The sequence below is a fragment of the Frigoribacterium sp. CFBP 8754 genome, from assembly GCF_014841815.1.
Classification (GTDB): domain Bacteria; phylum Actinomycetota; class Actinomycetes; order Actinomycetales; family Microbacteriaceae; genus Frigoribacterium; species Frigoribacterium endophyticum.
The window spans coordinates 538,431-595,235 of sequence record NZ_JACYUO010000001.1; the positions used below are offsets into that span (position 1 = coordinate 538,431).

The 56,805-nt window shown below is 73.9% G+C and carries 54 protein-coding genes and 1 tRNA gene (2 of these 55 running past the window's edge); 43 read left to right on the forward strand and 12 right to left on the reverse strand.

The genetic code is table 11. The annotated features are described in order from the left end of the window. From IFT72_RS02485 to serA, 7 genes are all read left to right on the forward strand, one after another. On the forward strand, positions 1-338 hold the 3' portion of the coding sequence (locus tag IFT72_RS02485; protein ID WP_192045476.1) for an acetolactate synthase large subunit. Its footprint begins 1,546 nt before the window's first position; the window shows 338 of its 1,884 coding nt (coding positions 1,547-1,884); its start codon lies off the left edge, out of view; it ends in the stop codon at positions 336-338. Continuing rightward, on the forward strand, positions 335-841 hold the full coding sequence (ilvN, locus tag IFT72_RS02490; RefSeq protein WP_056053495.1) for an acetolactate synthase small subunit: 507 nt from the start codon (positions 335-337) through the stop codon (positions 839-841). Before IFT72_RS02485 ends, ilvN begins: the two co-directional genes overlap by 4 nt. An 83-nt stretch (positions 842-924) precedes the next feature. Continuing rightward, a complete protein-coding gene (gene ilvC, locus IFT72_RS02495) occupies positions 925-1,950 on the forward strand; it encodes a ketol-acid reductoisomerase (RefSeq protein ID WP_192045477.1) in 1,026 nt (341 codons plus the stop codon). A gap of 245 nt (positions 1,951-2,195) precedes the next feature. Further along, the gene (locus tag IFT72_RS02500; protein ID WP_056055759.1) at positions 2,196-3,329 is read left to right on the forward strand and encodes a mannitol-1-phosphate 5-dehydrogenase; all 1,134 of its coding nucleotides are present in this window, start codon (positions 2,196-2,198) and stop codon (positions 3,327-3,329) included. Further along, a complete protein-coding gene (locus tag IFT72_RS02505) occupies positions 3,326-3,838 on the forward strand; it encodes a hypothetical protein (RefSeq protein WP_192045478.1) in 513 nt (170 codons plus the stop codon). The genes IFT72_RS02500 and IFT72_RS02505 overlap by 4 nt, the downstream gene beginning before the upstream one ends. Further along, entirely contained in the window at positions 3,835-4,227 is a 393-nt protein-coding gene (locus IFT72_RS02510; protein ID WP_192045479.1) for a hypothetical protein, read from the forward strand. The genes IFT72_RS02505 and IFT72_RS02510 overlap by 4 nt, the downstream gene beginning before the upstream one ends. A 180-nt stretch (positions 4,228-4,407) precedes the next feature. Beyond that, positions 4,408-5,997 (forward strand): phosphoglycerate dehydrogenase, encoded by a 1,590-nt coding sequence (gene serA / locus IFT72_RS02515; protein ID WP_056053508.1) that lies wholly within the window; start codon positions 4,408-4,410, stop codon positions 5,995-5,997. A gap of 98 nt (positions 5,998-6,095) precedes the next feature. Here the strand turns inward: serA and IFT72_RS02520 are convergent, their stop codons facing one another. Further along, positions 6,096-6,731, reverse strand: coding sequence for an MBL fold metallo-hydrolase (locus IFT72_RS02520; RefSeq protein WP_192045480.1), 636 nt, complete (start codon positions 6,729-6,731; stop codon positions 6,096-6,098). 93 nt (positions 6,732-6,824) lie between these two features. Here IFT72_RS02520 and IFT72_RS02525 point away from each other — a divergent pair. Further along, a tRNA-Glu gene (locus IFT72_RS02525) sits at positions 6,825-6,897 on the forward strand. A 180-nt stretch (positions 6,898-7,077) separates the two neighbouring features. Next, complete coding sequence (locus IFT72_RS02530; protein ID WP_192045481.1) at positions 7,078-7,617, forward strand: hypothetical protein; 540 nt, start codon at positions 7,078-7,080, stop codon at positions 7,615-7,617. Positions 7,618-7,639: 22 nt separating this feature from the next. Here the strand turns inward: IFT72_RS02530 and IFT72_RS02535 are convergent, their stop codons facing one another. From IFT72_RS02535 to IFT72_RS02545, 3 genes are all read right to left on the reverse strand, one after another. After that, positions 7,640-8,326, reverse strand: a complete 687-nt coding sequence (locus IFT72_RS02535; protein WP_192045482.1) for an alpha-ketoglutarate-dependent dioxygenase AlkB — start codon at positions 8,324-8,326, stop codon at positions 7,640-7,642. A gap of 62 nt (positions 8,327-8,388) precedes the next feature. Beyond that, positions 8,389-10,011 (reverse strand): hypothetical protein, encoded by a 1,623-nt coding sequence (locus IFT72_RS02540; RefSeq protein WP_192045483.1) that lies wholly within the window; start codon positions 10,009-10,011, stop codon positions 8,389-8,391. Further along, a complete protein-coding gene (locus IFT72_RS02545; RefSeq protein WP_192045484.1) occupies positions 10,008-11,477 on the reverse strand; it encodes a PQQ-binding-like beta-propeller repeat protein in 1,470 nt (489 codons plus the stop codon). Before IFT72_RS02545 ends, IFT72_RS02540 begins: the two co-directional genes overlap by 4 nt. Positions 11,478-11,689: 212 nt before the next feature. Here IFT72_RS02545 and leuC point away from each other — a divergent pair, with 212 nt between their 5' ends. The 6 genes from leuC to IFT72_RS02575 all read left to right on the forward strand — a co-directional run bounded on the left by leuC (position 11,690) and on the right by IFT72_RS02575 (position 18,350). Next, entirely contained in the window at positions 11,690-13,183 is a 1,494-nt protein-coding gene (gene leuC / locus IFT72_RS02550; protein WP_371741139.1) for a 3-isopropylmalate dehydratase large subunit, read from the forward strand. After that, positions 13,183-13,782, forward strand: a complete 600-nt coding sequence (gene leuD / locus IFT72_RS02555; protein WP_056053525.1) for a 3-isopropylmalate dehydratase small subunit — start codon at positions 13,183-13,185, stop codon at positions 13,780-13,782. The genes leuC and leuD overlap by 1 nt, the downstream gene beginning before the upstream one ends. After that, entirely contained in the window at positions 13,779-15,146 is a 1,368-nt protein-coding gene (murA, locus tag IFT72_RS02560) for a UDP-N-acetylglucosamine 1-carboxyvinyltransferase (protein ID WP_056053530.1), read from the forward strand. Before leuD ends, murA begins: the two co-directional genes overlap by 4 nt. A 6-nt stretch (positions 15,147-15,152) precedes the next feature. Next, positions 15,153-15,971, forward strand: a complete 819-nt coding sequence (locus tag IFT72_RS02565) for a 1-acyl-sn-glycerol-3-phosphate acyltransferase (RefSeq protein ID WP_235491151.1) — start codon at positions 15,153-15,155, stop codon at positions 15,969-15,971. Positions 15,972-16,071: 100 nt separating this feature from the next. Continuing rightward, positions 16,072-17,085: an NAD(P)H-dependent glycerol-3-phosphate dehydrogenase gene (locus tag IFT72_RS02570; protein ID WP_056055762.1), complete on the forward strand. Its 1,014-nt coding sequence runs from the start codon at positions 16,072-16,074 to the stop codon at positions 17,083-17,085. A gap of 104 nt (positions 17,086-17,189) precedes the next feature. Next, positions 17,190-18,350, forward strand: coding sequence for a D-alanine--D-alanine ligase family protein (locus tag IFT72_RS02575; RefSeq protein WP_192045485.1), 1,161 nt, complete (start codon positions 17,190-17,192; stop codon positions 18,348-18,350). Between the two features lie 34 nt (positions 18,351-18,384). Here the strand turns inward: IFT72_RS02575 and IFT72_RS02580 are convergent, their stop codons facing one another. Further along, complete coding sequence (locus IFT72_RS02580) at positions 18,385-18,990, reverse strand: DUF3515 family protein (RefSeq protein ID WP_192045486.1); 606 nt, start codon at positions 18,988-18,990, stop codon at positions 18,385-18,387. A 24-nt stretch (positions 18,991-19,014) separates the two neighbouring features. Between IFT72_RS02580 and thiL the strand changes: the two genes are divergently transcribed. Next, complete coding sequence (gene thiL / locus IFT72_RS02585) at positions 19,015-20,109, forward strand: thiamine-phosphate kinase (RefSeq protein ID WP_082514289.1); 1,095 nt, start codon at positions 19,015-19,017, stop codon at positions 20,107-20,109. A 47-nt stretch (positions 20,110-20,156) separates the two neighbouring features. Here the strand turns inward: thiL and rsmD are convergent, their stop codons facing one another. Then, the gene (rsmD, locus tag IFT72_RS02590; RefSeq protein WP_056053533.1) at positions 20,157-20,723 is read right to left on the reverse strand and encodes a 16S rRNA (guanine(966)-N(2))-methyltransferase RsmD; all 567 of its coding nucleotides are present in this window, start codon (positions 20,721-20,723) and stop codon (positions 20,157-20,159) included. A gap of 130 nt (positions 20,724-20,853) precedes the next feature. Here rsmD and IFT72_RS02595 point away from each other — a divergent pair, with 130 nt between their 5' ends. From IFT72_RS02595 to smc, 11 genes are all read left to right on the forward strand, one after another. Next, positions 20,854-22,560 (forward strand): acyl-CoA dehydrogenase family protein, encoded by a 1,707-nt coding sequence (locus tag IFT72_RS02595; protein ID WP_192045487.1) that lies wholly within the window; start codon positions 20,854-20,856, stop codon positions 22,558-22,560. A gap of 60 nt (positions 22,561-22,620) precedes the next feature. Further along, positions 22,621-24,846: an ATP-dependent DNA helicase RecG gene (locus tag IFT72_RS02600; protein ID WP_371741140.1), complete on the forward strand. Its 2,226-nt coding sequence runs from the start codon at positions 22,621-22,623 to the stop codon at positions 24,844-24,846. 111 nt (positions 24,847-24,957) lie between these two features. Beyond that, entirely contained in the window at positions 24,958-25,440 is a 483-nt protein-coding gene (gene coaD, locus IFT72_RS02605; RefSeq protein ID WP_056053542.1) for a pantetheine-phosphate adenylyltransferase, read from the forward strand. A 93-nt stretch (positions 25,441-25,533) separates the two neighbouring features. Next, entirely contained in the window at positions 25,534-26,565 is a 1,032-nt protein-coding gene (locus IFT72_RS02610; RefSeq protein WP_056053545.1) for a MoxR family ATPase, read from the forward strand. Positions 26,566-26,582: 17 nt separating this feature from the next. Further along, positions 26,583-27,866, forward strand: a complete 1,284-nt coding sequence (locus tag IFT72_RS16570; RefSeq protein ID WP_192045488.1) for a DUF58 domain-containing protein — start codon at positions 26,583-26,585, stop codon at positions 27,864-27,866. Beyond that, the gene (locus IFT72_RS16575; protein ID WP_192045489.1) at positions 27,859-30,129 is read left to right on the forward strand and encodes a DUF3488 and transglutaminase-like domain-containing protein; all 2,271 of its coding nucleotides are present in this window, start codon (positions 27,859-27,861) and stop codon (positions 30,127-30,129) included. The genes IFT72_RS16570 and IFT72_RS16575 overlap by 8 nt, the downstream gene beginning before the upstream one ends. A gap of 11 nt (positions 30,130-30,140) precedes the next feature. Beyond that, a complete protein-coding gene (locus IFT72_RS02625; RefSeq protein ID WP_371741142.1) occupies positions 30,141-30,728 on the forward strand; it encodes a DUF177 domain-containing protein in 588 nt (195 codons plus the stop codon). Between the two features lie 82 nt (positions 30,729-30,810). After that, positions 30,811-31,014: a 50S ribosomal protein L32 gene (rpmF, locus tag IFT72_RS02630; RefSeq protein WP_043593937.1), complete on the forward strand. Its 204-nt coding sequence runs from the start codon at positions 30,811-30,813 to the stop codon at positions 31,012-31,014. A gap of 64 nt (positions 31,015-31,078) precedes the next feature. Further along, complete coding sequence (rnc, locus tag IFT72_RS02635) at positions 31,079-31,777, forward strand: ribonuclease III (RefSeq protein WP_056053555.1); 699 nt, start codon at positions 31,079-31,081, stop codon at positions 31,775-31,777. Positions 31,778-31,780: 3 nt separating this feature from the next. Beyond that, positions 31,781-32,767: a bifunctional DNA-formamidopyrimidine glycosylase/DNA-(apurinic or apyrimidinic site) lyase gene (gene mutM / locus IFT72_RS02640; protein ID WP_192045490.1), complete on the forward strand. Its 987-nt coding sequence runs from the start codon at positions 31,781-31,783 to the stop codon at positions 32,765-32,767. Between the two features lie 118 nt (positions 32,768-32,885). Continuing rightward, positions 32,886-36,569: a chromosome segregation protein SMC gene (gene smc, locus IFT72_RS02645; RefSeq protein WP_192045491.1), complete on the forward strand. Its 3,684-nt coding sequence runs from the start codon at positions 32,886-32,888 to the stop codon at positions 36,567-36,569. A 111-nt stretch (positions 36,570-36,680) separates the two neighbouring features. Here smc and IFT72_RS02650 read toward each other — a convergent pair whose 3' ends face one another. Together IFT72_RS02650 and IFT72_RS02655 are read right to left on the reverse strand one after the other, a co-directional pair. Next, positions 36,681-37,262, reverse strand: a complete 582-nt coding sequence (locus IFT72_RS02650) for a histidine phosphatase family protein (RefSeq protein ID WP_056053564.1) — start codon at positions 37,260-37,262, stop codon at positions 36,681-36,683. A 72-nt stretch (positions 37,263-37,334) separates the two neighbouring features. Next, entirely contained in the window at positions 37,335-38,345 is a 1,011-nt protein-coding gene (locus tag IFT72_RS02655; protein ID WP_056053566.1) for a TerC family protein, read from the reverse strand. A 192-nt stretch (positions 38,346-38,537) separates the two neighbouring features. Here IFT72_RS02655 and ftsY point away from each other — a divergent pair, with 192 nt between their 5' ends. Continuing rightward, positions 38,538-39,407: a signal recognition particle-docking protein FtsY gene (gene ftsY, locus IFT72_RS02660; RefSeq protein WP_056053569.1), complete on the forward strand. Its 870-nt coding sequence runs from the start codon at positions 38,538-38,540 to the stop codon at positions 39,405-39,407. 88 nt (positions 39,408-39,495) lie between these two features. Next, positions 39,496-41,064 (forward strand): signal recognition particle protein, encoded by a 1,569-nt coding sequence (gene ffh / locus IFT72_RS02665; RefSeq protein WP_192045492.1) that lies wholly within the window; start codon positions 39,496-39,498, stop codon positions 41,062-41,064. A 77-nt stretch (positions 41,065-41,141) separates the two neighbouring features. Here ffh and IFT72_RS02670 read toward each other — a convergent pair whose 3' ends face one another. Both IFT72_RS02670 and IFT72_RS02675 read right to left on the reverse strand, forming a co-directional pair. Beyond that, on the reverse strand, positions 41,142-44,075 hold the full coding sequence (locus IFT72_RS02670; protein ID WP_192045493.1) for a binary toxin-like calcium binding domain-containing protein: 2,934 nt from the start codon (positions 44,073-44,075) through the stop codon (positions 41,142-41,144). A gap of 102 nt (positions 44,076-44,177) precedes the next feature. Continuing rightward, positions 44,178-45,320: a glutamate--cysteine ligase gene (locus IFT72_RS02675; protein ID WP_056053578.1), complete on the reverse strand. Its 1,143-nt coding sequence runs from the start codon at positions 45,318-45,320 to the stop codon at positions 44,178-44,180. A gap of 276 nt (positions 45,321-45,596) precedes the next feature. Between IFT72_RS02675 and rpsP the strand changes: the two genes are divergently transcribed. From rpsP to trmD, 4 genes are read left to right on the forward strand one after another with little or no spacing between them, the layout of a single operon-like run. Beyond that, positions 45,597-46,013 (forward strand): 30S ribosomal protein S16, encoded by a 417-nt coding sequence (gene rpsP, locus IFT72_RS02680; RefSeq protein ID WP_056053584.1) that lies wholly within the window; start codon positions 45,597-45,599, stop codon positions 46,011-46,013. A 3-nt stretch (positions 46,014-46,016) separates the two neighbouring features. Continuing rightward, positions 46,017-46,253, forward strand: a complete 237-nt coding sequence (locus IFT72_RS02685; protein WP_056053586.1) for an RNA-binding protein — start codon at positions 46,017-46,019, stop codon at positions 46,251-46,253. Positions 46,254-46,256: 3 nt separating this feature from the next. Beyond that, positions 46,257-46,916, forward strand: coding sequence for a ribosome maturation factor RimM (gene rimM, locus IFT72_RS02690; protein WP_082514291.1), 660 nt, complete (start codon positions 46,257-46,259; stop codon positions 46,914-46,916). Positions 46,917-46,918: 2 nt separating this feature from the next. Next, entirely contained in the window at positions 46,919-47,614 is a 696-nt protein-coding gene (gene trmD, locus IFT72_RS02695) for a tRNA (guanosine(37)-N1)-methyltransferase TrmD (RefSeq protein ID WP_167258848.1), read from the forward strand. Between the two features lie 10 nt (positions 47,615-47,624). Here the strand turns inward: trmD and map are convergent, their stop codons facing one another. After that, positions 47,625-48,395 carry a type I methionyl aminopeptidase gene (gene map, locus IFT72_RS02700; protein WP_056053590.1) on the reverse strand — a complete coding sequence of 257 codons (771 nt, stop codon included), beginning with the start codon at positions 48,393-48,395 and terminating at the stop codon, positions 47,625-47,627. A gap of 38 nt (positions 48,396-48,433) precedes the next feature. Between map and IFT72_RS02705 the strand changes: the two genes are divergently transcribed. The 9 genes from IFT72_RS02705 to IFT72_RS02745 all read left to right on the forward strand — a co-directional run bounded on the left by IFT72_RS02705 (position 48,434) and on the right by IFT72_RS02745 (position 55,728). Continuing rightward, positions 48,434-49,003, forward strand: a complete 570-nt coding sequence (locus IFT72_RS02705; RefSeq protein WP_056053593.1) for a hypothetical protein — start codon at positions 48,434-48,436, stop codon at positions 49,001-49,003. 169 nt (positions 49,004-49,172) lie between these two features. After that, positions 49,173-49,520: a 50S ribosomal protein L19 gene (rplS, locus tag IFT72_RS02710; RefSeq protein ID WP_185232051.1), complete on the forward strand. Its 348-nt coding sequence runs from the start codon at positions 49,173-49,175 to the stop codon at positions 49,518-49,520. Positions 49,521-49,585: 65 nt separating this feature from the next. Next, entirely contained in the window at positions 49,586-50,344 is a 759-nt protein-coding gene (lepB, locus tag IFT72_RS02715) for a signal peptidase I (RefSeq protein WP_167258851.1), read from the forward strand. Beyond that, the gene (locus tag IFT72_RS02720; protein WP_192045494.1) at positions 50,344-50,979 is read left to right on the forward strand and encodes a ribonuclease HII; all 636 of its coding nucleotides are present in this window, start codon (positions 50,344-50,346) and stop codon (positions 50,977-50,979) included. The genes lepB and IFT72_RS02720 overlap by 1 nt, the downstream gene beginning before the upstream one ends. 121 nt (positions 50,980-51,100) lie before the next feature. Continuing rightward, a complete protein-coding gene (locus IFT72_RS02725; protein ID WP_056053603.1) occupies positions 51,101-51,424 on the forward strand; it encodes a DUF2469 domain-containing protein in 324 nt (107 codons plus the stop codon). Positions 51,425-51,528: 104 nt separating this feature from the next. Further along, entirely contained in the window at positions 51,529-51,891 is a 363-nt protein-coding gene (locus IFT72_RS02730) for a YraN family protein (RefSeq protein WP_056053606.1), read from the forward strand. Next, positions 51,888-53,417 carry a YifB family Mg chelatase-like AAA ATPase gene (locus IFT72_RS02735; protein WP_192045495.1) on the forward strand — a complete coding sequence of 510 codons (1,530 nt, stop codon included), beginning with the start codon at positions 51,888-51,890 and terminating at the stop codon, positions 53,415-53,417. The genes IFT72_RS02730 and IFT72_RS02735 overlap by 4 nt, the downstream gene beginning before the upstream one ends. After that, positions 53,414-54,697, forward strand: a complete 1,284-nt coding sequence (dprA, locus tag IFT72_RS02740) for a DNA-processing protein DprA (protein ID WP_371741144.1) — start codon at positions 53,414-53,416, stop codon at positions 54,695-54,697. The genes IFT72_RS02735 and dprA overlap by 4 nt, the downstream gene beginning before the upstream one ends. A 56-nt stretch (positions 54,698-54,753) precedes the next feature. Next, on the forward strand, positions 54,754-55,728 hold the full coding sequence (locus tag IFT72_RS02745; protein ID WP_371741145.1) for a tyrosine recombinase XerC: 975 nt from the start codon (positions 54,754-54,756) through the stop codon (positions 55,726-55,728). Between the two features lie 14 nt (positions 55,729-55,742). Here IFT72_RS02745 and IFT72_RS16325 read toward each other — a convergent pair whose 3' ends face one another. Next, positions 55,743-56,150, reverse strand: a complete 408-nt coding sequence (locus IFT72_RS16325; RefSeq protein ID WP_192045496.1) for a M23 family metallopeptidase — start codon at positions 56,148-56,150, stop codon at positions 55,743-55,745. 322 nt (positions 56,151-56,472) lie between these two features. Here IFT72_RS16325 and IFT72_RS02755 point away from each other — a divergent pair, with 322 nt between their 5' ends. Beyond that, on the forward strand, positions 56,473-56,805 hold the 5' portion of the coding sequence (locus tag IFT72_RS02755) for a sugar porter family MFS transporter (protein ID WP_056053617.1). It continues 1,134 nt past the right edge of the window; only the first 333 of its 1,467 coding nucleotides appear in the window; it begins with the start codon at positions 56,473-56,475; its stop codon lies off the right edge, out of view.

A 56,805-nucleotide genomic window follows, 5' to 3' on the forward strand; every position in this document is an offset into this window, starting at 1 on the left:
GCCACTCGTTCACCGACCTGAACACGGGCCACGAGACCCGCATGGTGCCCGACTTCGTGAAGCTCGCCGACGCCTACGGCGCCCTCGGCATCCGCGTCCGGACGGAGGACGAGATCGACGCCGCCATCCAGCTGGCGCTGGAGACGAACGACCGCCCGGTCGTCATCGACTTCGTCGTCAGCCGCGACGCGATGGTCTGGCCGATGGTGCCCCAGGGCGTCTCGAACTCTGAGATCCAGCACGCCCGTGCCCTCGCCCCGGAGTGGGACGACGAGGCGCCGGGCATCAGCGCGTCCGACACCACCCGCGACGGCGACATGACCGGAGAGCACGCATGAGCCACGTCCTGAGCCTCCTCGTCGAGGACAAGCCCGGTCTGCTGACCCGCGTCGCCGGCCTCTTCGCCCGCCGCGGGTTCAACATCGAGAGCCTCGCCGTCGGCAAGAGCGAGCTCGAGGGCTTCAGCCGCATCACGGTCGTCGTCGACGTGGAGGAGCTCCCGCTCGAGCAGGTCACGAAGCAGCTCAACAAGCTGGTCAACGTCATCAAGATCGTCGAACTCGACTACTCGCAGTCGGTGCAGCGCGAGCACATGCTGATCAAGGTCCGGGTCGACAACACGACCCGCTCGCAGGTGCTCGAGGCCGTGACGCTGTTCCGGGCCGCGGTCGTCGACGTCTCGACCGACGCCCTCGTCATCGAGGTGACCGGCGACACCGGCAAGACCACCGCCCTCCTGCGCGTCCTCGAGCCCTACGGCATCAAGGAGATCTCGCAGTCGGGCCTCCTGGCCATCGGCCGCGGCGCCAAGTCGATCACCGACCGCGTCTTCAAGAACTAGGCGGCCCCGGGCTCCCGGCCCGCGCCTCCTGCCGCACGACCCACCGACACGACATCCGTCGACAACCGAGGAGAAGCACCACTGTGACTGAGATCGTCTACGACAACGACGCCGACCTGTCCCTCATCCAGGGCAAGAAGGTCGCCGTCATCGGCTACGGCTCGCAGGGCCACGCCCACGCGCTGAACCTCCGCGACTCCGGCGTCGAGGTCGTCATCGGCCTCAAGGAGGGCTCGAAGAGCCGCGCCAAGGCCGAGGAGGCCGGCTTCACGGTGCACACCCCCGCGGAGGCCTCGGCCTGGGCCGACGTCATCGTCGTCCTCGCCCCCGACCAGGTCCAGCGCCACGTCTACGCCGACGACATCGCCCCGAACCTCGCCGAGGGCAAGGCGCTCGTCTTCGGCCACGGCTTCAACATCCGCTTCGGCTACATCGAGGCGCCCGAGGGCGTCGACGTCGTCCTGGTCGCCCCCAAGGGCCCGGGCCACACCGTCCGCCGCGAGTTCGAGGCCGGCCGCGGCGTGCCCGTGATCGTGGCCGTCGAGAAGGACGCCTCCGGCTCCGCCTGGGACCTCGCCTGGTCGTACTCCAAGGGCATCGGCGGCCTCCGTGCCGGCGGCATCAAGACGACCTTCACCGAAGAGACCGAGACCGACCTCTTCGGCGAGCAGGCCGTGCTCTGCGGCGGCACCTCGCAGCTGATCCAGTACGGCTTCGAGACGCTGACCGAGGCCGGCTACCAGCCGCAGATCGCCTACTTCGAGGTGCTGCACGAGCTCAAGCTGATCGTCGACCTGATCTGGGAGGGCGGCCTGGCCAAGCAGCGCTGGAGCGTCTCCGACACGGCCGAGTACGGCGACTACGTCTCCGGCCCCCGCGTCATCGACCCCTCCGTGAAGGAGAACATGAAGGCCGTCCTGGCCGACATCCAGTCAGGCGCCTTCGCGAAGCGCTTCATCGACGACCAGGACGCAGGTGCCCCCGAGTTCAAGGAGCTCCGCGCCAAGGGCGAGGCGCACCCCATCGAGGCCACCGGCCAGGAGCTGCGCGCCCTGTTCGCCTGGAAGCAGACGGACTCCGACTACGTCGACGGCAGCGCTGCGCGCTGACGTCGCCGTAGTCGACGCACGCTGGCGACATCGGTCGGCTCCGCCGACGGGCGACGGCAGCGCTGCGCGCTGACGTCGACGTAGTCGACGCACGCTGGCGACATCGGTCGGCTCCGCCGACGGGCGACGGCAGCGCTGCGCGCTAGCCCGTCCCCGAACGATGACGACGCCCCCCTCCGACCGGAGGGGGGCGTCGTCGGTGTCGGGGCGACCAGGCGGCCCGTGGCATGATCTAGGGCATGGCGATGAGCAAGAAGGCAGTGCACTTCGGTGCGGGCAACATCGGTCGTGGCTTCGTGGCGCAGTTCCTGCACGCGAGCGGCTACGAGGTCGTGTTCGCCGACGTCAACGACGAGCTGATCGGGCTGCTGCAGTCCCAGTCGTCGTACGAGGTGCACGAGGTCGGTGAGGACAGCCGCACGACCGTCGTCGACGGCTACCGCGCCGTCAACAGCCGCAGCGACGAGGAGGCCCTGGTCGCCGAGATCGCGACCGCCGACGTCGTCACCACCGCGGTCGGCGCCCGGATCCTGCCCTTCGTCGCGCCGGTCATCGCCCGCGGGCTGGCCCAGCGCGACGCGGCGCTGCCGCCGCTCACGGTCATCGCGTGCGAGAACGCCATCAACGCCACCGACTCCCTCGCCGAGGCCGTCCGCCAGGCCGACCCGGCCGACAACGCGGTCTTCGCGAACTGCGCGATCGACCGCATCGTGCCCGAGCAGCCCGCGGGGTCGCTCGACGTCACCATCGAGTCCTTCTCCGAGTGGGTCGTCGAGAGCGGCCCGTTCGGCGAGCACCGCCCCGAGATCCAGGGCGTCACGTGGGTGCCCGATCTCGAGCCCTTCATCGAGCGCAAGCTCTTCACCGTCAACACGGCCCACGCCGCCGCGGCCTACCACGGCTTCGCTCGGGGCCTGGGCAGCATCCGGGAGTCGCTCGCCGACGAGGCCGTCCACGCCGAGGTGCGCGCCGCCCTCGCCGAGACCAAGGCCCTGCTCGTCGCGAAGCACGAGCTCGACGCCGACGAGCAGCAGAGCTACATCGAGAAGAACCTCGTGCGCATCTCGAACCCGCACCTCCCCGACACCACCGAGCGAGTGGGCCGCAACCCGCTCCGCAAGCTGAGCCGCCACGAGCGCTTCGTCGGCCCCGCCGCGCAGCTCGCCGAGCGGGGCCTGCCGAGCGACGCGCTCGTCCGGGCGGTCCGCGCCGCCCTCGACTTCGACGTCGCCGACGACGCGGAGAGCGTCGAGCTCCAGGCACTGCTGCGCTCCGGCCTGCCCGCCGACGAGCTCACCGTGACCCTCACCGGCGTCGAGGCGGGGCACCCGCTCTCCGCCGCCCTGGTGGAGGCGGTCTCCTCCAAGCTCCCGGCATGACCGACCCCCGGCCCTCCGGGTCGGCCGGCCGCCACGACGACCCCGACGCGACCGCGTCCGACCAGACCGACCTCGACCTCGACCTCGATCCCGACGCCGACGACGCCGACGACGCGCTCTCCTGGGGCGACGAGTCGGACGCCAGCCACGTCGAGGGTCCCGCGGCCGCGACGCGTGACGACGAGACCGACCCCGACGCTCCCCAGGTCATGAGCAGCGCCTCCCTCGTGGGGCACGGCGTGCTCGGCGGCGTCGCCCTGCTCTCGAGCGTCGGCTGGATCGTCTCGCGCGACCAGTTCCTGATCGCGTTCGGCGGCGGCCTCGTCGAGCACGTGCAGACGACGCTGTGGCTGACCGGCGTCTTCCTCGCCCTCGTCGCCCCGCTGCTCTGGTTCGTCGCGACCATCCTGCTGGTGCCGGTGCAGCACTCCGGCCGCCGCCTGCTCGTGATGGCCGTCGGGGCCGTGCTCCTGGCCCCCTGGCCCCTCGTGATCGGGGGCGGGGCGTGACCGCCGCGCCCGGCGGGGCGACCGCCTCCGCCGCGCCGCGCCGCGCCCGCCGGGGCCCCCGCGTCGGGTTCGTCCTCATCGCCGTCCTCGCCGGCCTGCTGGCCGCCTACGACCTCTCCGAGGCCGTGACCAACCTCGTGCTCGTGCCGCAGGACGTCCGCTACCAGAACAACGCCTTCTTCGACGAGGTCGGCGTGGGCTCGCTCGCGGCCTCGCCGCCGTGGGCCGCGCTCTGGGCCAACGTGCTGCTGCCCCCGGTCGCGTACGTCGTCGCCCTCCTCGTCGCGCGCCGGCGGACGCTCGGCCGGGCGGCCCTCGTCTTCGCCACCGGCCTCGCCGCGGTCGCGGCGGCGTCGCTGAGCCTCACGGCGTACGTGCTCAGCATCTGACCGGACACGTCGCCGCCGACGACGGCCGCGGACGGCGGCGGGGGAGTCGCGGTGCAGGCCCCCCGGACCACCGGCGTCATCTGCGCCTGGGCCCTCCGACGAGTCGCTAGAGTGACCAGCAGCCGCGCCCACGGCGCGTCGCGGCGTTCCTCTGCACCCTCTCGTTAGGACCCTGTCTCCGTGGCCAAGCCCGTCGTTCTGATCGCTGAAGAGCTCTCACCCGCCACCGTCGAGGCCCTCGGCCCCGACTTCGACGTGAGGAGCGTGGACGGCACCGACCGGCCCGCGCTGCTCGCCGCCCTCGCGGAGGCGAACGCGATCCTGGTCCGCTCCGCGACGCAGGTCGACGCCGAGGCCATCGCCGCCGCGCCGCACCTCCAGGTCGTGGCCCGTGCGGGCGTCGGTCTCGACAACGTCGACATCAAGGCCGCCACGACGGCGGGCGTCATGGTCGTCAACGCGCCGACGTCGAACATCATCTCGGCCGCCGAGCTCACCGTCGGCCACATCCTCAGCCTCGCGCGCCACATCCCCGCCGCGCACGCCGCGCTGGCCCAGGGGCAGTGGAAGCGCTCGAAGTACACCGGCGTCGAGCTGTTCGAGAAGACCGTCGGCATCGTCGGGCTCGGGCGCATCGGCGCCCTGATCACTGCGCGCCTCCAGGCGTTCGGGGTGAACGTGGTCGCCTACGACCCCTACGTCACGCCGGCCCGTGCGCAGCAGCTCGGTGTCACCCTGCTCTCCCTCGACGAGCTGCTGGCCACCGCCGACTTCGTCACCATCCACATGCCGAAGACGCCCGAGACGACGGGCATGATCGGCCTCGAGCAGATGAAGGCCATGAAGCCGACGGCGTTCGTCGTCAACGTGGCCCGCGGCGGCCTGATCGACGAGGCCGACCTCTACACGGCCCTGACCACGGGCGAGATCGCCGGTGCCGGCCTCGACGTCTTCACCTCGGAGCCCCCCGTCGACCAGGCGCTGCTCGGCCTCGAGAACGTCGTCGTCACCCCCCACCTCGGCGCGTCGACGGACGAGGCGCAGGAGAAGGCGGGCGTGTCGGTCGCCAAGTCCGTCCGCCTGGCGCTCGGCGGCGAGCTCGTGCCCGACGCGGTCAACGTCGCCGGCGGCGTCATCGACCCGTACGTGCGCCCGGGCATCCCGCTGCTCGAGAAGATCGGCCAGGTGTTCGCCGGGCTCGCCGACTCGCCCCTCACGAGCATCGACGTCGAGGTGCGCGGCGACCTCGTCGAGCACGACGTCAGCGTGCTCAAGCTCGCGGCCCTCAAGGGCGTCTTCACGAACATCGTCAGCGAGTCGGTCAGCTACGTGAACGCGCCGCTGCTCGCCGAGCAGCGCGGCATCACCGTGCGGCTGCTCACCGACCCGACGAGCGAGGAGTACCGCAACGTCCTGACCATCCGCGGCTCGCTCAGCGACGGCGGCCAGATCAGCGTGTCGGGCACCCTCACCGGCACCAAGCAGGTCGAGAAGATCGTCGAGATCAACGGCTACGACGTCGAGGTGCCGATCGCGGCGCACCACCTCGTCATGGTCTACGGCGACCGCCCCGGCATCGTCGCCGTCTACGGCAAGGAGTTCGGCGACGCCGGCATCAACATCGCGGGCATGCAGATCGCCCGTCGCAGCGCGGGCGGGCAGGCCCTCAGCGTCCTCACCATCGACAGCCCCGCTCCCGACGAGCTGCTCGAGACGGTGCGCGTCGCCATCGACGCGCAGCTGCTGCGCGAGATCGACGTGACGCTCTAGCTCCGCCGGAGCGTTCCCCGTGACGGCGCCCCGTCTCCCGGTCGGGAGGCGGGGCGCCGTCACGCGGTGCGAGGGCCGGGAGCCGGGGGAGTCGCGGGTCAGACCTCGAGGGACTCGTGCGCCGCCAGGACGACGGCCGTGCCCCCGAGGGCCTCGACGCTCGCCCGCAGCCGGTCGGCGTGCATGCCGAAGCCCGCCGCGGACAGCGTCTGCTCGTGGACGGGGAAGAGCCGGGTCGGCGCCACGGCCGTCACGTAGTCCATCGCCTCGCCGATCTTGAGCCAGGGCGCACCGACCGGTGCCGCCAGGGTCTCGACCGGCACCGGCGGGACGGTGAACGCGTCTCCCGGGTAGAAGAGGCGGCCGTTGACGAGCACCCCCACGTTGTCGATGACGGGGATCGACTCGTGGATGACGGCGTGGCGCGAGCCGTGGAAGGCGAGGGTGAAGGGCCCCGCCTCGACGGTGTCGCCGTCGGCCACGACGTGGACGTCGAACCCCTCGGCGGCCTCCGCGACCCCGGCCGGGCCGTAGATCGTCGCCCCGGGGTTCGTGGCGAGCAGGTGGCCGAGCTGGTCGGGGGTCCAGTGGTCGGGGTGCTCGTGGGTGACGACCACGGCGACGACGTCGTGCAGATCGACCTGCGGCGTGGTGAAGGAGCCGGGGTCGACGACGAGCTTCCGTCCGTCCTCCTCGACGACGAAGGCGGCGTGCTCGAGCTTGGTCAGGCGCATGCGGCCGACTGTACGCCCGCTCCGCGACACGCGGGGCGGGCTCGATTTGTACTCGTTCGTGAGGCTGTGGCATACTCGACGAGTTGCAAAAACGGCCCCATCGTATAGTGGCCTAGTACGTCGCCCTCTCACGGCGGTAACACGGGTTCGAATCCCGTTGGGGTCACCGATCTGTTCGGTCACCACCACCGTTCAGCAACCACGAGATCCCGCCCGGCACACGCCGGGCGGGATTCGTCGTTCCGGGGCGTCTCGACCTCTCGGTGCTCGCGCTCCGTCGTCACGTCTCGGTCACGACCCGGCCGTCGACCTCGACGACGGGCCCGCCGTGCCCCATGCTCGAGCCGTGCCCAGCGACCGGACGACGAGCGCGGGCCTGCTCGTCGGGCTCGCCTGCCTCGGCGTGGTCGCCGCCGGCGCGGTGCTGCTCGCCCTCAGGTCGATCGGAGGGCCCGTCGTGGCCTGCCCGGCCGTCGCCTGGGGCACGACCGTGGTCGTGGAGGTCACGGGCGCGGTCGAGCGCGTGGCGGTCGTCGAGCTGGTGCCCGTCGGCGCCGCCGCGTCGTCGCCCCTGCCGCGGCAGGGCCCGGTCGACGACCGGTCGACCGCCGACGGCCCCGACATCGGGCCGTGGCTCTGGCCCGGCCCGGCCGAGCGGGCCCCCGACGGCACCTGGGTCATCTCGTCGTGGGGCGGGTCGTCGTCGCCCGACGGCTCCTTCCCCGACGAGGTCGACGTGCGGGCGTGGTCCGACGGCGGCGACGTCGGTCTCGTCCTCGCCGCCTCGCGCACCGCGGGGCTCCGCTTCGAGCGCGTCGGCGGCGACGCCGTCTGCGGCGGCCCGGGGGAGGCGCGGGTCGCCCTCGAGGTGCCCCCGGCCGCCTAGCGCCGGGCCGGGGTGCTCGGCGTCACGCCCTCGGGGCCGCGGCAGCGTGCGCGGCGCGCCCCGCGACTCCCTCGTCCCACCGGGGGCGGAACTGCACCGAGATGCGCGGCCCGACCGCCTTCTTCGTCTTCGCGATCGCGTGCTCGTGGGTGCGCTGGCAGCTGCCGCCCATGACGAGCAGGTCGCCGTGGCCGAGCGGGAACCTGTCGACCCGCCCCGTGCGGCGCGAGCGGACCGCGAGGGTGCGGGGAGCGCCGAGGGAGAGGACGCCGACCATCGTGTCGCGGCCGAGGCCGGAGCCGACCCGGTCGCCGTGCCAGGCGATGCTGTCGTCGCCGGTGCGGTAGAAGCACAGGCCGGCACGACGGAAGAGCTGCTCGTCGGGAGCGCCGCGCCGGGCGTAGTGCTCGTTGAGGTCGTCACGGGCCGCGGCGAGGACGGGGTCGGGCAGGGCGTCGCCGACGCCGTACGACGAGACGAGTCGCGGCACCTCGACGACGCGGTCGTACATGGTGCGGCGGTCGGCCTGCCAGGGCACGTCGGTGACGAGCCGCTCGAAGAGGGCGTCGGACGCGGTCGCCCAGCCGGGCACGAGGTCGAGCCACGCGCCGTCGCCGAGCTCGAGCCGGCGCACGCGGCCGGCGAGCGGGAGCAGCTCGGGGCCGTCGTCGAGGGAGTCGAGCAGCGAGGCGGTGAAGGGGATGACCATGGCGTCACCCTACGCTTCGTTCGAACACGTGTTCTAGTCCGCGCCCGCCCCGGGCGCGTCGCTCACCCGCCGGCGACGACCCGCGCCTCCGGGGCGGCGAGCTCGCCCGCCCGGCCCTCGACGTCGACGTCGACCGGGTGCCCGGCCCAGATCGAGACCTGCAGCTGGCCGGTGTGGGTCCACAGCCGCTCGCCGCTCGCGAGGTCGTAGGCGACCACCGTCGAGCGCCCGCCCGAGCTGCCGTAGGCGAGGGCGTAGCCCACGGTCCGGCCGACGGCGGCGAGGACGGCGCCGGTGGGCAGGTCGAAGCGGGTCAGGGTGCGCCCGGTCGCGCCGTCCAGCGCCTGCACCTCGAGCGGCCGGTCGCCCGGCGCCGACGAGCTCGCGTAGACCCGGTCGTCGGTCTGCCCGACCACCCCGGCCGCGCCGGTGGCACCGAGCCCCTCGCGGCTCCAGGTGGCCCGGCCGGTCGTCCACGAGAGGCAGGTGAGCCGGTCGCGGTCGACGTCGCTGACCAGCAGGCACGACCGGCCCTCGTCGAGCGTGCCGCGGACGTCCGAGGGGGAGCGCCACCGCACCTCACCGTCCGCGCCCCGGGCGGTCACGCCGCCGCCGGCGCCGGTCGGCCCGATCAGCAGCCCGTCGTGGACGAGGTGCCCCGAGAGCTCGTCGAGGCGCGTGCCCCAGGGGCGGGCGACGCCCGAGGTCGGGTCGACCTGCAGGGTGCCCTCGGGGGTGGCGACGACCAGCCGGTCGTCGAGGGCCAGCACGGTGCCGCTCGTCGTGCCCCGCCCCGCCCAGGTCACCCGGCCCAGGTCGCGGACGTCGCGCAGCTCGTAGCTGTAGCGCGCCCCGGCCGCTGGCTGGCGCCCCGTCACGACGACCGTGCCCGCGGCCTGGAACCGGTCGGTCTCGGTCGTCGCCCGCGGCTCCGACGCCCCGACCGTCGAGCCGTCGGCGAGCGACAGGGTGAGCAGCACCGCCCGCTCGCCCGCGACGACGCGGACGACTACGAGGCCCGTGTCGCCGGCGAGCGAGGCCGCGGCGACGTCGACCGGCCCCTCGAGGCCGAGGCGGGCGGCGTCGTCGGCGACGTCGTGGACCCAGCTGAACGCGCCCCGCCCGGTGTCGAGCAGCGCGAGCCGGGAGCCCACGCCGGTCGTCTCGCTGCCGCAGCCCGCGTCGTTCGCGAAGCCGTACGTCCAGCCCGGCCCCGCGCTGACGAGCACGCGGCCGGTGTCGACCGTCGCGGTCGGGAAGCGCAGGCACGCGGGCCGGAACCCGGGCGCGAGGGTCTCCGCGAGCGCGACCGACCACCCGGTGGTCGGCTCCTGCCGCAGGTCGACCGTCTCGACGCCGCGCCAGGGCGGCTCGGCGCCGTACTCCGGCTGGCCCGGGGCGAGGAGGGCCGCGGGCAGGGCGGCGGCCAGGAGCAGCGCGGCGTAGCCGAGGGCGAGGCGGCGACCGCGGGAGGCGCGGTGCCACCACGCGGGGCGTCGCGGCCCCGGGGCGGCCGGGCCTCGTCCGGGCCGTCCTGCTCCGTCGCCGGCACCGGCCCCGTCGTCGTCCCGGCCGGGGGCTTCGCCCGTGGCCCCGCGTCCCGTCTCCGGGCGGGCGGGCTCCCACACGGCGACGTCCGGAGCCGGCCGCGCCGGGGCCCAGCCGGGCCGCCCCTCGGGGCTCACGCCGCGCCTCCGGCCAGCCCGGCCACCACGCTCGTGCGGTCGACGAGGCGCGTGGCCACGCCGCGGCCGTCGATCGAGACCAGGCCGCCGCCCCAGAACGACACTCGGTCGTCGGAGCGCAGCGACCAGAGCCGGGCGCCCGTCGCGGCGTCGTAGGCGCTGAGGCCCCGGCCCGCGGTGGGGGAGCCGTCGGTGCGCACGTAGACGACGGTGCGGGAGGCCGCGGCGACCTCGTCGAGGACGCCGAGCGGCGCCCGCCACCGGACGCGGCCGTCGGCGGCGGCGAGGGCGGTGAGGCGGGCGCCGTCGTCGGACTGGACGACGGCGTAGAGGTCGCCGCCCACCTGGCCCGGGGCGGCGGCGGCCGAGAACGCGGCGCCGAGCTCGGTCGTCCACCGGCCCTGCCCGCTGCGGGGGTCGAGGCAGGTGGCCGTGGTGCCGCCGTCGTCGGTGGTGAGGACGCAGCCGTCGGTGGCCGAGAGGCGCGGCGTCGGGCTCGGCACGGACCAGAGGAGGTCGCCGTCGGCGTCGATCGCCGACACGGCGCGCCTCCCGTCGGCGTCGCGGCCGAGCGTCCAGGCCACGTCGTCCCCCCCGTCGGGCGCGGTCGCGACCACGTCGGCGGCGGCGGCCGACGGGCTGGCCTCGCCCGTCCGGCCGTCGACGCGGACGGCGCGGCCGTCGACGACGACGAGCAGCCCGTCGGGCAGCAGCTGGGGCGTCGTGCCGGCGTCGACCCGCCCCTCCCACACAGGGTCGTCGAGGGCGGCCGCGTCCACGAGCGAGTACCGGTCGGGCGAGCCGATCGCTCCGGAGGAGGTGCGCAGCTGCAGCCGCCCGACGGTCGAGACGCTGATCGAGGGCACGTCGCGGCGGCCGCGGGTGGACTCGAGCGCCCGGCCGTCGACGAGGTCGAGGGCGACGAGCACGGTCGACCCGGTGGTCTGGGTCTGCACCAGCACCCGGCCGGCCGCCGGCACGACCTGGCTCGCAGGGATGCTCAAGGGGTCGGTGTCGTCGAGGTCGTCGGCCAGGTCGTGCACCCACCGCACCCGGCCGTCCCGGGAGTCGACGAGGGCCACGCGGCTCGCCCCGTCGTCGAGGGCGGCACGGCGGCAGTCCGGACCGCCGGAGGCCGTGCCCGGGTCGAGGTCGACGGAGGCCCCGACGGCGACGAGCCCGTCCACGGCGGGGGAGGGCCAGAAGTGGAGGCAGCGTCGGGGCACGCCCGGGGCGAGGCGCTCGGCCAGGTCGAGCGACCAGGCCGTGCCGGTCGGGGCGTTCCGGAGGTCGTCCACCGCCGTGCCGCCCCAGGGCGGCCCGTCGGCGTAGCGCGGCGACGCGGCCGTGCCGCCGACGGCGACGAGGGCGGTCGCGGCGACCACGGCCAGCGCGGCGACGACGACCCGGCGCAGGGGCGACGGCCGCGGCGTGCGCGCCCGCGTCGTCCCGTCCGCTCCCGCCATGCTGTCGTCGGCCTCCTCGTCGAGGGCCCCGCCGACCGTGCGACGGGTGCCGACATGCTATTCGGAACCCTCGCCGGGGGCGCTCGGGGGCCGCTCGGCGGCGCGGGAATGCGGCGTCGGCCCCGCCGCTTGCACCTCACGTCGTCGGGCAGGCCCTGGCGTAGACTTCGACGATCATTCCGCTGAGAAGAGCTCTGGAGAGGGGCGTGCCCGTGGGCAGGACGCTTGCCGAGAAGGTGTGGGACGACCACGTCGTCGTCAAGGGGGAGGACGGCGCGCCCGACCTCCTCTACATCGACCTCCACCTCGTGCACGAGGTGACCAGCCCGCAGGCCTTCGACGGCCTCCGCCAGGCCGGTCGTCCGCTCCGCCGCACCGACCTCACGATCGCGACGGAGGACCACAACACCCCGACGCTCGCCATCGACCGGCCGATCGCCGACCTCACGAGCCGCACCCAGATCGAGACCCTGCGCCGCAACACCGCCGAGTTCGGCGTCCGGCTGCACCCGCTGGGCGACGCCGAGCAGGGCATCGTCCACGTCGTCGGGCCGCAGCTCGGCCTCACCATGCCGGGCATCACGGTGGTCTGCGGCGACTCGCACACCTCGACGCACGGCGCCTTCGGCGCGATGGCGTTCGGCATCGGCACCAGCGAGGTCGAGCACGTCATGGCGACGCAGACCCTGCCGCTCAAGCCCTTCAAGACCATGGCCGTGACCGTCGAGGGCACGCTGCGCCCCGGCGTCACCGCGAAGGACATCATCCTCGCGGTGATCGCCCAGATCGGCACCGGCGGCGGCCAGGGCTACGTGCTCGAGTACCGCGGCAGCGCGATCCGGGCCCTCTCGATGGAGGGGCGGATGACGATCTGCAACATGTCGATCGAGGCGGGCGCCCGCGCCGGCATGGTCGCCCCCGACCAGACGACCTTCGACTACCTCGAGGGCCGCGACCACGCTCCGACCGGCTCCGACTGGGACGACGCGGTCGCCTACTGGCAGACGCTGCCGACCGACGACGACGCCGTGTTCGACGCCGAGGTCTTCCTCGACGCCGACACCCTCGAGCCGTTCGTCACCTGGGGCACGAATCCGGGCCAGGGCGTGTCGCTCAGCGAATCCGTGCCCGACCCGACCGCCGTCGCCGACCCGAACGAGCGCGCCGCCGCCGAGCGCGCCCTCGAGTACATGGCCCTCGAGGCCGGCACCCCGATGAAGCAGATCCCGGTCGACGCGGTCTTCATGGGCTCCTGCACGAACAGCCGCATCGAAGACCTCCGGGCCTTCGCCTCCGTCATCTCCGGCCGCACCAAGGCCGAGGGCGTCCGCGTCATGGTCGTGCCCGGCTCCGCGCGGGTCCGGCTCGAGGCCGAGGCCGAGGGCCTCGACAAGGTCTTCACCGACTTCGGCGCCGAGTGGCGCTTCGCGGGCTGCTCGATGTGCCTCGGCATGAACCCCGACCAGCTCGCCCCGGGCGAGCGCTGCGCCTCGACGAGCAACCGCAACTTCGAGGGCCGGCAGGGCAAGGGCGGTCGCACGCACCTCGTCTCCCCGCTCGTCGCGGCGGCGACCGCGGTGCGCGGCACCCTCTCCGCCCCGGGCGACCTCGACGACCTCGCCGGCACCCCCGTGCACGACGCGCTCCTCGCCGAGCGCGCCGAGAGCTCTCCCGCGCTCGCCGAGCTGGCCGGAGGCGCCGCCTGATGCAGAAGTTCACCACCGTCACCGGGGTGGCCGCGCCCCTGAAGCGCAGCAACGTCGACACCGACCAGATCATCCCGGCCGAGTTCCTCAAGCGGGTCACGAAGACCGGCTTCGAGGACGCCCTCTTCTTCTCCGCCCGGCAAGACCCCGACTTCGTCCTGAACCGACCCGAGTACCAGGGCGCCCGCGTCCTCGTGGCGGGGCCCGACTTCGGCACCGGTTCGAGCCGAGAGCACGCCGTCTGGGCGCTCCGCGACTTCGGCTTCGACGTCGTGCTCAGCGCCCGTTTCGGCGACATCTTCCGCGGCAACTCGGGCAAGCAGGGCCTGCTCAGCGCCGTGGTCGACGAGGCCGACGTCGAGCGCGTCTGGGCCGTGCTCGAGGCCACGCCCGGCCTCGAGATGACCGTCGACCTCGAGTCGCAGACCGCCACGGCGGGCGACCTGACCGTGTCGTTCGAGGTCGATGCCTACACTAAGTGGCGCCTGCTCGAGGGTCTCGACGACATCGGGCTGACGCTCCGCGACGAAGCGGCCATCACAGAATTCGAATCCCGACGCGCCGCCTGGCGCCCGAAGACATTGCCGGTGAAGAAGTGAACTCCCTTGTCCAAGACGCAGCAGCAGCAGGAGCCCGAGTGGGTCTGAAGAGCGACGAGATCGTCATCCGCGGCGGCAAGCCGCTGATCGGCCGCATCGAGGTCCGGGGTGCGAAGAACCTGGCCACGAAGGCCATGGTCGCGGCCCTCCTCGGCGACACCCCCAGCATCCTCCGCGACGTCCCCGACATCAGCGACGTCAACGTGGTGCGCGGCCTGCTCTCCGTCCACGGCGTGCGCATCACCGACCCGGCCCGCGGCGAGATGATCCTCGACCCGTCGAACGTCGAGTCGGCGCACTTCGCCGAGATCGACGCGCACGCCGGCTCGAGCCGCATCCCGATCCTCTTCTGCGGCCCGCTGCTCCACCGCCTCGGCGAGGCCTTCATCCCCGACCTCGGCGGCTGCCGCATCGGCGACCGCCCGATCGACTTCCACCTCGACGCGCTCCGCGCCTTCGGCGCCGTGGTCGACAAGTCGTACAACGGCATCCACCTGACGGCCCCCGACGGCCTCAAGGGCGCGAACATCGAGCTGCCCTACCCGAGCGTCGGCGCCACCGAGCAGGTCCTCCTCACGGCCGTCCTCGCCGACGGGGTCACCGAGCTCCGCAACGCGGCGATCGAGCCCGAGATCATGGACCTCATCGCCATCCTCCAGAAGATGGGCGCCGTGGTCTCGGTCGAGCCGAACCGCGTCATCTTCATCGAGGGCGTCAAGAGCCTCCGCGGGTACACGCACCGGGCCATCAACGACCGCAACGAGGCCGCGAGCTGGGCCTCCGCCGCCCTCGCCACGAAGGGCGACATCTTCGTCGAGGGCGCCGACCAGAAAGACCTGATGACGTTCCTCAACGTCTTCCGCAAGGTCGGCGGCGACTTCGACGTCCACGAGGACGGCATCCGCTTCTTCCACCCCGGCGGCGAGCTCAAGCCCGTCGTCGTCGAGACCGACGTGCACCCCGGCTTCATGACCGACTGGCAGCAGCCCCTCATCGTGGCCCTGACCCAGGCGCAGGGCACCTCGATCGTGCACGAGACCGTCTACGAGAACCGCTTCCAGTTCACCGAGGCGCTGAACGACATGGGCGCGCAGATCGTCGTCCACAAGGACGGCCTGCCCGGCCACGACCGCCGGGTCGCGCGCCGAGAGTTCGAGCAGGCCGCCGTCATCACCGGGCCGACGGCGCTGCACGGCGCCGACATCCGCGTGCCCGACCTGCGCGGCGGCTTCAGCCACCTCATCGCGGCGCTGACCGCCGAGGGCGAGTCGAAGATCACCAACGTCGGCATCATCAGCCGCGGCTACGAGCACTTCATCGCGAAGCTGCGCAAGCTGGGCGCCGACTTCGACTTCCAGGGCTAGCCCGGCGTGAGCGACGCCGCCCGCGCGCACGGGGGTCCCGCCGACCCCGACGTGCCCGTCGTCCAGCCTGCCCGCCGCGTCGGCCGCTTCGGCCGGGGCAAGGAGAAGAGCGCGGTCTTCCGTGCCGTCGCCGCCGTCGGGGCGCCGCTCTTCGACCGCCTCGCGGTGATCGAGGTCCGCGGCGCCGAGAAGCTGCCGAACGAGGGCGCCTTCGTGCTCGCGCCCAACCACTGCACGAACATCGACCCCGTGGTCGTGGCGCGCCTGATGTGGACCCTGGGCCGCGTGCCGAGGTTCCTCGCCAAGGCGTCGCTCTTCCGGGTGCCGGTCTTCGGGTCGCTGATGCGCGCCATGGGGCACGTCCCCGTCGAGCGCGGCGGACCGACGCACGCGAGCGACCCGCTCGCCGCGGGCCGTGCCCTCGCCACGAGCGGCGGCGGGGTGATCATCTACCCCGAGGGCACGCTGACCCGCGACCCCGACCTCTGGCCGATGAAGGGCAAGAGCGGGGCGGTCCGCCTCGCGATCGAGGCCGGCGTGCCCCTCGTGCCGATGGCCCACTGGGGCAGCCAGCAGGTCATGGGCCGCTACTCCTCGAAGCTCAGCCTCTTCCCGCGGAAGCGCATCCTCGCGGCGATCGGCGACCCCGTCGACCTGTCGCCGTGGCGCGGCCGGCCGCTCGACCAGGCGGCGTACGCCGAGGCGACGGCGCTCGTGATGCGCCGGGTGACCGAGCTGCTGGCCGAGCTGCGCGACGAGTCGCCGCCGGCCGAGCCGTGGGACCCGCACGCGAAGGACCAGAAGGAGACCGGCCGCTTTGAGTAGCAGCGACGACCGCCAGGGCACGAACGAGGGCGCCAGCCGCGAGGACGCCATCGGCGCCCTGGGCGAGGGCGCGGTCACGACCGAGGCGATCTCCGTCGTCATGCGCAGCGCGATCCCGCGCACGGTCGCCGTGCTGGGCTCCGGCAGCTGGGGCACGACCTTCGCGAAGGTGCTCGCCGAGGGCGGCGCGGACGTGACGCTCTGGGCGCGCCGCCCCGAGCTCGCCCGCGAGATCACCGAGAGCAAGCGCAACAGCGACTACCTGCCGGGCATCAACCTGCCCCGCACCCTCGTCGCCACGACCGACGTCGCCGCGGCCCTGGCCGGGGCCGAGCAGGTCTACCTCTCCGTGCCGAGCCAGACCCTCCGCGAGAACCTCGCCGCCGTGCGCGACCTCGTGCCGCGCGGCGTGCCGGTCATCAGCCTGATGAAGGGCGTCGAGAAGGCGACCGGGCTCCGCATGAGCCAGGTCATCGAGCAGGAGCTCGACATCGACCCCGACCTCATCGCCGTCGCCTCCGGCCCGAACCTGGCCCTCGAGATCGCCAAGCGGCAGCCGACCGCGGCCGTGGTCTCGTCGCGCAGCCTCGAGACCGCCACGGCCGTCGCCGCCACGGCGACCAACCCGTACTTCCGGTCGTTCGTCAACACCGACGTCATCGGCACCGAGTTCGGCGGCGTGCTCAAGAACCTCATCGCGGTGGCCGTCGGCATCGTCGACGGCGTCGGCTACGGCGAGAACACGAAGGCCTCGATCATCACCCGGGGCCTCGCCGAGATGACGGCCTTCGCGGTGTCGTTCGGGGCCAAGGCCGAGACCCTCGCCGGGCTCGCCGGGCTCGGCGACCTCATCGCCACCTGCGAGTCGCCGCTCTCGCGGAACAACACCGCCGGCCGGCTGCTCGGCCAGGGCTACGCCTACGGCGACGTCGTGCGCCAGATGAACCAGACCGCGGAGGGGCTCTCCTCGGTCGCCCCGATCCTCGAGCTGGCGGCGTCGCGGGGCGTCGACATGCCCATCGTGACCCAGGTCGCCGGGGTCCTCGCCGGTACGCTGGACCCGCGGAACATCGCCCCGCACCTCACCGAGACCGACGAGCCGCAGGGCGAGTAGCCGCCGGGGGGCGACCGGCACCACGCCGGGGGCGACGCTCCGTCACGAACGCCACCCGCGCCTCCCACGGTCACCCCGTCGGCGCGACGACCCAGAGGGGCCCCATGAGCAGCGAGACCGACACCGGCGTGGCCGACGGCCCCTCGACCGAGACCGGCGCCGTGCCGGGCGCCCCGCGGCGTCAGCGCGTCGTCGTGCTGTTCGGCGGCCGCTCCAGCGAGCACTCGATCAGCTGTGCGACCGCCGGCGGCGTGCTCGCGGCGATCGACCGCGACCGGTTCGACGTCGTCCCGGTCGGCATCACCGCCGACGGCGCGTTCACGCTTCAGCCCGACGACGCGGCCCTGTTCGCCCTCGACGCCGAGTCGCTGCCGGTCGTGCGCGACAACGGCACGCGCGTCCGCTGGCCGGAGTCGTCGTCGAGCCGTGAGCTCAGCGTCGTCGAGGCCGACGGCGGCGTGCGGCTGCTCGGCGAGGTCGACGTGGTCTTCCCCATCCTGCACGGGCGCTTCGGCGAGGACGGCACGGTGCAGGGCCTGCTCGAGCTCGTCGGCCTGCCCTACGTCGGCGCGGGCCTGCTGGCCTCCGCGGTCGGCATGGACAAGCACTTCACCAAGACCGTCCTGCAGCAGGCCGGCATCGCCGTCGCCCCCTGGCGCACCGTCCGGGCCGCGGAGTGGCGCGCCGACCCGGCAGCCGTCACGGCTGCCGTGGCCGAGCTCGGCTACCCGCTCTTCGTCAAGCCGGCGCGGGCTGGCTCGAGCGTGGGCGTCTCGCGCGTCGACGGCCCCGAGCAGCTCGCCGCCGCGATGGCCGTCGGCCTCGCGGAGGACGTCAAGGTGCTCGTCGAGGCGGGCCTCGTCGGCCGCGAGCTGGAGTGCGCCGTGCTCGGCGGCCGCGCCGGGGGCGCGCCGCGCACCTCGGTCGCCGGCGAGATCGTGCTCGGCTCCGACACGTTCTACGACTTCGAGTCGAAGTACCTCGGCGGAGCGGGCGCCGACCTGGTCTGCCCCGCGCCGCTCGCCGACGACGAGCTGGCCGAGATGCAGCGCCTCGCGGCCCTCGCCTTCGAGTCGATCGACGGCACCGGCCTCGCCCGCGTCGACTTCTTCCTCACCGCGGCGGGCTGGGTGGTCAACGAGATCAACACGATGCCCGGCTTCACGCCGATCTCGATGTTCCCGGCCTGCTGGCTGGCGAGCGGGCTCAGCTACCCCGAGCTGATCACCGAGCTCGTCGAGCTCGGCCTCGAGACCGACCGCTAGGTCGCCGAGGCGCGTGGGCGGCGCTCTCCACCGTCTAGGGCGTGGGGGAGTCGCGGGGCGCGTCGGTGGACGCACCGCCGTCGGTCGGGCCCTCGGTGGCGTCCGCCCCGCCGCTGCCGCCGCTGTCGTCGGCGCCGTCGCCGCCCGGCAGGTCGCCGACGCCCACGCAGGCGCGACCGTCGTTCGGCAGGTAGCCCACCGCGTCGGCCAGGTCGAAGAGCGGGGTGCTGCCCACCTCGTCGGTGACGATGACCTGCACGGCCGGCGTGCGGCCGTAGGTCGTGAAGATGTAGGTGTCGGGGTCGTCAGGGTCCTGGTCGCTGAGCCAGTCGACGCCGGCGACCGGGTAGCAGGGCAGGTCGGAGACGGCGGGCGCGGTGACCCCGCAGCGCAGCAGCACGGCCGTGGGGGAGCCCCAGGCGCCGGTCGCCTGCGCGTCGGTCTCGCGCCGCTGGTAGGGCGCGCTGTCGGGGCCGACCTGCTCGGGCAGGTGGACGGTGACCTGGGCGCAGGCCGGGTCGTTCGCGTCGTCGGCGGCCGTCATCGGCACGGCGGCGGTGCAGCCCGCGAGCACGGGGGCGAGCACGGCGACGGTGGCGGCGAGGAGGGGCAGGCGCAGGCGCCGGGCGGGGCTGGACATCCCGGCCAGGCTACCGTCGTGCACATGGAACGCACCTCCACGTCCGCCGAGCCCGACCCCGCCGACCGAGCCTCCGCCGACGCCTCCCGGGCCGACGCCTCCTCGGCCGGCCCCTCCTCGCCCGGCCGGGCTCCCACCGACACCGTCGAGGGCGCGGGCGAGCTCGCGACGCTGGCGCGCATCCTGCCCCGCCTGCCCCGCGGGCTCGACACGCAGCTCGGCCCGGGCGACGACGCCGCCGTCGTGGCCGCGCCGGACGGCCGCTTCGTGGTGACGACCGACCTCATGGTGCACGGCCCCGACTTCCGACTCGCGTGGTCGACCCCGCACGACCTCGGCTGGAAGGCCGCCGCCTCGAACCTCGCAGACGTGGCGGCGATGGGCGCGCGGCCCACCGCCCTCGTCGTCGCCCTCGCCGTGCCGCCCGGCACCCTCGTCGCCGACCTCGAGCGGCTGGCCGACGGGCTGCGCGAGGCGTGCGCCGAGATGGCTCCCGGCTGCGGGGTCGTGGGCGGCGACCTCTCGGTGTCGACGACGTTCACGGTCGCCGTCACGGCGTTCGGCGACCTCGGCGGCCGCCCGCCGGTGCGGCGCGACGGAGCCAGGCCGGGCGACGTGGTGGCCGTCTCCGGCGCCCTCGGGCGGGCGGCCCGGGGCCTCGACCTGCTGTTCCGCCTCGGCGTCGACCACGAGGGGGCCCCCGACGCCGACCTCGCGGCGGCGCTCCGCGAGCGCGACCCCGACGTCGGCTGGCAGCTCGCCCCGACGCCGCCGATCGCCGACGGCCGTCTCGCCGCGACCGCGGGGGCGACGGCCATGCTCGACCTCAGCGACGGGCTCGCCCTCGACGCCGCCCGGGTGGCCCGGGCGAGCGGCGTCGTCGTCGACCTCGACCCGGCGCGCCTCGGTGCCGATCCGCGGGTCGCCCTCGGCGGCGGCGAGGACCACTCGCTGTTCGCCACGTTCCCGCCCGGCACCGACCTGCCGGGCGGCTTCCGCCCGGTCGGCGTGGTCCGCGAGGCCGGCGGAGGCGCGCCCCGCGTCACCGTCGGGCGTCGCGACCTCGACGAGGTCGGCGGCTGGGACCCGTACCGCCTCTGGAGCGGGCAGGCGGGCTGAGGCCGGGCCGCGACTCCGCGGCGCCCTGGTGCCCCGGTGCCTGGTGCTCAGTCGCGGACGGCGAACCAGACCGTCGTGTCGCCGTACTTCTTCCGCACGTCGAGGCCGAGCCCCGTCGGCCAGGTCGGCTCCCCGTCGCGCGAGGCGCGCTCGACGACGACGAGGGCCCCGTCGGCGAGCGACGGCAGGAGGGCCTCCAGGTCGCCCGCGAGCTCCGTCGCGGAGACCTCGTAGGGCGGGTCGAAGAAGACGAGGTCGACCGGGGCCGCGCTGCCGACGAGGTAGGCGCGCACGGGCATGGCGACCACGTCGACCCGAGGTGCCCGGCCGCTCGGGGCGCGCCCGACCACGGCGTCGACGTTCTTCCGCAGCACGCGGGCGGCCGCCGGCGCCTTCTCGACGAGAGTGACGGTCGCCGCGCCGCGCGACGCGGCCTCGAGGCCGAGCCCGCCGGTGCCGGCGTAGAGGTCGAGCACGCGCCGACCGGCGATCTCGTCGCGGGCGTCGAGCGACGAGAACAGCGCCTCGCGCACCCGGTCGCTCGTCGGGCGCGTGCCCGTCTTGGGCACGGCGAGGGTCAGGTTGTCGGCGAAGCCGGAGATGATGCGGGACACACGGCCATCCTGACGCATCGGCCAGGCGGTTCGAGCAAGTCGACAACGCGGCGGCGGCCCGGCCGGTGAGCGGTCGTGGAGGTGGCACAAGGCGTTTGGCGGTCGAGGTCGCCGCGGGCACGATCGGCCCATGACCAGCGTCGACCGCACCGTGAGGCCCTCGTTCACCAAGTCGTTGTTCGCGGGGCGGATCGCCTCCGAGCTCGTGCTGCCCTACCCGCACATGGCGCCGGAGGAGGCGGCCAGGGTCGAGGCCGCGGCCGCGACGGCCCGCGAGGTGCTCGCCGGCTACGACCCGCTCCGCGCCGAGCGCGAGGGCTGGGTCGGCGACGACACGATCCGCGAGCTGGGCGACCGCCGCCTGACGGGCCTCTTCGTCGCCGAGGAGTACGGCGGCCTCGGCCTCGGCCAGAGCGCGTACTGCCGGGTGATGGAGGAGTTCGGCCGGGTCGACGGCACCCTCGCCACGGTGATGGGCGTGCACCAGTCGATCGGCACCAAGCCCCTGCACCTCTACGGCACCGACGACCAGAAGGCCCGCTGGCTGCCCGACCTCGCGAGCGGCCGCAAGCTCGCGGCCTTCGTGCTGACCGAGCCGAACGTCGGCAGCGACGCCTACGCGCTCGAGACCCGCGCCGAGCGGCAGCCGGACGGCAGCTGGGTGCTGAACGGCGAGAAGCGCTGGATCGGCAACGGCGACAAGGACGTCCTCACCGTCTTCGCCCGCAGCGAGCTCGGCCACGTCGCGCTGGTGGTCGAGAAGGGCGCCGAGGGGCTCAGCACGGGCCCGCGCTTCGAGACGCACGGCCTCAAGGCGAACCACCTGCAGCGCGTGCACTTCACCGACGTCCGGGTGCCGGCGGAGAACCTGCTGGGCGAGCCCGGCGACGGCTTCCGCATCGCCATGAACACCCTCAACAACGGCCGCATGTCGATGGGCACCGCGATCTCCGGCGGCATGAAGCGCTTCCTCCAGCTCTCGGTCGAGCACACGGAGTCGCGGCGCCAGTTCGGCCGCCCCCTGGCCGACTTCGAGATGGTCGGCGACAAGCTCGCCTGGATGACCGAGCAGATCTACGGCGTCGAGTCGATGTCGTACCTCACGACCGGTCTCGTCGACCGGGGCGACACCGACTTCGCGCTGGAGTCGGCGATGACGAAGGTCGTCGCGAGCGACACGGGCTGGTTCGCGCTCAACCGGGCGGTGCAGCTGCACGGCGGCGAGGCGTACATGGAGGGGCACCCGCTGTCGAAGGCCCTCCGCGACTTCCGCATCTTCCCGATCTTCGAGGGGGCGAACGACGTCATGCGCGCGTTCGTCGCCCTCAACGGCCTCAAGGCCCTCAGCGAGGAGCTGCCCGACGTGGCGTCGCTCCGCATCGGCGAGCCCGCCCGGGCGCTCGGCGTGCTCGCGCCCTACGTGGCGGGGCGGGTGCAGCGGCGCATCTCGCCGGAGCGGCCGGTCGGCGTGCACCCGTCGCTCGCCCGCAGCGCCGCGGCCGTGGGCGAGCAGGTGTCGCAGCTGCGCGAGCGGGCCGAGGCGGCCCTCCGCCGGCACGGCCGCCACGTGCAGGAGAAGCAGCTCGTCCAGAAGCGCCTCGCCGACGCCGCCTCCGGCGTCTACGCGCAGATGGCCGTCCTCTCCCGCGCGACCACCAGCCTGCAGGAGGCGCGGCCCGGCTCCGCCGACGAGCGTCACCTGGCCGTCGGGTTCTGCAAGCGGTCGGCGCGCGAGGTCGCCCGGCAGCTGCGGGCCCTCGAGGTCAACGACGACCGGCACGTGACGGCGCTCGCGGAGTCGACCCGCGCCTCCGGCGGGTACGCGGTCGCGCTCTGACGCCGTCGCGCCGTGACTCGGCGCTCCGACGCTGTCGGGGGCGGGCGCTAGCGTGGTGGGGTGCCCGACTCCCCGCTCGACGCGTCGCCCCTCGACGCCTCGCTCGCCGGTGCCCTCGGCGGGCGGACGGCGCAGGCGATGCAGAAGGCCTTCGGCCTCCGCACGGTCGGCGACCTTCTCTCGCACTACCCGCGGCGCTACGCCCGGCGCGGCGAGCTGACCGCGCTCGACCAGCTGCCGCTCGGCGAGTCGGTGACGATCGTCGCTCAGGTGCTCGACGTCCGGGAGCGCACGATGCGGGCGCGGCGCGGCTCGATCCTCGAGGTGCGCATCGGTGACGGCCAGGGCATCCTGACCCTCACGTTCTTCAACCAGGCGTGGCGCGCGAAAGACCTCGTGCCCGGGGCCCGGGGCATCTTCGCGGGCAAGGTCGGCGACTACCGGGGCCTCCGCCAGCTGGCGCACCCCGACTACGAGCTCTTCGACGCGTCGCACGAGGCCGTGGCGGGCGTCGGCGACGCCGAGGCGCAGGCCTGGGCGAAGCAGCCGATCCCCCTCTACCCGGCCAGCGCCTCCGTCGCCTCCTGGCAGGTGCAGCGCTCGGTCGAGCTGGTGCTCGACACGCTCCCGCCGATCGACGACCCGGTGCCGGCCGCGGTGCGGGCCGAGCTCGAGCTCGTGTCGCTGCGCGACGCGTACGAGCTCGTCCACCGGCCTGAGAAGGACCGAGACCATCTGCGTGGCCGCGACGCGCTGCGCTTCCAGGAGGCCTTCGTGCTCCAGGCCGCCCTGCTGCAGCAGCGTGCCCTGCTGCGCACCGCCCCCGCGACGCCGCGCGTGGCCGGGCCGGACGGCCTGCTCGCGCGCTTCGACGCCGCGCTGCCCTTCGAGCGCACGGCCGACCAGGTGCTCGTCGGCTCCGAGATCAGCCGTGACCTCGAGGGCGACGTGCCGATGAACCGCCTCGTGCAGGGGGAGGTCGGGTCGGGCAAGACCCTCGTGGCGCTCCGCGCGATGATCGCGGTCGCCGAGAGCGGCGGCCAGTCGGCCCTCCTCGCGCCGACCGAGGTGCTCGCCGCCCAGCACCTCCGCTCGGTGGTGCGCTCGCTCGGTCCCGACCTCGCGGCGCGGCTGCGGCCCACCCTGCTCACCGGGCAGATGTCGACCGCCGAGAAGAAGCGCGCGCTGCTGTCGATCGTCAGCGGGCAGTCGCACCTCGTCGTCGGCACGCACGCCCTCCTCAGCGAGGCCGTGGGGTTCTACGACCTCGGCCTGGTCGTCGTCGACGAGCAGCACCGCTTCGGCGTCGAGCAGCGCGAGGCCCTGCGACAGAAGGGCCGCACGCCGCCGCACGTGCTCGTCCTGACGGCCACGCCCATCCCGCGCACGGTGGCGATGACGGTCTTCGGCGACCTCGACGTCTCGACCATCACCGAGCTGCCCGCGGGCCGTCAGCCGATCGAGTCGTTCGTCGTGCCGCTGGCCGACCGGCCCGGCTGGCGCGACCGCGTCTGGCAGCGCTCGGCGGAGGAGGTCGCGAAGGGCCGCCAGGTCTTCGTGGTCTGCCCCGCCATCGACGCGGCCAGCGTCGAGGCCGGCGAGGAGGCGCCGGTCGACGACGCACCGGAGGGCACCTCCGAGGGCGCTCCCGAGGGCGCCGTGCCCGCCCCCGAGCGAGCGAGCGTCGAGGGCGTGCTCGCCCTCGCCCGGTCGCTGCCCGTGCTCGCAGGCGCCCGCGTCGAGCCCCTCCACGGCCGCATGTCGGCCGACGAGAAGGACGACGTCATGCAGCGCTTCGCCGCCGGCCTGATCGACGTGCTCATCGCGACGACCGTCATCGAGGTCGGCGTCGACGTGCCGAACGCGTCGACGATGGTAGTGCTCGACGCCGACCGCTTCGGGGTGTCGCAGCTGCACCAGCTCCGCGGCCGCGTCGGGCGCGGCGGGCACCCGGGCCTCTGCCTCCTCGTGACGCACGCGGCCCCCGACACGGTCGCCCGCGAGCGCGTCGAGGCGGTCGCCGCCACGCTCGACGGGTTCGAGCTCGCCCAGGTCGACCTCGAGCTGCGGCGGGAGGGCGACGTGCTCGGCAGCCTGCAGTCGGGCGGCCGGTCGTCGCTCCGCCTGCTGCGGGTCGCGACCGACGGCGACCTGATCTCGACCGCGCGCGAGCACGCCGCGGAGGCGCTCGAGGGCGACGCCGCGCTGTCGGGGCACCCGGCGCTGGCCGCCGCCATCGCCCGCCGCCTCGACGACGCCGACCGCGAGTACCTCGCGAAGAACTGACCGGGCGGCCGTCCCCGTCCGCCGACCGGCCACGTCGGGCCCCGGCCGACGTCGCTCCGAGTTCGCCGGAAGGCCCCCGGGAGCGACATCTGCACGGGCTAGGGTGTGCGGATGAACAGGATCGCCGTCGTCCCGGGGTCGTTCGACCCGGTCACCCTGGGTCACGTCGACGTGATCGCCCGGGCCGCCCACGTCTTCGACGAGGTGCACGTGCTCGTGGTCCACAACCCCGACAAGTCGGCGCTGCTGCCGCTGCCGAAGCGCGTCTCGCTGCTCGAGCGGTCGCTCCGCGAGGCGGGTCTCCCGCCGTCGGTGACGGTGCACAGCTGGAGCGTCGGCCTGCTGGTCGACTACTGCACCGAGGTCGGCGCCTCCGTGCTCGTCAAGGGCATCCGGTCGCAGGTCGACGTGGCCTACGAGACCCCGATGGCGATCATGAACCGCAGCCTCGCCGGCGTCGAGACGGTCTTCATGCTGCCCGACCCCGCCCACGCCCACGTGTCGAGCTCGCTGGTGCGCCAGGTCGCGGCCCTCGGCGGCGACGTCGCCCCGTACGTCCCCGCCAGCGTCGCCGAGTACCTCGCGGCCACCTGACCCACCCGCACGGCAGCGTCGCCGGCCCCCGGCCCGTCCTCCCGTGCGACCCGACCACCCCGCACGCCCGCCCGACGCCCTCCGGGAGAGACCATGAGCACGACCAGCGACACCCGACCGTCCGACCGTGCCCTGCGGGGCGACGGCGACCTCGACGTGATGCCCCTGCCCGAGGTGCAGGCCGCCGCGCGCCGGATCATGGAGGCGGTGGCCACGGTCATCGACGGCAAGGACGGCGCGATCGGCACGGCCCTCACCGTCCTGCTCGCCGAGGGGCACCTCCTCATCGAGGACGTCCCCGGCGTCGGCAAGACCCAGCTCGCCCGCGCGCTCGCCAAGGCCGTCGACGCCCGGGTCACGCGCATCCAGTTCACCCCCGACCTGCTGCCGAGCGACATCACGGGCGTCTCGATCTACGACCGCGACCGCGGGGGCTTCGAGTTCACGCCCGGCCCCGTCTTCGCCAACGTGGTGATCGGCGACGAGATCAACCGCGCCTCCCCGAAGACGCAGTCCGCCCTGCTCGAGAGCCTGGAGGAGCGGCAGGTCACGGTCGACGGGGTCACGCACCCGCTGCCCGACCCCTTCCTCGTCGTCGCGACCCAGAACCCGGTCGAGATGGAGGGCACGTACTCGCTGCCGGAGGCGCAGCGCGACCGGTTCATGGCCCGGATCTCGCTCGGCTACCCCGACACCGAGAGCGAGCTGCGCATGCTGCAGCAGCGCGAGCGCGTCAGCCCGCTCGAGAAGGTGCGGCCCCTCGTGTCGCTCGACGAGCTGCGCCGCATGATCGCGGCGGTGCGGACGGTCTACACGGCCGAGCCGGTCGAGCGCTACGCCGTCGACGTCGTCCAGGCGACGCGTCGCCACCCCGACGTGCGGCTCGGCGCGAGCCCCCGCGCGACGCTGCAGCTCATGCGGGCCGCCAAGTCGTGGGCGGCGCTCAACGGCCGCGGCTTCGTGGTGCCCGACGACGTCGACGCGATGAGCGGGCCCGTGCTCGGCCACCGGATCATCCTCGCCGGGCGCGCCGGGGCCGGCGCGGTGTCGGCGGCGTACGACGTGGTGGCCGACGTCGTCGCCTCGACCGACGTGCCGCTCGGCGACACGGCCGGCCGACGCTGACCGTGGCGCGCGGGGGAGTGCCCACGCCGACGCGGCGCGGCGCGGTCGTGGTGGGCGCGGGGCTGCTGCTCGCCGTCGCGGGCGCGCTCCTCGAGTCGCCGCCCCTCGTCTTCGCCGGCGTGGCGCTCGTGGCCCTCGTGGTCGCCGTCGTCCTGTCCCTGCTCGTCCGCGGGGTCGACGTCGTCGTCGGCCGCCGGTTCACTCCCTCGCGGGGCGTGGCGGGCTGGTCGGCGGTCGAGACCCTGACGGTGACGCCCCGCTCCGGGCGCCCCCAGCAGGCCGCCCTGCGCGACGAGGTGCCGTGGGGCCGCGCCCGCCGCTCGGCGGCCGTGCCCGTCACGCTCGAGCCGGGGCGCACCTCCACCGTGACCTTCCGCCACCCGGAGCTGAGCCGGGGGCGGCACCGCGTCGGCCCGCTCCACGTCGAGCTCGTCGAGTCGTTCGGCGTGGCCCGACGCCGCGTCGTCGCGCCCGGCACCGCCGAGTTCGTCGTCGTGCCCGAGGCCGTCGACCTCGGCCTCGCGCGCGAGTCGAGGTCGCTGGGCGACGGCGCCCGGCGCCAGCACGAGCACAGCCTCTCCGGCGGCGAGGACGACCCGATCACCCGCGAGTACCGCCGCGGCGACCCGCTGCGCCGCGTGCACTGGAAGGCCACGGCCCGCCACGGCGACCTCATGGTCCGGCAGGAGGAGCAGCACGGGCTGCCGAGCGCCCGCCTCGTGCTGGCGCTCGGGTCGGTCGGCTGGTCGGACTCCGTCTCCGCGTCGGGCGTCGCGAGCGCCGACGCGACGGGGGCCGACGTCGCCCGCAGCGACGCATTCGAGTGGGCGCTGTCGGTCGTCGCGACGCTCGGGGTCGAGTGGGGCCACGCGGGCTCCGTCGCCGTGCTCGGCACGCCGGGGGGCAGCCTCGTGGCGCGCCACGACCCCGACGCCACCGGCGCGTGGCTCGACGCCCTGGCCGACCTCCAGCTCGACGACGCCAGCGACTCCCTCGCGCCGCCGCCCGCGGCCCGGGAGCCCGTCACGGCGGTCGTCTCGGGTCTCACCCGCTCCGAGCTCGACCAGCTGGGCCGCTCCCGCGCGGCCGGGTCGACGGCCGTCGCGCTCGTGGTCTCGCCGACGCTCAGCTTCACCGCCGTGGGCGGCGGGGCCGGCCCCTCGTCGACGGAGCCCACGGCCGTCCTGTCGCCCGAGGCCGTCGCCGCGTCGCTCCGCGAGGCGGGCTGGCGCGTCGTGGAGGCCACGCCGACCGAGCCGGTCGGCGACGCCGTGCGTCGAGGCGGGCTGCTCCGTGGCTGAGTCGCGGCGGTCCCGGCGCACAGGGGGCGAGCCGGAGGGCGCTCGCTGGCCCGTCGTCGCCCTCGTCTGGCTCGTGCTCGTCGTCTCGCTCGCGAGCCTGTCGTCGCTCTTCCTCGGCGTGGGCTGGTGGTTCGCGGGGGCGGGCGTCTCCGCTGTCGTGCTCGGCGCCTCCGGCCTCGTCCGCTCGCTCCGCGGCTCGCCGTGGCTGGCCTGGCTCGTCGGGCTGCTGGCCGGCACGGCGACCGCGACGGCGATCGTCTCGGGCGGCACCGCCGTGCTCGGCGTCGTGCCGACCGCCGCGACCCTGCAGCGGGTGCGCGACCTCAGCGACCAGGCGGCCCTCACCATCTCCGACGGCACCGCCCCGGTGCCCGTCGACGACGGCGTGCTCGCGACCGTCGTGGGCGCGGTGCTCGTCGTCTCGCTCCTCGTCGACCTGCTCGCCTCGGTCGGCCGCCTCCCCGGCGCGACCGGGCTCTTCCCGGCGGTCGTCCTCGCCGTCCCGGCCTTCGTGCCGACGGCCGAGACCCGGTGGCCCTGGGTCGTCGCGACCGTGCTGCTCTACCTGCTGCTCCTCATGGTCTCGTCGGGGCGCCGGCCGACCCCGGCCGGAGCCGTCGGCGCCGTCGCCGCCGTGGCCGTCGCCGGCCTCGTGACGAGCCTCGTGCCCCTCGGGGGCGTCTCGCCCCTCACCGGCGTCGCGTCCGGCACGGGCCTCGCCACGGGCGTCAACCCGATCATCGACCTCGGCGACGACCTCCGCCGCGGGGCGCCCGTGAGCGTCCTCACCTACCGCTCGTCCGACGAGCAGGGCACGTACCTCAAGCTCGTCGACCTCGTCGACTTCTCCGGCCGCAGCTGGAGCCCCGCCGACGTCGAGCTCGACCCCGACGCCACCGTCGACGTCCTGCCCGAGGCGCCCGGGGTCGACGCCGACACCACACGGCGGGCGGTCGAGACGCGGGTGACCATCGGCGTGCTCCGCAGCCCGTACCTCCCGGTGCCCGTGCCGCCGACCGAGATCACCGGCATCGACGACGGCTGGTCGGTCGTCGACGAGTCGGGCGTCACGGTGCGGAGCGACGACGAGAGCACGCAGGGGCTCGAGTACACCGTGCGCAGCCGCCCCGTCGACCCCACGGAGGAGGAGGTCGTCGCGACCCTCGGCGACGCACCGGCCGACATGGCCCCCTACCTCGCCGTCGAGGGGGTGCCCGCGACCGTCACCGAGCAGGCGGCCGCGGTGACAGCCGATGCCGCGAACCCCTTCGACGCGGCCGTCGCCCTCCAGGACTGGTTCCGCGACGGCGACTTCACCTACTCGGAGGAGACCCCGGTCGACCAGGGCTACGACGGCAGCGGCCTGGACGCCGTCGAGACGTTCCTGCGCGTCCGGAGCGGGTACTGCGTGCACTTCGCCTCGGCGATGGCCGTGATGGCCCGCACCCTGGGCATCCCGTCCCGCGTGGCGGTCGGCTTCCTGCCGGGGGAGTCCACCGGCTTCGCCGACGACCAGGAGCGCACGGTCAGCAGCGACGACCTGCACACCTGGCCCGAGCTCTACTTCCAGGGCCTCGGCTGGGTGCCGTTCGAGCCGACCGTCGGGCTCGGCCGCCCCCAGTCGTTCCTGCAGGAGACCGGCGTCGAGCCCACCGCGGCGCCCAGCGATCCCGCCGAGGCCTCGCCGACCCCCACGGCGGAGGCGCCCGCGACCACCGGCCCCGACGCGGCCAGCGCCACCCCCAGCGACCCCGCCCGGGCGGCGGGGTCGTCCGGCAACGCCGCGGTGGCCGTCCCGGGCGGCCTGGCCGCGCTCCTCGTGCTCCTCGTGCTGGCGCTCGTCGTCCCCTCCGGCCTGCGGGCCGGCCGTCGACGTCGGCGGCTGGCCGCCGAGCCTCCCGACGCCGCGCTCCTGGCCTGGCAGGAGGTGCTCGACACCGCCGACGACCTGCGCCTCGACGTCCCGCGCTCGGCGACGCCGGGGGCGGCGGCCGAGGTCCTGGCCGCCCACCTGGGCGGCGGGCTCGGCGGGCGGCGCCGGCACGGCTCCGAGGAGTCGCGGGCCGCGCTCGACCGCGTGGTGACCGCCCTGACGACCGAGCGGTTCGCCGGCCGGCCCGCGGAGGCCGACGTGGGCAGGGACGCGCGTCGCGTCGTCGACGCCCTCCGCGCCTCCTCGACGCCCCGACGCCGCGCCGCGGCGCTCCTCGCGCCGCGCTCGCTGTGGGCGAGCACGGGCGCGCGTCGGCCGCGCAGAGCGTAAACTCTCCCCTCGTGCCTCACTTCACCCCCACCCCCTACACGCTGACGGTGTACGACCTGCTGCACCGCGCAGGCGAGATGCGCGAGCACACCGTCGACGTCACGGTGCCCGAGAAGCTCGGAGAGGGCCCGGTCGCGGTCGCGACCGGTGCCGCCCTCGAGCTCGACGTGCGCCTCGAGGGCCTGCACGACGGCATCCTCGCCTCCGGGCACGTCTCCTCGACGGCCACCGGCGAGTGCAGCCGGTGCCTGCGCGCCATCGAGCAGCCCGTCGAAGTCGATTTCGCCGAGCTTTTCGCGTACGCTATCGACGAAGCTTTCGACTATCAGGTTCAAGACGATCACGTGGATCTTGAACCCGTGGTGAGAGACGCAGTGGTTCTGTCACTGCCCTTCCAGCCGGTGTGTCGGCCGGATTGCCCTGGACTCGACCCGGTGACGGGTGAACGTATCGAGGACATCCCCGACTACACGCCTCATGAGAACGTCGATCCCCGGTGGTCGGCCCTCGCGGGGTTCCAGGCTGAATCGGCACCTGCCGACGGCGAGCCAGCGAGCCCGGGTCACCACGACCGCGGTGAGCAGGGCGAGCAGCACTAGCACCACCGCGTCAGCACCACGCGCGTCACCACCACGACAGACCAGGCACCCGCGAGGGCGCCGCAACAGAGAAGAGAACCTCATGGCCGTTCCCAAGAGGAAGCAGTCCCGCTCCAACACGCACGCCCGCCGCTCGCAGTGGAAGGCCACTCCCGTGCAGCTCGTGAAGACCATCGAGAACGGCAAGGTCACCTACAGCCTCCCGCACCGCGCCAAGGTCGTGGAAGACAGCGCCGGCACCGCCCTGTACATGGAGTACAAGGGCCGCAAGGTCGCCGACGTCTGAGCACGTCGAGCGTGACCACGTCCGTCTTCGAGGTCTCGAAGTGACGTCCACGAGGGATCAGCCCGTGTCGAGCGCCAGCGCCGACCGGGCTGATCTTCTGTCACGCCTGCAGATCGACGTCAGCGACGAGCTGATCGACCTCGCCCTGACGCACCGCTCGTACGCGTACGAGCACGGCGGCATCGGCAACAACGAGCGCCTCGAGTTCCTCGGCGACTCCATCCTCGGCCAGGCCGTCACGGTCATGCTGTTCACCGAGAACCCCGACCTCGACGAGGGCGAGCTCGCCAAGCGGCGGGCGAGCCTCGTCAGCACGGTCGCGCTGGCCGAGGTGGCCCGCAACATCGACCTCGGCCGGCACCTGCGCCTCGGCCGGGGCGAGGAGCTCACCGGCGGCCGCGAGAAGCACTCGATCCTCGCCGACACCGTCGAGGCGATCATCGGGGCGACCTACCTCGACGCCGGCGCCGACGCGGCGACGGAGTTCGTCCTGCGCCTCGTGGCGCCGCTGCTCGTCGACCCCGACCGCTTCGGCGCCGCGATGGACCCGAAGACGAGCCTGCAAGAACTGGCGGCCTCGCTCGGCCTCGGCGCCCCGTCGTACCACCTCACCGACAGCGGCCCCGACCACGACAAGCGGTTCCACGCCATCGTCCGGCTCGGCGCCGACGACGTCGCGACGGGCCACGGCAGCAGCAAGAAGCAGGCCGAGATGGCCGCCGCGCTCGACGCGTGGACCCGGCTCAGCGCCGGGGCTCGCTGACCCGTGCCGGAGCTCCCCGAGGTCGAGGTCGTCCGCGCCGGCCTCGCACCGGTGGTCGCCGGCGCCGTCGTCACCGACGTCGAGGTGCTCGACGACCGGTCGCTGAAGCGGCACCGCGGCCCCTCCGACGACTTCGTCGACCGCCTCGTGGGCGGCACCCTCGACGCGGCGGTGCGCCGGGGCAAGTTCCTCTGGTTCCCGTTCGAGCCCGCGGCCGTGCATGACCAGCCGCTGGCGCTCGTGGCGCACCTCGGCATGAGCGGCCAGGTGCTGCTGCGCGAGCGCGACGCCGAGCCCGACCGCCTGATGCGGGTGCGGCTCGACGTCGAGAGCCCCGCGCACGGGCCGCTGCGCCTCGCCTTCGTCGACCAGCGCATCTTCGGCTCCATGGCCCTCGACGAGACCGTCCCCACGCTCGACGGGGCGCCCGCGGGCTGGGCCGGCTCCGAGCTGCTCGGCTCCGAGCCGCTGCCGAGCGCGGCCGACGGCCGTCCCGCCGACCCGACCCGCGCCTCCTGGGAGCTCCGCGTGCCGCAGCAGGTCTCGCACATCGCGCGCGACCCCCTCGACCCGGCCTTCGACGAGGGGCGGGTGCTGACGCGGCTGCTCGCCCGGCGCACCGGCGTCAAGCGGGCCCTGCTCGACCAGGGCCTGCTGAGCGGCGTGGGCAACATCTACGCCGACGAGAGCCTCTGGGCGGCCCGCGTGCACCCCGAGCAGCCCACCGAGAGCCTGACCCGGGCCCGTGCCCGGACCCTGCTCGCCGAGGTGCGCACGGTGCTGCTCCGCGCCCTGGGCGAGGGAGGCACGAGCTTCGACGCGCAGTACGTCAACGTCAACGGGCAGTCGGGCTACTTCAGCCACAGCCTGGCGGCCTACGGCCAGCAGGGCAAGCCCTGCCCGCGCTGCGGCACCCCGATCGAGCGTGCGGCGTTCATGAACCGCTCGAGCCACTTCTGCCCCCGGTGCCAGCGGGTGCACGGGGCCTGAGGGGCGGGCCGGTGTCGGTCCCGGCGTCGTCGGTGGCCGCACCTATCCTGGGAGGCACGGGCCCCGGTCGTCGTCGGCCGTCCCGTTCCGTGACGCGCGAGACGAAGGGGGGCCCCGGGTGCACCTGAAGAGCCTCACCCTCAAGGGCTTCAAGTCGTTCGCGTCGCCGACCACCTTCGCCTTCGAGCCCGGCGTCACCTGCGTCGTCGGCCCCAACGGCTCGGGCAAGAGCAACGTCGTCGACGCGCTCGCCTGGGTCATGGGCGAGCAAGGCGCCAAGAACCTCCGCGGCGGAAAGATGGAGGACGTCATCTTCGCCGGCACCTCGACCCGGGGGCCCCTCGGCCGGGCCCAGGTCGTGCTCACCATCGACAACTCCGACGGAGCCCTGCCGATCGACTACGCCGAGGTGACGATCAGCCGCACGCTCTTCCGCTCGGGCGGCAGCGAGTACGCGATCAACGGCGAGGGCTGTCGGCTCCTCGACGTGCAGGAGCTGCTCAGCGACTCCGGGCTCGGGCGCGAGATGCACGTCATCGTCGGCCAGGGCCAGCTCGACGCGGTGCTGCACGCCACCCCGGAGGAGCGCCGGGGCTTCGTCGAGGAGGCCGCGGGCATCCTGAAGCACCGGCGCCGCAAGGAGAAGACCCTCCGCAAGCTCGACGCCATGCAGGCCAACCTGACGAGGCTGAGCGACCTCGCCGGCGAGCTGCGGCGACAGCTCAAGCCCCTGGGCCGGCAGGCCGCGGTCGCGCGGGAGGCCCAGACCATCGCCGCGGTGGTGCGCGACGCCCGGGCCCGGCTCGTCGCCGACGAGGTCGTCGGCCTCCGCGACGTGCTCGCGCGCCAGGGCCGCACCGAGTCCGAGCGGCGTGCCGAGCGGCAGGTGCTCCAGGAGCAGCTCGACCAGGCCAAGGCCCGGGAGCACCGGCTCGAGCAGGCGATGATCGGCGACGCCGTCGACCAGGCCCGCCGCGTCGCGTTCGGGCTCGAGTCCGTGCACGAACGCCTCCGCAGCCTCACCAGCCTGGCCCAGCAGCGCCTCCAGCTGCTCGCCCAGCAGAGCGACCAGCCCGCCGTCGAGACGACGGTCAGCGCGGGCATGGTCGCCGACGCGCGCGAGGAGGCCGTCCGGCTGCAGGGCGGCGTCGCCGAGGCCGAGGCGGCCGTCGCCCGCGCGGGCGCCGACGTCGCGGCGGCCCGGTCGCGGCTCGACGCCCTCGACGAGCAGATCGCGGCGCGCAGCGCCGAGGTCGCGCGGCACGACCTCGAGCTCTCGCGGCTCCGGGGCGCGGCCGACGCCGCGCGGTCCGGCCTCGCCGCCGTCCGCGGCGAGCTGCTCCGCCAGGGTGCCGCGCTCGAGGCGGCCGAGCAGCGCCTCGCCGCGGGCCGGGCGGAGCAGGAGGAGCTCGAGCGCTCGGCGTCCGGACCGGCGCCCGACCCGAACCCCGCCTCCGACCCCGCCTCCGCCGCCGACGGGGGAGCGGACGCCGTGGCTCCCCGGCCCGTCGACCACGCCGCCGTGCGCGACGAGGCCGAGCGACGCGTCGCCGAGCTCGAGTCCCGCGTCGCCGAGCAGGAGGCGCGGGTCGACGACCTGCGCGACCGACGTCACGCCGCCGAGCGCGAGCGCGACGCTCTCGCCGCCCGCCGGGCGGCGCTGGCCATGGCCCTCGACCAGGGCGACGGCTCGTCGACTCTGGTCGCCGCCGGCCGGCCCGGGGTCCGGGGCCTCGTCGCCGAGCACGTCCAGGTCGACGAGGGGTGGGAGGTCGCGGTCGCCGCGGCCCTCGGCAGCGTCGTGGACGGCGTGCTGGCCGACGACTCCGCCGCGGCCCTGGACGCGGTCGCGCACGCGGCCGACGAGGCCCTCGGCCGCGTCGAGGTCGTCGTCGCCGAGCCCGCCCGCCCCCGCGCTGACCTGGCCGTCGCCCTGCCCGACGGGGCCGTCGCCGCCGTGTCGGTCGTGACGGCTCCCGAGGGCGTGCTCGGCCTGCTCGCTAGCACCGTGCTCGCCGTCGACCTCGACGCCGCCCGCCGCGCGTGGGCGGCCCTGACGGAGCACCCCCTCCCCGTGACGGTCATCACGCGCTCCGGCGAGGTCCTCACCGACTGGGTCCTCCGCGGCGGGTCGGGCGGCGAGCGTTCGCGCCTCGAGCTCGTCGCCGACCGCGACGAGGCCGCCGAGCGGCTCGTCGGCGTCGGTGCCGCCGTCGACGACCTCGCCCGCGAGCACGACGAGGCCGCCGACCAGCTGGCGGCCGCCCGCACGGCCCTCCGCGAGGCCGCCGCGGCTGTACGGCAGGCCGCCGCCGCGGCGCGGGCGCAGGAGCAGGCCCTCGCGGCCCAGGAGCAGCGGCTCGACCGCGTGCGCGCCCGGGTCGAGGCGGCCGAGGCCGAGGTGGAGCGCCTCCGCGGCGCGCTCGGCGACGCCGAGTCGTCCGTGCAGCAGGCGGAGGCGCGGGTGACGGAGGCCGTCGCGGCCCACGACGAGCACGCCGCCCGTCCGCGCCCCGTCCTCGACGCGTCGGGGCGGGACGACGTCGTCGCCGAGGTCGAGCGTGCGCGGGGCACCGAGGTCGAGGCCCGCGTCCGCCTGGAGACCGTCCGCGAGCGGGTGCGTACCGAGGTCGCGAGGGCCGAGGGGCTCGAGCGGCGTCGTCGTCAGCAGGCCGCCGCCGCGGAGGAGCAGGCGCGGCGCACGGTGCTCCGGCAGCAGCAGATGGCGACGACCTCGGCGGTGCTCGACGCCCTGCCCCTGGTCGTCGACTCCGTCGCTCGCTCGCTGGGCGAGGCCCGCACCGACCTGGCCGCCCGGGAGGCCGCCCGCGCGGAGCAGAACGAGGAGCTCGTGGCGCTCCGGCGCGACGAGCGGGCCCTGCGGGAGCGACTGAGCTCCGTCACCGAGCACGTGCATGGCCTCGAGATGGAGATCTACGAGAAGAAGCTGCACGTCGGTCAGCTGCTCGAGCGGGCCGCGTCCGAGCTGGGGCTCTCCGAGGAGGTCCTCGTGGCCGAGTACGGGCCCGACGTGCCGGTGCCCGACGACGCCGCGCTGGCCACGGCGCGGGTGGCTGACCTCGATCCCGACGACGACGCCAGCGCCGACGCTCCCGACGACCTCCCGAGCACGCCCTACGACCGGGAGGCACAGATGCGGCGCCTCGCCGCGGCGGAGGCCAAGCTGGCCCGGCTCGGGCGCGTGAACCCGCTCGCCCTGGAGGAGTTCTCCGCCCTCGAGCAGCGGCACGCCTTCCTCGCCGACCAGCTGACCGACCTCACCGCGACCCGGCGCGACCTCCTGACCATCATCGACGAGATCGACGCGAAGATGCAGACCGTCTTCGCCAGCGCCTTCGCCGACACGAGCGCCGCCTTCGACCGGGTGTTCCCGGTGCTCTTCCCGGGGGGCAGCGGCTCGCTGACCCTGACCGACCCCGACGACCTCCTCGGCACGGGCATCGAGGTGACCGTGCGCCCCGCCGGCAAGAAGATCGAGCGGCTCTCGCTGCTCAGCGGCGGCGAGCGCTCGCTCGCGGCGGTCGCGCTGCTCATCGCGATCTTCAAGGCCCGGCCGAGCCCGTTCTACATCATGGACGAGGTCGAGGCCGCCCTCGACGACGCGAACCTCGGCCGCCTCCTGACGATCTTCCAGGACCTCCGCGAGTCCAGCCAGCTGATCGTCATCACGCACCAGAAGCGCACGATGGAGATCGCCGACGCGCTCTACGGGGTGTCGATGCGCCAGGACGGCGTGAGCGCCGTCGTCGGCCAGCGGGTCGCGGCCGAGCAGGTCGGCTGACCGACCCCCTCGGGGGCCGGGCCCCCGACGACGAGACGACCCGCGCCTCCCGGGCTCGCGGAGGAGCGGGGGAGGCGCGGGTCGTCTCGAGAGGGAGCGGGGGTCGGCCGGTCAGTCGGCGTCGGCCTCGTGCAGCGCCCCGTTGACCGTGAGCACCTTCCACGACTCGCCGTCCCACTCGACGGTGTTGGCGGCGGCGTTCTCGATGTGGGGCGCCTCGCTGCCCATGATCGCCGACAGGGTGAAGCGGATGATCGTGCCGTGGCAGACGACGACGATGCTCGCGTCGGGGCCGTCGAGGGGGAGGCGCGTGTCGCGGATCATCTCGAGGGCACCGAGGCCGCGGGCCGCCACCGACTCACGGGGCTCGATGTCGGGGTACGACTCGTTCGGCTCGTCGGGGATGGGCGAGTCCGGCACCTGGCCCTCCCGCGAGGCGTAGTCGCGCTCGATCAGCTCGTCGTACGCGTCGCCGAGCTCGATCCCGAGCTCGGACGCGATGATCTGCGCCGTCTCGCGGGCCCGACCGAGCGGCGACGACACGATCGCCGACCACGGCTCGCCCGAGAGCAGCCGTGCGGCCTCGCGGGCCTGGCCTCGACCGGTCTCGTTGAGCGGGACGTCGGACGAGCCCTGGAGCTTGTCCTGGCTGTTCCAGTCGGTCTGGCCGTGGCGGATGAGTTCGAGTCGCATGAGCGGGTGTTCCTGTTCGATCGAGGGCCGGTGCGCCGCCGCCCTCGTGGGGCGGCGGCGGAGTGACGGCGATCAGCTGTCGCTGGGCTCCTTCACCGGCACCACGACCTCGCGCTTCCCGTCTCGACGCACCTTGGCGAGACTGAGGACCGTGGCGACGGCGATCGTCGCGAGGATGAAGCTGAGGGAGAACCAGATCGGGATCTCGGGGACCCACTCGACCGGCTGACCGCCGTTGATGAACGGTACCTCGTTCACGTGCAGAGCGTGGAAGAGGAGCTTCACGCCGATGAACGCGAGGATGACCGCGAGGCCCTGGGCCAGGTACACGAGGCGCTCGAGCAGGCCCGAGATCAGGAAGTACAGCTGGCGGAGGCCGAGCAGCGAGAAGGCGTTCGCGGTGAAGACGATGTACGCCTCCTGCGTGAGGCCGAAGATCGCCGGGATCGAGTCGAGCGCGAAGAGCACGTCGGTGAGGCCGATCGCGACCATCACCAGGAAGAGCGGGGTGAAGAGGCGCTTGCCGTCGATCTTGGTGGTGAGGCGGTCCTCGACGTAGTCGGGGGAGGTGGGGATGATGCGGCGCAGGAAGCGGATGAGCTTGCTGTCGGCCTGGTCGCCCTCGTCTTCTCCGCCCTTGACCTGGCTGTAGGCGAGCCAGAAGAGGAGGAGGCCGAACAGGTAGAAGACCCACGAGAAGTTGTCGATGATCGCGACGCCGGCGGCGATGAAGAGGCCGCGCGAGATCAGCGCGATCGCGATGCCGACGAGCAGGACCTTCTGCTGGTAGATCCGCGGGACGGCGAACGCCGTCATGATGATCAGGAAGACGAAGAGGTTGTCGACCGACAGGGCCTTCTCGGTGATGTAGCCCGCGAAGTACTCACCGCCGAACGTCCAGTTCGAGAAGATGCCGACGCCCACGCCGAACAGGATCGCGATGCCGATGTAGACGGCGGACCAGATGGCCGACTCGCGGATGGTGGGCTCGTGCGGCGTGCGCACGTGGCTGTAGAAGTCGAAGACGAGGAGCCCGAGGATTCCGGCGATCGTGATGATCCAGGTGACGAGTGAGACGTCCATGCAGTTCCCTTCAGTACGCATGAATGTGTACTGAAGGTCTCTTCCACTCGATCGTCAGATGATCGAGCCGATGCACCGGGTCGAGACTGGGCTCTTCCGTATTGACGACGCACCGTGAACGGAATACTCCCCTTCAACGTCTCGACACTAGCAGGAGGTCGGTCCGCGGCCGACTGCGAATAGGCTGAGCGCATGGCTTCCCCCTGGTCCCTCTCCGGTGCACTCCGTGGCATGTTCGCGAAGAAGACGATCGACGAGACCACGTGGGACGACCTGGAGGAGGCGCTGATCGGCGCCGACTTCGGCCCCGACGTCACCGAGCAGGTCATCGACGACCTGCGCGAGAAGGTGCAGCGCTACTCGACGACCGACCCCGCCGACCTCAAGCGCATGCTCCGCGAGACGCTGGAGGAGCGCCTCTCGGCCCTCGACTCCACCCTCAAGCTCAGCGCCCGGCCGGCCGTCGTGCTGATGGTCGGCGTCAACGGCGTCGGCAAGACCACGACGATCGGCAAGTTCGCGAAGTTCCTCCGCAACTACGACCGGTCGGTCGTGGTCGGCGCGGCCGACACGTTCCGCGCCGCCGCCGTCGAGCAGGTCGCCACCTGGGCCGAGCGCGCGGGCGCGCAGATCGTCCGCCCCCAGCAGCCGGGCCAGGATCCAGCCTCGGTCGCGTTCCAGACCGTCGAGTACGCGATGCGCACCGGCGTCGAGATCGTCCTGATCGACACCGCGGGGCGCCTGCAGACGAAGTCGGGCCTGATGGACGAGCTCTCGAAGATCAAGCGGGTCGTCGAGAAGCAGACCGAGATCGCCGAGGTGCTGCTCGTGCTCGACGCGACGACGGGCCAGAACGGCCTCGCCCAGGCGCAGGCCTTCATCGAGCACGCCGGCGTGACCGGCCTGGTGCTGACGAAGCTCGACGGCTCGGCCCGCGGCGGGTTCGTCCTCGCCGTGCAGGAGCAGACCGGCATCCCGATCAAGCTCGTCGGGCAGGGCGAGGGCATCGGCGACCTCACCGGCTTCACGCCGCACGTCTTCGTGCAGAACCTCATCGGCTGACCGGTGCCCGGCCGGGCGGCCCCGGGGGAGGCGCGGGTCGGCCCACGGGGGCGACCCGCGGCCCGTCGTCGGTTAAGATGGCGACACCATGGCCACATTCGGAACCCTCTCTGACCGCCTCGCGGACACGTTCAAGAACCTCCGCAACAAGGGCAAGCTCAGCCCCGCCGACGTCGACGGCACCGTCCGCGAGATCCGTCGTGCCCTGCTCGACGCCGACGTCGCGTTCGACGTCGTCAAGGCGTTCACGAACACGGTGCGCGACCGGGCGCTCGGCGACGAGGTCAGCAAGGCCCTGAACCCGGCCCAGCAGGTCGTCCAGATCGTCAACGAAGAGCTCATCGAGATCCTCGGCGGTCGCCAGCGTCGGCTCGAGTTCGCGAAGAACCCGCCGACCGTGATCATGCTCGCCGGCCTCCAGGGCGCCGGCAAGACGACCCTCGCCGGCAAGCTCGCGAAGTGGCTCGCGAAGGACGGCCACACGCCGTTGCTCGTGGCCTGTGACCTCCAGCGCCCCAACGCCGTGCAGCAGCTGCAGGTCGTCGGCGAGCAGGCCGGCGCGGCCGTGTTCGCCCCCGAGCCGGGCAACGGCGTCGGCGACCCCGTCAAGGTCGCCAAGCAGGCCATGAAGTTCGCCCGCGACAAGGTCTACGACACCGTCATCATCGACACCGCCGGCCGCCTCGGCGTCGACGCCGAGATGATGAAGCAGGCCGCGAACATCCGCAAGGCGGTCGACCCCGACGAGGTGCTCTTCGTCATCGACGCGATGATCGGCCAGGACGCCGTCGCGACCGCCAAGGCCTTCCAGGCGGGCGTCGACTTCACCGGCGTCGTCCTGTCGAAGCTCGACGGCGACGCGCGCGGCGGCGCCGCGCTCAGCGTGGCCTCGGTGACGGGTCGCCCCATCATGTTCGCGTCGACGGGCGAGACCCTCGACGCCTTCGAGCCCTTCCACCCCGACCGCATGGCGAGCCGCATCCTCGACCTCGGCGACATCCTCTCGCTCATCGAGCAGGCGCAGGGCGCGTTCGACGAGGCCGAGGCCCGTGCCGTCGCGGAGAAGATCGCGACCGACAACTTCACGCTCGACGACTTCCTCAAGCAGATGCAGCAGCTGCGCAAGATGGGGTCGATCAAGGGCATGCTCGGCATGCTGCCGGGCGCCAAGGGCATGCGCGAGCAGCTCGAGAACTTCGACGAGCGCGAGATCGTCCGCACCGAGGCGATCATCCAGTCGATGACGCCGCAGGAGCGGGCCCTGCCGAAGCTCCTCAACGGGTCGCGCCGACTCCGCATCGCGCGGGGCTCGGGCATGACGGTCACCGACGTGAACCAGCTCGTCCAGCGCTTCGAGCAGGCCTCCAAGATGATGAAGACCGTGGCCAAGGGCGGCGTGCCCCAGGTGCCCGGCATGGGCCCGATCCCCGGGGCCTCCTACGGCGGCAAGCGCCCGGCCGCCAAGAAGAAGGGCTCGAAGGCCGGCAACCCCGCCAAGCGCGCGGCCCAGAACGCGGCCCTCGCGACCGGCAGCAAGCCGGGGGGCGCGGCGCCGGCCAGCGGGTCCGGCTTCGGCCTCGGCGGTGCCCCCGCCGGCGACGGTGCCCCCTCGGCGGAGGAGATGGCGTCGCTGCAGAAGTTCCTCGGCCGGGGCTGACCCGGTCGGGCCGTCCGTGACGGGTGGTGACTCGGGGCCCGCGGTGCGACCGCGGGCCCCGAGTCGTCACCGGGCGCTCACCAGGTGCCCGGGTAGTGCAGCTCGAAGCGTGACACCTTGCCCACGAGGCCGTTGCGGTAGCTCTGTTCCTGCACCGTGACGCCGGCGGGGCGCTCCCGGGCGTCCGTCCAGAGCAGGCCGGACGTCGGCACGGTCGTCTCCCAGATGAAGAAGTCGTCGTTGCGAGAACCGTCCGGTGAGTCGAAGACGCTGAGCTCCGTCCCGATCGGCATGTTCGTGAACGACACGTAGTAGGCGTCGTCGTTCCTGCACGAGTGGCTGTTCGACCTGAAGTCGACGGACTCGGCCACCTCTCCCCGGAACCCGGGTGTCTCGAGAGCACGGAAACGGACGGTGCACATGTGCTTCGAGGCGCCCTCCCGGTAGTGGAAGGCCACCGTCGCGGGCTTCGAGGCGCCGACGTCGACGGTGAGGGCGGCGATCGGCTCGAGGCAGTAGTCGCACGCGGCCGTCGATCCCTGCCGGGGGGAGTACACGGTGACGGTCGAGGTGCCCTGCGCCACGACCGGGAGGTTGACGTGCCCCCGTGCCTTGTACGTCGGGCCCGTGCTCCAGGCGCCCAGAGCGGGTCCCGTGACCTCCACGACGGAGGTCGACAGGTCGATCGCACGCCCGGAGCGCCCGACGAGCAGGTCCAGCGCCTGGGCGCCGCCTCGGCTGAGGACGTCGACCTGCGTCGTGAGCGGCGTCGTCGTGTCCGGGATCGCCAGGTCGTCCCCCATCCGGCTCACCCAGCTGATGTCCGCTCGACGGCTCGCGCCGAGGCTGAAGAAGGACAGGTCGTCGATCTCGGCGCGTCCGTGCAGCCTCACCGTCGTCGTGGCTGCCGTGAACTCCACGAACGTCGGCTGGCTCGTCCAGCCAGGGGGAGTCGGGGCTCGGTCCAGGGGCACCTGGTGCGTGGGGTCGTCGAGCCACATGGTCGAGCTCGAGCCCGAGGGCGCGTTCTTCGAGCGGAACGAGACACGGTAGCGGTGGCCCGGGGTGAGGCCCTCCTTCGTCCACGAGATCTCGCCGGCGCCGGCCGGGCGCACCGTCCCCGGCGTCGACGCGTGGCCCGTCCACCCCGAGAAGTCGCCGTCGTCGAAGTCGGAGTGCTGATCCGCCGACTTGATGCCGATCTGCATGCCGCGGCGCAGCTCGACGTCGTAGACCGACCTCCCGTCGCGCTGCTGGTCGCGGACGGCCGCGCCCGTGGCCTCGTCCATGGTGAGGAGGACCGCCCGCTCGTCGAGCAGGAGCGGAGCCCGGTTCGTCGGGGAGGCGAGGTCGGGGCTGCGGTACCAGCGATGCCCGTCGATCCGCTCGACGGCGAAGGCCCGGTCGATGGCCTCCCCGATCGTCAGCCGCGGGGTCGAGTCGTCCGGGTCGCGGAGGTCCGGTGCCACGACGTGGCGCTGGGCCGTGTCGATCCCGGCGTCCAGCACCAGGGTCGCCGTGGACTCGTGGATGCCGGTGAGCACGGGGCCCCACTGGCCGGCCGCCGGATCGAGGCGCCCCGAGACCACGCGGCCGAAGGTGCCGGACGTCTGGGGCGTGTCGAGCGACACCTCGCCGCTCCGACCCAGCTGCTCCAGCTCGTCCGCGGTCGCGGTGAGGTCGACGGTGCCGGCGTCGTTGATGGTCTCGACCGAGAGCGCCGCCGAGCCCCGGGCCGGGTAGCTCTCTCCGGCGCCCAGGGCGTCCGCCCGGAAGTTCGGGCCGGCTCGGAAGCTGGCCATGGTCTGCTGCCCCTCCAGCACCCAGCTGGTCGTCGGGTGCGCATCGAAGACGGGTGCGCTGCCGGCGTTGTGGTAGCGGACGTTGCCGTTCAGCGAGGCGGCCTTCGACGCGCTCCGGGTGACGAGCTCCTGCCACGACGTCGAGGTGCCCTCCGTCACGCTGTGTGACCGGGTCCACGAGAAGTTGAACTCCTGTGACACCTTCGTCTCGCCGCTCAGGCCCTCCGGCCCGGCCGAGGCTCCGCTCTCGACGCCGACCTTGCCGCCGAGGGTCCTGCTCCACGAGTTCGTCGTCGAGAGGCTGCGCGTCCGGGTCGTCGAGTCGCTGGTCGTGTCGTTCAGCGTCACGACGAGCTTCTCGAGATCGACGCCGACGGCGGGCGCGGCGGCCACGAGCGGGTCGCGGGCCTCGGTGCGGGTGCCGCCCGGCATCATGGCCGACACCTTCTCGAGATCGGTGTAGGGGTCGCGGGCGGAGCGGCAGTGGTTCGGGTCCGAGAGGTACTTCGTGTGACCGCGAGCGGCGAGGTCGTCCCGCCAGGGGACGAGGGAGGAGTCGACGAGGGCGTAGCCGCCGCGCTCGAGGTCGTCGGGGACGAGGTCGTGGTCACGGTCGCCGGGCAGGGCGACGCCGCACGCCAGACCGGCACGGGCACCGGGGCTCGAGACGACCGGGGTCGAGAGGTCGGCCTCGGCGACGGGCTGCCACGGCGATCCGGCGTCGCTCGACCAGCCCAGCGTGATCGCGGTCCCCTCGGGAGGAGCCTCGACCGAGAGGCGCACGGTCGTCGGACGGTCCGGGGTCGTCTCGACGGTCACGATCTCGTCGGCGGTCCGGTCGGGGGAGGCGACGTCGGGGCCCACGCCGTCGCGGAGGACCGCGAACGAGCGGGGGCCGGCCAGCTCGGTCGTGACCGCCGCGTCGAGGGTGATCGTCGTGGCGCCGGCGGGGACGCGGGCCGGCGACCGCCACGAGACGGAGACCGTCTCGGCGGAGTCGCCGCCCCCGAGCGCCGTGACGAGCGGCGCCGTCCCTGCGAACGGCTCGTCGGCGGGGACGCCGCTGTCACCGGTCGGCGGCGGCGGACCGTCGAGCGTCGAGGCCGACGCGGCCTGCGGGGGCGGGGTCAGGGCGTCGGCGACGAGCGCGACGCCCAGGACCGCCGCCACGAGCGGTGGGATGGACGTGAGGAATATCGGATGTCTCATCGGTGCATCGAATGGCAGCCGGGCGGGCCGTGCCCGACTGTTACGCCGTGTTACGTCGAGCCTCCTGCCCGTCCGTGCCGTTCTCGTGCCCGCGGCACGGCGTCACAGGTCCGCGGAGAGCCCCTCGTCGAACTCGCGGACCAGCGACGCGACGACCGGACGGAGATCGCCGCCGTGGGCCGCGGCCACGGCCAGTTGGCGCTGGTAGCTGGCGCCCCGGTCGGTGATCGACGCGAGCGAGTGCAGCTCGTCGAGGCAGCCCAGGCGATCGGCGGCGGGCTCGAGGGTCGTCACCAGGTCTCGCAGGTCGTCGGTCACGAGGCGCTCGTCGCCCGCGGCGTTCTGGATGACGATCGCGTCCATGCCGTAGCGGGCCGCGCGCCACTTGTTCTCGCGGACGAACCAGGGCTGCATCGAGGGCAGCGTCTCGCCGCGGTCCAGGCGGTCGGACATGTCGTCCACCAGGCACTGGACGAGGGCGGTCACGGCGGCGACCTCGTCGGTGGTCGCGATGCCGTCGAAGACCCGGCTCTCGAGCGTCCCCCACCTCGGCGAGGGGCGCAGGTCCCAACGCAGTTCGCTGTGGTCGTCGATCACGCCCGTGAGGGTCAGGTCCGCGACCATGGCCTCGTACTCCGACCAGGTCTCGAACTGGGGCGGCAGGCCGGCCGTGGGCAGCTGCTGGAACATCAGGGCGCGGTTCGAGGCGTAGCCCGTCTCCTCGCCCACCCAGAACGGGCTGGAGGCCGTCAGGGCCTGGAAGTGAGGCAGGTAGGTGAGCATGCCGTTCATGATCGGGAGCACCTTGTCGCGCGAGTCGATCCCGACGTGGACGTGGACGCCCCAGATCATCATCTGGCGGCCCCACCAGCGGGTGCGGTCGATCAGCGTGGCGTACCGCTCCTTGTCGGGGGTGACCTCCTGGTCGACGTACCGGCTGTACGGGTGCGTGCCGGCGCAGATGAGGTCGGCGCCGAGCGCGGCCGCCGGGCCACGGACCTGGTCGATGGTGGCCCGGAGGTCGTCGACGGCCCCGGCGACCCGGTGGTGCACCCCGGTGACGACCTCGACGGTGTTGGTCAGGAGCTCGTTCGTCAGACGGTCGCCGTCCTCGTTGAGGTGGGCCAGGTCGGCGAGGATCTGCGGAGCGCGAGGGGCCAGTTCGCCGCTCTCGTGGTCGACGAGGGCCAGCTCCCACTCGACGCCGAGGGTCGACCGCTCTGAGCTGGTGAAGTCGATCTGCATGGGTGCTGCCTCCCGCTCGGCGCGTGCGCGCCGACCCATCCTGACAGCCGGGGGAGTCGCGTGACCGTCCGTGTCGCGGCCCCCGCCCGACGACACGGCGGCGGGTTCGCGAGAGATTGGTGGAACCGGTCGTTCGTCTGCAACAATGGTGGGTCGAGTCTCCGGTCGCCCGACCCTCTAATCAGGTGGCCGCCGAGACCTCATAGAGCTTCCGAGCCGAGTGTGCCCCCACGCTCACGGCTAGCAACTCGCCCACATCACATCAACAGGAGAATTGTGGCTGTCAAGATCCGTCTCAAGCGCATGGGCAAGATCCGTGCACCGTACTACCGCATCGTCGTCGCCGACGCGCGCACCAAGCGCGACGGTCGTGTCATCGAGGAGATCGGCAAGTACCACCCCACCGAGGAGCCCTCGTTCATCGAGGTCGAGTCGGAGCGCGCGCAGTACTGGCTCAGCGTCGGCGCGCAGCCGACCGAGCAGGTCGCCGCGCTGCTGAAGCTCACGGGCGACTGGGGCAAGTTCAAGGGCGACGCCGACGCCGTCAGCACCGTCAAGACCAAGGCCCCCAAGGAGGCCTTCGTCGCCGACGAGAAGAAGAAGCCGGTCCTCGTCCCCAAGTCGGAGAAGCCCGCCAAGGCCGAGCCCGCCGAGGCCCCCGCCGCCGACGACGCCGAGACCACCGAGGCGTAGTCAGTGCTCGCACCTGCACTCGAGCACCTCGTCCGGGGGATCGTCGATCACCCGGACGAGGTGCAGGTCGTGGAGAAGACCTCTCCTCGGGGCGACGTCCTCGAGGTGCACGTCCACGCTGACGACCTGGGCCGCGTCATCGGTCGCGCCGGTCGGACGGCGAAGGCACTCCGCACCCTGGTCACGGCCCTGGCCGACGGCAAGCGCGTGCGGGTCGACGTCGTCGACGGCGACCTCTAGGCCGTGAGCACGAACGACAAGACCCAGCTCCGGGTCGGGCGCCTGACCAAGGCGCACGGCCTGAAGGGCGCGCTCAAGCTCGAGCTCTTCACCGACACTCCCGAGCAGCGCTTCACCCCCGGCTCCTCCTTCACCCTGCAGGTGCCCGAGACCAGTGAGTGGCACGGCCGGAGCATCACGCTCACCGAGCTCCGCTGGTACAACGGCCACCCCGTCGGCTTCTTCGAGGGCGTCGACGACCGCACCGCCGCCGAGTCCCTGGTCAAGGCGATCCTTTGGGTCGACCAAGACCTGGACGAGCTCCCCGACGAGGACGACGCCTGGTACCACCACCAGCTCGTCGGCCTCCGGGTCGAGCGTGACGGCGTCGAGGTCGGGACCGTCTCGCGCGTCGACCACCTCCCCGCCCAGGACTTGCTCGCCGTGGCGACGCCCGCGGGCGAGGTGCTGGTGCCGTTCGTGACGGCGATCGTGCCGAGCGTCGACATCGAGGCGGGCGTCATCACCGTCACCCCGCCGGCGGGTCTCTTCGAGGAGCTCGTCGACGACAGCTCCGACGACGAGTCCGCCGCGTCCGTCGACACCGGCGACGTCGAGGGTGAGAGCCCTGACGACGCCGTGGGCGAGGCCCCCGAGGCCGACCGCGCCGACGACGGCAGCTGACGATGCGCATCGACATCGTGTCGATCTTCCCGGAGTTCTTCGGGGTGCTCGACATCTCCCTGCTCGGCAAGGCCCGTCAGCAGGGCCTGCTCGACGTCGCCGTGCACGACCTGCGCGACTTCACCCACGACCGGCACCGCACCGTCGACGACACCCCGTACGGCGGCGGTGCCGGCATGGTGATGCGGCCCGAGCCCTGGGGCGAGGCCCTCGACCACGTGCTGGGCGACGAGGCGAGCCCCGAGACCACCACGCTGATCGTGCCCTCGCCGGCGGGCACGCCCTTCACGCAGGCCCTCGCCCGCGAGCTGGCCGTCGCCCCGCACCTCGTGTTCGCCTGCGGGCGCTACGAGGGCATCGACCAGCGCGTGGTCGAGCACGCCGCCGAGCGCGTGACCGTCCGCGAGATCAGCCTCGGCGACTACGTGCTCAACGGCGGCGAGGTCGCCGTGACGGCGATGGTCGAGGCGATCGGTCGCCTCGTGCCGGGTGTCGTGGGCAACCCCGAGAGCCTGACGGAGGAGAGCCACGAGGGTGGCCTCCTCGAGTACCCCAGCTACACGAAGCCCGCGAGCTGGCGGGGCCACGACGTGCCCCCGGTGCTCCTCAGCGGCAACCACGGCGCCATCGCGACCTGGCGCCACGAGCAGCAGGTCGCCCGCACCCGGCGCGTCCGCCCCGACCTGCTCGGCGAGTAGCGCGCCCCGCTCAGCCGCGGGCGGTCAGCACGAGCGGGCCCTCGGCCGTCACGGCGACCGTGTGCTCCGCGTGCGCGGCCCGCGAGCCGTCGGCGCTCCGCAGCGTCCAGCCGTCGGCGTCGGTGACGATCTCGTCCGTGCCGAGCATCAGCCACGGCTCGATCGCGATCACGAGGCCCGGCCGGAGGGGCCAGCCCCGCCCGGCGCGGCCGTCGTTCGGCACGTGCGGGTCGCCGTGCATGGTCGTGCCGACGCCGTGGCCGCCGAACTGCAGGTTGACGGAGAACCCGGCTCCGCGGGCGACGTCGCCGATCGCGGCCGAGACGTCGCCGAGCTTGCCGCCCGGCTGCGCGGCCGCGATCCCGGCCTCGAGCGCCCGCTCGCAGGTCTCGATGAGTCGGCGGTCGTCCGGCGTCGGCTCGGCGCCGACGACGAACGAGACCGCGGAGTCGGCGACCCAGCCGTCGACGGCGCAGGCGAAGTCGAGGCTGAGCAGGTCGCCCTTCCGCAGGCGGTACCGGTGCGGCAGACCGTGCAGCGCCGCGTCGTTGACGGAGGTGCAGATCACCTTCCCGAACGGGCTGGCCCCGAACGACGGGTGGTAGTCGAGGTAGCTGCTCTCGGCCCCGCGCTCGCGGATCATGTCGTGGGCGAGGGCGTCGAGGTCGAGCAGGTCGACGCCCGGCGCCGCGGCCGCCCGCGTCGCCTCGAGGACGGAGGCGACGAACGCCCCCGCCGGTCGCATGCGGTCGATCTCGTCGGGGGTGCGCAGCTCGATCATGCAGCCATTCTCCACCGTCGTTCCCTAGCCTCGACCGCATGGTGCTGCGTCGAGTCCTCTACCGCCTCCTCTGGCCCGCCGTCGTGGTGCTGCCCCTGTGGGTCCTGCTCGGCCGTGCGGCCTTCGGGGTGCCCCTCGGGGCGCAGGTGCTCGGCCAGATCGTCCTCGTGCCCCTCCTGTTCGTCGCGCAGGCGGCCGCCGTCGGCGTCGTGGTGGCGCGACGGAGCGTGCGCCGGGCGCGCGCGGTCTCGTGGCTCGACGCCGGCCTCCTGCTCCTGACCTGGCTGGCCCAGCTGGCCCTCGGCTTCTTCCTCGTCGACTCCGTGGCCGGGTCGCGGCCGGCCTCGGCGTTCACGCAGCTCGCCGGCGACGGCCGGGTCGACCTGTCGACGGCGCTGTTCGCCGTCTCCGCCGTCCTGACGATCCTGGGCGGGCTGGGCCTCGCGGTCGCCGCGGTGCGGCAGTTCGTGCGGGAGGCGCGGGGCCGGGTGGCCGCGTCGCTGGCCGACCTCGACCGCCTCGCGTCCGGCGCCGCGGGGCCGACGCCTCCTCGTGGGGGCCCGGCCTCCGACGACGCCCCGGTGATCACCATCACGCCGCGCTCCTGACGCGGTGGCGGCCCGGAGCCGACCTGTGGCACACTTGACGCTTGTGCCTGCGCACGACTCTGCCACAGGGGAGTCTGCTCTCGTCAGCGCACGACCTCTTTCATCACCTCGGGTGCCCCGCACCCACGAGCAGCAGTCGACCTGTGGCGGTTGCAGAGAGCGAACCACCATGCACATCCTCGACGCCGTCGACGCAGCCACGCTGCGCAGCGACATCCCCGACTTCCGCGCCGGCGACACCGTCAAGGTGCACGTGAACATCATCGAAGGCACGCGCTCGCGCGTCCAGGTCTTCCAGGGTGTCGTCATCGGCAAGCAGAACGAGGGCGTCCGCGAGACGTTCACCGTCCGCAAGGTCAGCTTCCAGGTCGGCGTCGAGCGCACGTTCCCCGTGCACTCGCCCGTCATCGACCACATCGAGGTCGTCAGCCGCGGCGCCGTGCGTCGCGCGAAGCTCTACTACCTGCGCGAGCTGCGCGGCAAGAAGGCCAAGATCAAGGAGAAGCGCGACCACTGACCCGGTCCGCACGTCCTTCCCTGAGCTCCCCGCCCTATACGATGGCGGGGAGCTCAGGCGGTTAAATGACAGACGACACATCCTCGCGGCGCCTCCTGCGCCGCCCCGGTCGCGGTGACGACCAGAAGAAGCGCGGCACCCTGACGTTCCTCCGTGACGTCCTGGTCATCTTCCTGGCGGCGCTGCTGATCTCCTTCTTGATCAAGACGTTCCTGATCCGCTCGTTCTACATCCCCTCGGGGTCGATGGAGAACACGCTGCAGATCAACGACCGCATCATCGTCAACGAGCTCGTGCCCGACGTGGTCGACGTCAAGCGCGGCGACGTCGTGGTCTTCACCGACCCCGGCGGGTGGCTGGAGGGCACGGCCCCCGTCACCACCGCCTCCGGCAACCCCCTCGGCGACGGCGTCTCGTGGTTCCTCACGCTGGTCGGGCTCGGCACGCAGGACAGCAACGACCACCTCATTAAGCGCGTCATCGGGCTGCCCGGCGACACGGTGTCGTGCTGCAACGACTTCGGCCAGATGTCGGTCAACGGCGTCCCGCTCGACGAGCCCTACGTCACCCTGCCCCCGGGCGTCGACCGCGTCTCCGGCGACGACTTCTCGGTCACGGTGCCCGCCGACTCGCTCTGGGTGATGGGCGACAACCGCTACAACTCGAAGGACAGCCGCTACAACGGCGACACCCCGAGCCAGGGCTTCGTGCCGATGAGCGACGTCGTGGGCCGCGCCTTCGTCATCAGCTGGCCCGCCGCCCGCTGGACGTGGCTCGACGACTACCCGGCCGTCTTCCGCGGCACGGAGCGCGAGGGCGAGTGATGGCGGTCGTCGACCCCACGCTCGACCTCGAGCGCGAGCTGCACGCGGCCGGAGCCACCTGGGTGATCGGCTGCGACGAGGTCGGTCGGGGCGCCATCGCCGGGCCCGTCGCCGTCGGCCTCGGCGCGGTGCACCTCGAGTGCGGCGAGATGCCCGTGGGGCTCCGTGACTCGAAGCTGCTGAGCGAGAAGCGCCGCGAGGCCCTGTACCCGACTGCGACGTCCTGGGTCCAGGCGCACGCCGTCGGCCTGGCCGACGCCCGAGAGGTCGACGAGATCGGCATCGTCGCGGCCCTCGGCCTCGCCGGGCGGCGGGCGCTCACGGAGCTGCACGAGGCCGGCGTCGGCATCATGAGCTCGGTCGTCGTGCTCGACGGCAACCACGACTACCTGACGCCGGCGCTCTCCACGCCGCCGCGCATCACCACCCGGGTGAAGGCCGACCGCGACTGCGCCTCCGTCGCCGCGGCCTCGGTGATCGCCAAGGTGCACCGCGACCGGATGATGATCGCCGCCGACGACGAGCACCCCGGCTACGGCTGGGCGGGCAACAAGGGCTACGGGTCGACCGCGCACTACGCGGCGCTGACCGAGCTCGGTCCGTCGCCGCTGCACCGCCTGACCTGGCTGCACTGAGCCGTCGGGTCGCCGTGCCCGCGCGGGGCCGCATCCACGGCGACGGCCCCCTCGGCGCCGCTGCTCGTGCCGTCCAGGGCGTGCGGGAGGCGCGGGCGCGGCCGCGTAGGATGGTCCCTCGATGGACGAGGACGAGTTCGAAGACTACGACCGAGAGGTCGAGCTCGCGTTGTACCGCGAGTACCGCGACGTGGTGTCGCAGTTCCGCTACGTGGTCGAGACGGAGCGGCGCTTCTACCTCGCGAACGAGGTGGAGCTCGTGCGGCGCGACACGGAGCACGACTTCTACTTCGAGCTGACGATGAGCGACGTCTGGGTGTGGGACGTCTACCGCTCCGACCGTTTCGTGAAGTCCGTCCGCGTGCTCACCTTCAAGGACGTCAACGTCGAGGAGCTCACCACCCGCGACCTCGAGCTGCCGAAGGAACTCGCGCTCGACGAGTAGCGCGTCCCTCCCCAGCCCGGGCTGGGTGCTCGTCGTCCCCACGACGTGACCGGGCCCCGTGGGCTCGCCCCGCGCCTCCGCCAGTCTCCTCGCAGGAGGTCGACATGGCGGAGAAGGACGAACTGGGGCGGCGCGGCGAAGACGTGGCCGCCGAGTGGTGCGAGGCACAGGGGCTGCGGGTGGTCGACCGCAACTGGCGGTGCCGCGAGGGCGAGATCGACCTGGTCGCGCTCGACGGCGACGAGGTGGTCGTCGTGGAGGTCAAGACCCGGTCGGGCACGGGCTGGGGCACGGCCCTGGAGGCGGTGACGCCGCAGAAGCTCGCCCGGCTGCGGCGGCTGGCGGGGGCGTGGTGCCAGGAGCACCCGGGGGTGGGCCACGGCGTCCGCATCGACGTCGTCGGCATCACGGTCGAGCGGTGCCGCGGGCACGAGCGCATCGAGCACGTGCGCGGGGCCGGCTCGTGAGCATGGGTCGCACGCGCGCGGTCTCGCTCCTCGGGCTCGACGGTGCCGTCGTCGAGGTCGAGGCCGACCTCGGCCAGGGGCTGCCGGCCTTCATGATCATCGGGCTCCCCGACGCGTCGCTGGGGGAGGCCCGCGACCGCGTGCGGGCGGCGGCCTCGAACGCCGGGTGCCCGCTGCCCTCCCGCAAGCTGACGGTCAACCTGTCGCCGGCCTCGCTGCCGAAGCACGGGTCGTCGTTCGACCTGGCGATCGCGGTGGCGGCCCTCGCGGCGGCCGACCTCGTCGAGGCCGAGTCCGTCGCCCGGGTCGTGCACGTCGGCGAGCTCGGGCTCGACGGCAGGCTGCGGCCCGTCGACGGGGTCCTGCCGGCCGTCGTCGCGGCACGCCGGGCGGGCGCCGAGATCGTCATGGTGCCGGCCGACAACGCCGACGAGGCGTCGCTCGTGCCCGACGTCCGCGTCGTCGCCGTGGTCGGGCTCCGCGACGCGGCGATCTGGCACGGCGCCGACCTCGCTCCCGAGCCGGCCGAGCCGCTCCGCCGGTCGACGGTGGCCGCCCCCGCGGGGGCCGTCCCCGGGCTCGCCGACGTCATCGGCAACTCCGACGCCGTGCAGGCTCTCGTCACGGCGGCCGCCGGCGGGCACCACCTGCTGATGGTCGGGCCGCCCGGGGCCGGCAAGAGCATGCTCGCCGCGCGTCTGCCGGGCCTGCTGCCCGACCTCGACCTCGAGGCCGCCCTCGAGGTCAGCTCCATCCGGTCGCTCTCGGGGCTGCCGGTGGGCAGCGAGCTCGAGCGACGACCGCCGTTCGAGAGCCCGCACCACACCTGCAGCGCGGCGGCGCTCGTCGGCGGCGGCAGCGGGGTGCTGCGCCCGGGGGCGGCGTCGCGGGCGAGCCGGGGCGTGCTGTTCCTCGACGAGGCGCCCGAGTTCGCGCAGACCGTGCTCGACTGCCTCCGCCAGCCGCTGGAGTCGGGCGAGACCGTGGTGCACCGGTCACGGGCGGTCGCGCGCTTCCCGGCCCGGTTCCAGCTCGTGGCCGCCGCGAACCCCTGCCCGTGCGGCCAGTGGGGCTCGCGGGAGGGGGAGTGCACCTGCTCGCCCCACCAGCGCCGGCGCTACCTCGCGAAGCTCTCCGGCCCGCTGGTCGACCGCATCGACGTGCAGCTGCGCGTGGCACGGATCAGCTCGGCGCAGTTCCGGCTCGCCGAGACCACGGACGTGCTCACCACCGCCCAGGCGAGGGAGGTGGTCGAGGAGGCGCGGGCGAGGGCCCGGCACCGGCTGGCCGGCACGCCGTGGCGCCTGAGCTCGGAGGTGCCGGGCGCCTGGCTCCGGGGCCCCGGCCGTCGGCTGGCCGTCGCCGACTCGGCGCCGATCGACCGGGCGCTCGAGACGGGGGCCCTCACCATGCGGGGCTACGACCGCGTGCTCCGCCTCGCCTGGACCCTCGCCGACCTCGACGGGGTCGGCCGGCCCGGCCGGGGCCAGGTCGCCCGGGCCCTCGGGCTGCGGCGGTCGCTGTGAGGGCGCTGCTCGACGCCTCCGGCGACGACCTCGCGCGGCTGGTCCGGCCCGCACGGGCCTGGGTGCCGGGGGGCGACTCCGACGAGGCCGGCCTCGACGTCTTCGCGCGCGCCGCCTGGTCGGGCATCGCGGAGCCGGGCGACGTCGTCGCGGGCCTCGCCCGCCGGGGCCTCGGGCCCGCGGTCGCCCTGAGGCTCGCCGTCGAGTGCGTCGTGGAGCGGAGCGGCGGCGGGGCCGGGCGCGGTCTCGAGACCGCGCTCCGCGACTCCCCGGCGGGCGACGACCTCGGCCGGTTCTCGGTCGACGCGGCCCTGCGACGCTGGGCCCCGCGGCTCCAGCGGTGGCGCGCCGAGGCGTCGCTGCGCGCCGCGGAGGCCCTCGACATCCGCCTGCTCGTGCCGGGCGACCCCGGCTGGCCCGCCGAGCTCGACGAGTTGGGCGACCACGCGCCCGCCGTCCTCTGGCTCCGCGGCGCCGGTGAGCTGCCCGCCCCGGCCGCGTCGGTCGCCGTGGTGGGGGCGCGGGCGGCGACGTCGTACGGCGAGACGGTCGCCGCCGACCTCGGCAGCGGCCTCTCCGACCGGGGGCTGACCGTCGTCTCCGGCGGGGCGTACGGCATCGACGGCTCGGCCCACCGCGCGGCCCTCGCGGCCGAGGCCGCGACGGTGGCGGTGATGGCCGGCGGGGCCGACCGCTTCTACCCCGCCGGGCACGACGAGCTCCTCCGCCGGGTCGTGCGCACCGGGCTCCTCGTCGCGGAGGCGCCGTGCGGCACGACGCCGTCCCGCTGGCGGTTCCTGCAGCGCAACAGGCTCATCGCCTGCCTCACGGCGGCGACCGTGGTCGTCGAGGCCGGCCGCCGCTCGGGCTCGCTGAACACCGCCGGCCACGCGCAGGTGCTCGGGCGCCCGGTCGGCGCCGTGCCCGGCCCCGTCTCGTCGCCGTCGTCGGCGGGGTGCCACGCGTTGATCCGCTCGGGGCTCGCCGCCTGCGTCACGGGCGTCGACGACGTCCTCGAGCTCGTGGGCCCGATCGGGCGTGGCGTGTCGACAGGTCACGGCGCAGGAGGCGCGGGTCCGGCCCCGGAGGTCGTCGACCCCCGCGTCGTCCGCGTCCAGGACGCCCTCAGCCCCCGCGTCGAGCGCACGACCGACGAGGTCGCGGCGGCCTCGGGGCTCGGCGCCGACACGGTGCGGGGGCTCCTCGCCGAGATGGAGGTCGACGGCCTGGTCGTCGCCGGGCCCGCGGGGTGGCGGAGGAGGGGCCGCGCGCGTGGGTAGCCTGGCGCGGTGACGACGACGAGACGCGCGGCGGGCCCCGGCGGGGCGGGGCGCCCGTGACGGCCCTGCGCGTCGACGTCGAGGCCTTCGTCGAGCACCTGCGGCACGCGCGGGGGCTGAGCGAGAACACCCTCCGTTCGTACCTCTCCGACCTCGCCGACCTGCTCGCGGTCGCCGGGCAGCGGCTGGGCCGGGAGCCGCAGACCGCCGACGTCGACCTCGAGCTGCTCCGCGACTGGCTCTGGCGCGGCACGGAGGCCGGCCTCGCGCGCACCACCCTCGCCCGCCGGTCCGCCAGCGCCCGGGCCCTGACGCGGTGGCTGGAGGAGACCGGGCGCACCGGGGTCGACGTCGGCCTCCGGCTCCGCGCCCCGAAGGCCGAGAGCCACCTGCCCCGCGTGCTGACGACCGCGCAGACCGAGTCCGTGCTGACGTCGCTCGCCGTCCGGGCCGAGGCCGACGACGCCGTGGCGGGGCGCGACCTCGCGGTCGTCGAGCTGCTCTACGGCTCGGCGCTGCGCGTCTCCGAGCTCGTCGGGGCCGACCTCGGCGACGTCGACCTGGACCGCCTCACCGTCCGCGTGACCGGCAAGGGCTCGCGTCAGCGGGTCGTCCCCTTCGGCGTCCCCGCCGCAGAGGCCCTGCACCGGTACCTCACGCGGTCCCGGCCCGTCCTCGCGGCCCGCGCCGCCGCCCGCGCCGGAGCCGCTGCCCGAGCCGGAGCCGACCCAGCCGCCGGCGCCGGGCCCGCGGGCGACGCCTTCTTCCTCGGCGCGACCGGCGGCCGGCTCGGCACCCGCGCGGTGCACCGCCTGGTGTCCGGCCTGCTGGCCGACCTGCCGGGCAGCGGCCCGTCGGGCCCCCACGCCCTCCGGCACACGGCGGCGACCCACCTGCTCGACGGGGGCGCCGACCTCCGTGCCGTGCAGGAGATGCTCGGCCACGCCAGCCTGGGCACCACGCAGATCTACACGCACGTCTCGACCGAGCGACTCCGCGAGAGCTACCGGACGGCCCACCCCCGCGCCTGACCGACCCGGCGGCCTCAGCCCTGCACCTCGTCGTGGCGGGTCGGCAGCAGCACGCTGGCCCGGCCGAGGCCCAGCATCATCAGCGGTGAGACGTACTCGCCGTCGATCCGCGCCCCCAGGTGGACGCACGAGGCGGTGCAGCCGTGGCCGGGCTCGAGCACCCCTACGGCCTGGCCCCGCTGCACGACGTCGCCGGCCCGCAGCTCCGTGCTCACGGGCTCCATGCTGCTCAGGACGCCGCCCGCGTGCCGGAGCGACAGCACGGGGCGGTCGACGACCGTCCCGGCGAAGTGCACCACCCCGTCGTCCGGGGCCGACACCGCGCCTCCCTCGGTCATCGCGAGGTCGACGCCCCGGTGCCCGGGCGACCACCGGTGCTCGGGGGCGACGAACGGACGGAGCACGAGGTGCGGCTCGGGCACGGGCCACGACCACGGGACGGCCGGGCCGGGCCGTGCCTCGGCCGCGACGGGCCGGGCGGGACCGCCGGCGAGGAGGAGGACCGCGAGCAGGAGGGCTGGGAGGGCGGCACCCCTGGCGGCTCGCGCCGGCTCCCGGCCAGACGACACCTGTCGGACGGACGGGGGGCGAGGGGAGGAGGCACGGGTCTGCATGCACAGATCGTGCACGACGTGCGGGGATTCACAGCGAGGCGTAGGGTCCCTCTGTGCACGAACACCCGGTGCACGACGATGTCGGGGGAGTGTGGTCACGAGCCCGCCCTCCGTGGATTTAAGGAGAACCGTGTCGAACTCGGCGCAATCGTCAGCAACAGAGAAGAAGCTGAACAGGCGGGTGACGGCTCTCGCGATCGCCGCGGCCGTGGGTGGCTTCCTCTTCGGATTCGACTCGTCCGTCATCAACGGCGCGGTCTCCAGCATCACCGACGAGTTCGGCCTGACGGAGTTCGCCTCCGGCTTCGCCGTCGCGTCGGCGCTGATCGGCTGTGCCATCGGCGCGTACGTCGCCGGCCGCCTCGCCGACAAGATGGGCCGCATCAAGGTGATGCTCATCGGCGCCGCGCTCTTCCTGATCAGCTCGCTCGGCGCCGCCTTCGCGTTCGCCGTCTGGGACCTC

Bases quoted from the DNA above. Each gene is read 5' to 3' on its own strand.
- lepB (WP_167258851.1), top strand. From the start codon at position 49,586: ATGACAGACGACACATCCTCGCGGCGCCTCCTGCGCCGCCCCGGTCGC.
- IFT72_RS02675 (WP_056053578.1), bottom strand. From the start codon at position 45,320: ATGCAGATCGACTTCACCAGCTCAGAGCGGTCGACCCTCGGCGTCGAG.
- thiL (WP_082514289.1), top strand. From the start codon at position 19,015: ATGGAACGCACCTCCACGTCCGCCGAGCCCGACCCCGCCGACCGAGCC.
- rplS (WP_185232051.1), top strand. From the start codon at position 49,173: ATGCACATCCTCGACGCCGTCGACGCAGCCACGCTGCGCAGCGACATC.
- leuD (WP_056053525.1), top strand. From the start codon at position 13,183: ATGCAGAAGTTCACCACCGTCACCGGGGTGGCCGCGCCCCTGAAGCGC.
- IFT72_RS02520 (WP_192045480.1), bottom strand. From the start codon at position 6,731: ATGCGCCTGACCAAGCTCGAGCACGCCGCCTTCGTCGTCGAGGAGGAC.
- IFT72_RS02595 (WP_192045487.1), top strand. From the start codon at position 20,854: ATGACCAGCGTCGACCGCACCGTGAGGCCCTCGTTCACCAAGTCGTTG.
- IFT72_RS02545 (WP_192045484.1), bottom strand. From the start codon at position 11,477: ATGGCGGGAGCGGACGGGACGACGCGGGCGCGCACGCCGCGGCCGTCG.
- ftsY (WP_056053569.1), top strand. From the start codon at position 38,538: ATGGCTTCCCCCTGGTCCCTCTCCGGTGCACTCCGTGGCATGTTCGCG.
- IFT72_RS02650 (WP_056053564.1), bottom strand. From the start codon at position 37,262: ATGCGACTCGAACTCATCCGCCACGGCCAGACCGACTGGAACAGCCAG.
- IFT72_RS02610 (WP_056053545.1), top strand. From the start codon at position 25,534: ATGAGCACGACCAGCGACACCCGACCGTCCGACCGTGCCCTGCGGGGC.
- IFT72_RS02720 (WP_192045494.1), top strand. From the start codon at position 50,344: ATGGCGGTCGTCGACCCCACGCTCGACCTCGAGCGCGAGCTGCACGCG.
- coaD (WP_056053542.1), top strand. From the start codon at position 24,958: ATGAACAGGATCGCCGTCGTCCCGGGGTCGTTCGACCCGGTCACCCTG.
- IFT72_RS02570 (WP_056055762.1), top strand. From the start codon at position 16,072: ATGCGCAGCGCGATCCCGCGCACGGTCGCCGTGCTGGGCTCCGGCAGC.
- IFT72_RS02580 (WP_192045486.1), bottom strand. From the start codon at position 18,990: ATGTCCAGCCCCGCCCGGCGCCTGCGCCTGCCCCTCCTCGCCGCCACC.
- map (WP_056053590.1), bottom strand. From the start codon at position 48,395: ATGATCGAGCTGCGCACCCCCGACGAGATCGACCGCATGCGACCGGCG.
- IFT72_RS02655 (WP_056053566.1), bottom strand. From the start codon at position 38,345: ATGGACGTCTCACTCGTCACCTGGATCATCACGATCGCCGGAATCCTC.
- IFT72_RS02575 (WP_192045485.1), top strand. From the start codon at position 17,190: ATGAGCAGCGAGACCGACACCGGCGTGGCCGACGGCCCCTCGACCGAG.
- IFT72_RS02730 (WP_056053606.1), top strand. From the start codon at position 51,529: ATGGCGGAGAAGGACGAACTGGGGCGGCGCGGCGAAGACGTGGCCGCC.
- ilvN (WP_056053495.1), top strand. From the start codon at position 335: ATGAGCCACGTCCTGAGCCTCCTCGTCGAGGACAAGCCCGGTCTGCTG.
- rpmF (WP_043593937.1), top strand. From the start codon at position 30,811: ATGGCCGTTCCCAAGAGGAAGCAGTCCCGCTCCAACACGCACGCCCGC.
- IFT72_RS02725 (WP_056053603.1), top strand. From the start codon at position 51,101: ATGGACGAGGACGAGTTCGAAGACTACGACCGAGAGGTCGAGCTCGCG.
- IFT72_RS02500 (WP_056055759.1), top strand. From the start codon at position 2,196: ATGAGCAAGAAGGCAGTGCACTTCGGTGCGGGCAACATCGGTCGTGGC.
- ffh (WP_192045492.1), top strand. From the start codon at position 39,496: ATGGCCACATTCGGAACCCTCTCTGACCGCCTCGCGGACACGTTCAAG.
- trmD (WP_167258848.1), top strand. From the start codon at position 46,919: ATGCGCATCGACATCGTGTCGATCTTCCCGGAGTTCTTCGGGGTGCTC.
- IFT72_RS02535 (WP_192045482.1), bottom strand. From the start codon at position 8,326: ATGGTCATCCCCTTCACCGCCTCGCTGCTCGACTCCCTCGACGACGGC.
- IFT72_RS02670 (WP_192045493.1), bottom strand. From the start codon at position 44,075: ATGAGACATCCGATATTCCTCACGTCCATCCCACCGCTCGTGGCGGCG.
- IFT72_RS02505 (WP_192045478.1), top strand. From the start codon at position 3,326: ATGACCGACCCCCGGCCCTCCGGGTCGGCCGGCCGCCACGACGACCCC.
- IFT72_RS02705 (WP_056053593.1), top strand. From the start codon at position 48,434: ATGGTGCTGCGTCGAGTCCTCTACCGCCTCCTCTGGCCCGCCGTCGTG.